Annotated in this window: 48 protein-coding genes (2 of these 48 running past the window's edge); 8 read left to right on the top strand and 40 right to left on the bottom strand. The window is 62.7% G+C overall.

Features of this window, described 5'->3' with window-relative positions; all coding sequences use genetic code 11:
- The 5 genes from PQR54_RS12230 to PQR54_RS12210 all read left to right on the top strand — a co-directional run.
- Window positions 1-123: the 3' portion of a cold-shock protein gene (locus PQR54_RS12230; RefSeq protein WP_114224755.1), read on the top strand. Its footprint begins 81 nt before the window's first position; the window shows 123 of its 204 coding nt (coding positions 82-204); its start codon lies beyond the left edge, outside the window; its stop codon occupies window positions 121-123.
- Window positions 124-321: 198 nt separating this feature from the next.
- Entirely contained in the window at window positions 322-552 is a 231-nt protein-coding gene (locus PQR54_RS12225; protein WP_408245857.1) for a hypothetical protein, read from the top strand.
- Window positions 553-665: 113 nt separating this feature from the next.
- Window positions 666-1,241 (top strand): hypothetical protein, encoded by a 576-nt coding sequence (locus PQR54_RS12220; protein WP_408245855.1) that lies wholly within the window; start codon window positions 666-668, stop codon window positions 1,239-1,241.
- Window positions 1,242-1,250: 9 nt separating this feature from the next.
- Window positions 1,251-1,487, top strand: a complete 237-nt coding sequence (locus PQR54_RS12215; protein WP_408245854.1) for a hypothetical protein — start codon at window positions 1,251-1,253, stop codon at window positions 1,485-1,487.
- 89 nt (window positions 1,488-1,576) lie between these two features.
- The gene (locus PQR54_RS12210; protein ID WP_408245852.1) at window positions 1,577-1,894 is read left to right on the top strand and encodes an H-NS family nucleoid-associated regulatory protein; all 318 of its coding nucleotides are present in this window, start codon (window positions 1,577-1,579) and stop codon (window positions 1,892-1,894) included.
- A gap of 107 nt (window positions 1,895-2,001) precedes the next feature.
- Here the strand turns inward: PQR54_RS12210 and PQR54_RS12205 are convergent, their stop codons facing one another.
- A complete protein-coding gene (locus PQR54_RS12205) occupies window positions 2,002-2,925 on the bottom strand; it encodes a dihydrodipicolinate synthase family protein (protein ID WP_408245850.1) in 924 nt (307 codons plus the stop codon).
- A 16-nt stretch (window positions 2,926-2,941) separates the two neighbouring features.
- Entirely contained in the window at window positions 2,942-4,669 is a 1,728-nt protein-coding gene (locus PQR54_RS12200) for an IlvD/Edd family dehydratase (RefSeq protein WP_408245848.1), read from the bottom strand.
- Window positions 4,670-4,851: 182 nt separating this feature from the next.
- Between PQR54_RS12200 and PQR54_RS12195 the strand changes: the two genes are divergently transcribed.
- Complete coding sequence (locus PQR54_RS12195; protein ID WP_408245846.1) at window positions 4,852-5,364, top strand: universal stress protein; 513 nt, start codon at window positions 4,852-4,854, stop codon at window positions 5,362-5,364.
- A gap of 109 nt (window positions 5,365-5,473) precedes the next feature.
- Here the strand turns inward: PQR54_RS12195 and PQR54_RS12190 are convergent, their stop codons facing one another.
- On the bottom strand, window positions 5,474-8,539 hold the full coding sequence (locus tag PQR54_RS12190; protein ID WP_408245844.1) for an acetoacetate--CoA ligase: 3,066 nt from the start codon (window positions 8,537-8,539) through the stop codon (window positions 5,474-5,476).
- Window positions 8,540-8,803: 264 nt separating this feature from the next.
- Here PQR54_RS12190 and PQR54_RS12185 point away from each other — a divergent pair, with 264 nt between their 5' ends.
- Window positions 8,804-10,198 (top strand): GDSL-type esterase/lipase family protein, encoded by a 1,395-nt coding sequence (locus tag PQR54_RS12185; RefSeq protein ID WP_408245842.1) that lies wholly within the window; start codon window positions 8,804-8,806, stop codon window positions 10,196-10,198.
- 24 nt (window positions 10,199-10,222) lie between these two features.
- Here the strand turns inward: PQR54_RS12185 and PQR54_RS12180 are convergent, their stop codons facing one another.
- The 7 genes from PQR54_RS12180 to PQR54_RS12150 form a co-directional block, all read right to left on the bottom strand.
- Complete coding sequence (locus PQR54_RS12180; RefSeq protein WP_408245840.1) at window positions 10,223-10,390, bottom strand: hypothetical protein; 168 nt, start codon at window positions 10,388-10,390, stop codon at window positions 10,223-10,225.
- Between the two features lie 279 nt (window positions 10,391-10,669).
- A complete protein-coding gene (locus PQR54_RS12175; protein WP_408245838.1) occupies window positions 10,670-10,867 on the bottom strand; it encodes a hypothetical protein in 198 nt (65 codons plus the stop codon).
- 370 nt (window positions 10,868-11,237) lie between these two features.
- Window positions 11,238-12,887, bottom strand: a complete 1,650-nt coding sequence (locus tag PQR54_RS12170) for a glucosamine inositolphosphorylceramide transferase family protein (protein ID WP_408245836.1) — start codon at window positions 12,885-12,887, stop codon at window positions 11,238-11,240.
- 43 nt (window positions 12,888-12,930) lie between these two features.
- Window positions 12,931-14,748 carry a glutamine--fructose-6-phosphate transaminase (isomerizing) gene (gene glmS / locus PQR54_RS12165; protein ID WP_408245834.1) on the bottom strand — a complete coding sequence of 606 codons (1,818 nt, stop codon included), beginning with the start codon at window positions 14,746-14,748 and terminating at the stop codon, window positions 12,931-12,933.
- Window positions 14,749-14,925: 177 nt separating this feature from the next.
- Window positions 14,926-15,624 (bottom strand): FadR/GntR family transcriptional regulator, encoded by a 699-nt coding sequence (locus PQR54_RS12160; protein WP_408245832.1) that lies wholly within the window; start codon window positions 15,622-15,624, stop codon window positions 14,926-14,928.
- 183 nt (window positions 15,625-15,807) lie between these two features.
- Entirely contained in the window at window positions 15,808-16,944 is a 1,137-nt protein-coding gene (locus tag PQR54_RS12155) for an MraY family glycosyltransferase (RefSeq protein WP_408245830.1), read from the bottom strand.
- Window positions 16,945-17,257: 313 nt separating this feature from the next.
- Window positions 17,258-18,319, bottom strand: a complete 1,062-nt coding sequence (locus PQR54_RS12150) for an EpsG family protein (protein WP_408245829.1) — start codon at window positions 18,317-18,319, stop codon at window positions 17,258-17,260.
- A 444-nt stretch (window positions 18,320-18,763) separates the two neighbouring features.
- On the opposite strand from PQR54_RS12150, the gene PQR54_RS12145 reads away from it, so the two are divergent.
- Window positions 18,764-19,960 (top strand): glycosyltransferase, encoded by a 1,197-nt coding sequence (locus tag PQR54_RS12145; protein ID WP_408245827.1) that lies wholly within the window; start codon window positions 18,764-18,766, stop codon window positions 19,958-19,960.
- 22 nt (window positions 19,961-19,982) lie between these two features.
- Here PQR54_RS12145 and PQR54_RS12140 read toward each other — a convergent pair whose 3' ends face one another.
- The 30 genes from PQR54_RS12140 to PQR54_RS11995 form a co-directional block, all read right to left on the bottom strand.
- Window positions 19,983-20,957 carry a hypothetical protein gene (locus tag PQR54_RS12140; protein WP_408245825.1) on the bottom strand — a complete coding sequence of 325 codons (975 nt, stop codon included), beginning with the start codon at window positions 20,955-20,957 and terminating at the stop codon, window positions 19,983-19,985.
- Window positions 20,958-21,025: 68 nt separating this feature from the next.
- The gene (locus tag PQR54_RS12135) at window positions 21,026-21,763 is read right to left on the bottom strand and encodes a DUF2334 domain-containing protein (RefSeq protein WP_408246077.1); all 738 of its coding nucleotides are present in this window, start codon (window positions 21,761-21,763) and stop codon (window positions 21,026-21,028) included.
- Between the two features lie 38 nt (window positions 21,764-21,801).
- Complete coding sequence (locus PQR54_RS12130) at window positions 21,802-22,992, bottom strand: glycosyltransferase family 4 protein (RefSeq protein ID WP_408245823.1); 1,191 nt, start codon at window positions 22,990-22,992, stop codon at window positions 21,802-21,804.
- Between the two features lie 71 nt (window positions 22,993-23,063).
- A complete protein-coding gene (locus PQR54_RS12125; protein WP_408245821.1) occupies window positions 23,064-24,188 on the bottom strand; it encodes a glycosyltransferase family 4 protein in 1,125 nt (374 codons plus the stop codon).
- Between the two features lie 52 nt (window positions 24,189-24,240).
- A complete protein-coding gene (locus PQR54_RS12120) occupies window positions 24,241-25,401 on the bottom strand; it encodes a glycosyltransferase family 4 protein (protein WP_408245819.1) in 1,161 nt (386 codons plus the stop codon).
- Window positions 25,398-26,765 carry a murein biosynthesis integral membrane protein MurJ gene (gene murJ / locus PQR54_RS12115; RefSeq protein WP_408245817.1) on the bottom strand — a complete coding sequence of 456 codons (1,368 nt, stop codon included), beginning with the start codon at window positions 26,763-26,765 and terminating at the stop codon, window positions 25,398-25,400. Before murJ ends, PQR54_RS12120 begins: the two co-directional genes overlap by 4 nt.
- Window positions 26,766-26,853: 88 nt before the next feature.
- Complete coding sequence (locus PQR54_RS12110; RefSeq protein ID WP_408245815.1) at window positions 26,854-27,885, bottom strand: SDR family oxidoreductase; 1,032 nt, start codon at window positions 27,883-27,885, stop codon at window positions 26,854-26,856.
- A 77-nt stretch (window positions 27,886-27,962) separates the two neighbouring features.
- Entirely contained in the window at window positions 27,963-29,240 is a 1,278-nt protein-coding gene (tviB, locus tag PQR54_RS12105) for a Vi polysaccharide biosynthesis UDP-N-acetylglucosamine C-6 dehydrogenase TviB (RefSeq protein WP_408245813.1), read from the bottom strand.
- 92 nt (window positions 29,241-29,332) lie between these two features.
- Window positions 29,333-31,579 (bottom strand): polysaccharide biosynthesis tyrosine autokinase, encoded by a 2,247-nt coding sequence (locus PQR54_RS12100; protein ID WP_408245811.1) that lies wholly within the window; start codon window positions 31,577-31,579, stop codon window positions 29,333-29,335.
- A gap of 400 nt (window positions 31,580-31,979) precedes the next feature.
- Window positions 31,980-33,149 carry a type VI secretion system protein TssA gene (gene tssA, locus PQR54_RS12095; RefSeq protein ID WP_408245808.1) on the bottom strand — a complete coding sequence of 390 codons (1,170 nt, stop codon included), beginning with the start codon at window positions 33,147-33,149 and terminating at the stop codon, window positions 31,980-31,982.
- Window positions 33,146-37,333 carry a type VI secretion protein IcmF/TssM N-terminal domain-containing protein gene (locus PQR54_RS12090; protein WP_408245806.1) on the bottom strand — a complete coding sequence of 1,396 codons (4,188 nt, stop codon included), beginning with the start codon at window positions 37,331-37,333 and terminating at the stop codon, window positions 33,146-33,148. The genes tssA and PQR54_RS12090 overlap by 4 nt, the downstream gene beginning before the upstream one ends.
- A gap of 61 nt (window positions 37,334-37,394) precedes the next feature.
- Window positions 37,395-38,150: a DotU family type IV/VI secretion system protein gene (locus PQR54_RS12085; protein ID WP_408245804.1), complete on the bottom strand. Its 756-nt coding sequence runs from the start codon at window positions 38,148-38,150 to the stop codon at window positions 37,395-37,397.
- 56 nt (window positions 38,151-38,206) lie between these two features.
- Window positions 38,207-39,538, bottom strand: a complete 1,332-nt coding sequence (gene tssK, locus PQR54_RS12080; RefSeq protein WP_408245802.1) for a type VI secretion system baseplate subunit TssK — start codon at window positions 39,536-39,538, stop codon at window positions 38,207-38,209.
- Between the two features lie 90 nt (window positions 39,539-39,628).
- Complete coding sequence (locus tag PQR54_RS12075) at window positions 39,629-40,030, bottom strand: hypothetical protein (RefSeq protein ID WP_408245800.1); 402 nt, start codon at window positions 40,028-40,030, stop codon at window positions 39,629-39,631.
- Window positions 40,031-40,140: 110 nt separating this feature from the next.
- Entirely contained in the window at window positions 40,141-41,562 is a 1,422-nt protein-coding gene (locus tag PQR54_RS12070; protein WP_408245798.1) for a dicarboxylate/amino acid:cation symporter, read from the bottom strand.
- Window positions 41,559-42,260, bottom strand: a complete 702-nt coding sequence (gene cuyB, locus PQR54_RS12065; protein WP_408245796.1) for a cysteate racemase — start codon at window positions 42,258-42,260, stop codon at window positions 41,559-41,561. Before cuyB ends, PQR54_RS12070 begins: the two co-directional genes overlap by 4 nt.
- Window positions 42,261-42,268: 8 nt before the next feature.
- Window positions 42,269-43,543, bottom strand: a complete 1,275-nt coding sequence (locus PQR54_RS12060; RefSeq protein ID WP_408245794.1) for a dicarboxylate/amino acid:cation symporter — start codon at window positions 43,541-43,543, stop codon at window positions 42,269-42,271.
- 25 nt (window positions 43,544-43,568) lie between these two features.
- The gene (locus PQR54_RS12055; RefSeq protein ID WP_408245792.1) at window positions 43,569-44,576 is read right to left on the bottom strand and encodes an ABC transporter substrate-binding protein; all 1,008 of its coding nucleotides are present in this window, start codon (window positions 44,574-44,576) and stop codon (window positions 43,569-43,571) included.
- 14 nt (window positions 44,577-44,590) lie between these two features.
- Window positions 44,591-44,839: a hypothetical protein gene (locus PQR54_RS12050; protein ID WP_408245790.1), complete on the bottom strand. Its 249-nt coding sequence runs from the start codon at window positions 44,837-44,839 to the stop codon at window positions 44,591-44,593.
- A gap of 12 nt (window positions 44,840-44,851) precedes the next feature.
- The gene (locus PQR54_RS12045) at window positions 44,852-45,238 is read right to left on the bottom strand and encodes a DUF4280 domain-containing protein (protein WP_408246076.1); all 387 of its coding nucleotides are present in this window, start codon (window positions 45,236-45,238) and stop codon (window positions 44,852-44,854) included.
- Window positions 45,239-45,240: 2 nt separating this feature from the next.
- Complete coding sequence (locus PQR54_RS12040) at window positions 45,241-45,900, bottom strand: toxin-antitoxin system YwqK family antitoxin (RefSeq protein ID WP_408245788.1); 660 nt, start codon at window positions 45,898-45,900, stop codon at window positions 45,241-45,243.
- Window positions 45,901-45,992: 92 nt separating this feature from the next.
- Complete coding sequence (locus tag PQR54_RS12035) at window positions 45,993-47,888, bottom strand: type VI secretion system Vgr family protein (RefSeq protein ID WP_408245786.1); 1,896 nt, start codon at window positions 47,886-47,888, stop codon at window positions 45,993-45,995.
- Between the two features lie 4 nt (window positions 47,889-47,892).
- Window positions 47,893-50,628 (bottom strand): type VI secretion system ATPase TssH, encoded by a 2,736-nt coding sequence (gene tssH / locus PQR54_RS12030; protein ID WP_408245784.1) that lies wholly within the window; start codon window positions 50,626-50,628, stop codon window positions 47,893-47,895.
- Window positions 50,625-51,857: a type VI secretion system baseplate subunit TssG gene (tssG, locus tag PQR54_RS12025; protein ID WP_408245782.1), complete on the bottom strand. Its 1,233-nt coding sequence runs from the start codon at window positions 51,855-51,857 to the stop codon at window positions 50,625-50,627. Before tssG ends, tssH begins: the two co-directional genes overlap by 4 nt.
- Window positions 51,812-53,575: a type VI secretion system baseplate subunit TssF gene (gene tssF, locus PQR54_RS12020; protein WP_408245780.1), complete on the bottom strand. Its 1,764-nt coding sequence runs from the start codon at window positions 53,573-53,575 to the stop codon at window positions 51,812-51,814. Before tssF ends, tssG begins: the two co-directional genes overlap by 46 nt.
- Window positions 53,568-53,996: a type VI secretion system baseplate subunit TssE gene (gene tssE / locus PQR54_RS12015; protein WP_408245778.1), complete on the bottom strand. Its 429-nt coding sequence runs from the start codon at window positions 53,994-53,996 to the stop codon at window positions 53,568-53,570. Before tssE ends, tssF begins: the two co-directional genes overlap by 8 nt.
- Window positions 53,997-54,088: 92 nt before the next feature.
- Window positions 54,089-54,577, bottom strand: a complete 489-nt coding sequence (locus PQR54_RS12010) for an Hcp family type VI secretion system effector (RefSeq protein WP_408245776.1) — start codon at window positions 54,575-54,577, stop codon at window positions 54,089-54,091.
- A 63-nt stretch (window positions 54,578-54,640) separates the two neighbouring features.
- On the bottom strand, window positions 54,641-56,152 hold the full coding sequence (gene tssC, locus PQR54_RS12005) for a type VI secretion system contractile sheath large subunit (RefSeq protein ID WP_408245774.1): 1,512 nt from the start codon (window positions 56,150-56,152) through the stop codon (window positions 54,641-54,643).
- A gap of 53 nt (window positions 56,153-56,205) precedes the next feature.
- The gene (tssB, locus tag PQR54_RS12000; protein WP_408245772.1) at window positions 56,206-56,781 is read right to left on the bottom strand and encodes a type VI secretion system contractile sheath small subunit; all 576 of its coding nucleotides are present in this window, start codon (window positions 56,779-56,781) and stop codon (window positions 56,206-56,208) included.
- Window positions 56,782-57,155: 374 nt separating this feature from the next.
- Window positions 57,156-57,671, bottom strand: the 3' portion of a protein-coding gene (locus tag PQR54_RS11995; protein ID WP_408245770.1) for a hypothetical protein. Its footprint extends 1,272 nt past the window's final position; 516 of the gene's 1,788 nt are visible here — the last part of the coding sequence; its start codon lies off the right edge, out of view — the gene reads right to left on this strand; the stop codon is at window positions 57,156-57,158.

Genomic DNA, 57,671 nt, shown 5'->3' with positions numbered 1-57,671 from the left:
TTCGCGCACTTCTCGGAAATTCGGGGCGACGGTTTCAAGACGCTCGCAGAAAACCAGAAGGTGAGCTATGAGACAAAGCGCGGCCCGAAGGGTATGCAGGCCGCGAATATCTCGCCGCAGTAACGTATTCAAGGGCCGGTCTACCGGCCCTTCGCATGTCTGCCTGACTAGTATCCTCGCGGAGCCACGCGCTCCCGATCTGATCGCCGTGTTTCAACGTGCGCATCATTTGTCTTTTCGACACGATCCGTCTCGCCCCGTTTTCAATTTATTTCGCTTGTACGGCCTCGATGTCGTGCGGGTGTCGCTCGTATATCGCTTATGCAAAATAATAAACATCTTCATCATTACAACGGCTATTCAGTCTCTCCCTCGGCACATCGCTTACCGGACGGCTGGTTTGCCGCCAACCTTCTGCTCGTAAAGGGTGACGCGCTTTGCGCTGAGCCAGTGTCCTACAAGTTCCACGCACTCGACTATTTCGATAACGAAACGCAGGCGTTAGGACACGCTACCAGCTGGGCCCGCGACTGGGTCGACAATCGCGGTTAGTCGACACCGCCCCTGCTGGCGCCAACCAGAATGTCACTCAACCTGATCACGGGATCCGGTCGTTTGATCTGCAAAACGCTATTCCCGTCAATCGCATCACAAGGAGCAGAGAGATGGCGTTATTGATCATGCAGGTCGCGGTAAGCGGGGAGCTGGTCGAAGTTTTCGAAATGCCGGTTGATGATGTCGACGGCCACCGCATGCTCGCCGCCGCCAATGAGGACGAACGGGTAATCCATCCCTCGGGGCAGGCTCTCGAAGACGGTGAGGTCTGGATCGATCTGATCGACAGCGATGGTGAAACGCTGTTCGACCAGGTGGCGTGTTTTCACCGGGCGGATGCATCCGACGCACTGCAAATTCATTTTGGCTTGAATGTCGACGTCGTTAGAGATTGCCTTTCAAAGTCGAACATTGCCTCGCTCCATGCGAGGCATCGCGTGGCGGCTCAAGCCTACTTTCGCAAGGTAGACCGGCTTGTGGATTGCTCACTGGTTGGTTCGAGGCAGAGCAATCGCCGGCGTGTCGGCGACGCCAGCGTCATGGACCTCGTGATAGAGCTTCGCAGGCGGCTGGACGGTGTCGTCACGCAACTCGCACTGAGCGAGTTGCCAACGCCTGTGCAGACTGCGGCACAGCAACTGAAAGACGCGGCAACGAGCTACGTGGGTGCGGTTCAGCGCCTGTGAAGGAGCAGTATGCAGAGAACAGTGAAATACCGCGGGTGCGAGATTCACGTTGAGCTGGTGCCCACTTCCGAAGACATGTTTGACACGTGGTTTCGCATCGAAGGACCAGCTCATGACCGGGGAGTGGCAGCGGCAGGCCAGCGTATCAAGGTCCGCGGCGGCCCGTTTTCCAGTCGTTGGGCTTACTTCGTCGCGGAGATTGCTGGCCAGGCGTCAATCGACGTCATCCTCGGCCCTGGCGAATAGTCTGACACCGGCAACGCGGCGAGCGGATCTGCCTCTCGCATGCAAAACAGCAAAACACCGGCCATCGATTTGAAAAGGACACAGGTTTAATGGATGAACGCAAGAGAGACAGCATGATTGCCTATCTCCGCCACCGCATGGAGGACTTCGGGATCAGCCCGGATGATCTGGCCTCGGCACTGGCGGCCGCGCCTGAAGCTGGCCGCTACCGTAGCGCGAATGGCGACAGCTGGACCGGCGTAGGGCCGATGCCTCAATGGCTGAAGCAGGCGATCAGTGCGGGACAGTCCATCGGGCATTTTGAATTGTCGATAGGCTCCGTTTCAAAACCGTCTTTGGGAGCAGGTGCCGACTGGAAGAACGACCCATTCGCAGGTAGTCCACTCGCGCGGCCGAGCCCCCGATAGAGCATCCTTTGCGTTTCCGGATTCTGTGCCTGGTCTTCGCCGATCGAATGCGGTGCGCCACGCGTCCGGGCGCGTTGATGATCGGACGCAAAACCGGCACATGTTGATCAGGGCAATGGCCCCAGGGTCCGCGCGAACCGATGCGCAGCCTCGAGGCCGAAGCGGGTCGGCTGTATTTTTGCGTCACGGTCATGCTCGACGTCGAAACCCATACGCCAGGCCGCGATACGCTTGCCGTAGCAGAGCAGCGTGTCCAGCGATTGCATGACGAACACGATGGCAGGCAGGACCTGTTGGTACAGTGCGTCGGCCTGTTCCATGTCGCCGCTGCGGAAGGCACGATAGATACGTTGCTGCCAGTCAAAGCAATCGGGCGCAACGATCATGCCGGCGCAGCCGGCGCGTAAATTGTCGAGCAGCTCCATTCCGCCGCGACCGTTAAGCACAGGCATGAGATCGCCGACCATGGCGATCGTGTCGGCCAGCGTGACCGACGGCCCTTCACCCTTGAGCACGCGAAAGTTCGAACACTGTGTCGCGAGCGCACGCAGGCTGGCCGGTGTGAGGCCCACCCCCAGGTACTCGGGCGCGTTCTGGATACCGACCGGCACCTCGATGCCCTCCATGACACTGGCGAAAAAATCAAAATAGAACGCCTCGGGCCGCGGAGCCTCTCCGGGCGACAACGGTGGAGGCTGGAGAATCAGCCACGCCGCGCCTTGCTCAATGGCGAAATGCGCGAGATCCCTTTGCGCATCCACCGAAGCTCCAGTGATCGTCACCGTCAGCGGCAGTTCACCCGTACAGTCCTCGGCCGCCCAGCGGATCACCTGTTCACGCTCGGCGCGCGCAAGCTTGTTGACCTCCGTCGCCAGCCCCAGTACCGCGACACCGGGAGCCTGAGCGCGTATTGCCGCCTCGACCTGGCGCCGCATGGCGGCACGGTCGAGGCGGTTGTCGCGATCAAAGAATGCATAGAGGATGGGGTAAATGCCGGCAATGCCAGGATCGTGAAATGTTGAAGTATTCATGGCGTTGAAGTCCGGTTCAGTGCGAGTCACGCGGTACCGCAGCGCCGCTGGCGCCCACCAGGAAGTCGAGATCCGCGCCCTGATCCGCCTGCAGTACATGCTTGACGTAGAGCCGGTAATACCCGCGCTCGGGCAACTCGGGCGCTTGCCATTCAGCCCGGCGGCGGGCCAGTTCTTCCTCGGCCACGTCGAGATGCAAGCGCCGCGCTTCGACGTCGAGTTCGATCATGTCGCCCGTACGCACCAGTGCAAGTGGACCGCCTGCCGCCGCTTCGGGCGATACATGCAGCACCACTGCGCCATATGCGGTCCCGCTCATGCGGCCGTCGGAAATCCGCACCATGTCGGTGATACCTTTTTGCAGCACCTTTTTCGGTAGAGGCATGTTGCCCACTTCGGCAAATCCCGGATAACCTTTCGGCACAGCCCCTTTGAGCACCATGACGCAATGCTCGTCGATATCGAGCGACTCGTCGTCGATCTTCGCGTGCAGTTCCTCGACGTTCTCGAACACCACCGCCCGGCCACGATGCTTAAGCAGCGCGGCTGTCGCCGCCGACGGTTTGATTACCGCGCCATTGGGGGCAAGATTGCCTTTCAGCACCGCAATGCCGGCTTTCGACTTGAACGGCTGTGCAAAGGTAGTGATGACTTTCTCATCGTAATTCGCCGCATTGCGCACGTTGTCCCAGATGGTCTTGCCATTCACTGTCAACGCATCACGATGCAACAGCCCCTGCTCGCCGAGTTGCCTCAACACGGCGGGCAAGCCGCCCGCATAGTAGAAATCCTCCATCAGAAACTCGCCGGACGGTTGAAGGTTCGCGAGGCACGGCACGTTCGAACCGAGTTCCCAGTCCTCGAGTGACAGCGGTACGCCGATGCGGCGGGCAATTGCCAGCAGATGCACGACCGCATTGGTGGACCCGCCGATCGCAGCATTCGTGCGGATCGCGTTCTCGAATGCCCCGCGCGTGAGGATTTTGTCCATCGTCAGGTCTTCGCGCACCATCTCAACGATCTGCCGGCCGGCAAGATGGGCCAGCACCTGGCGACGGGCATCGACGGCGGGGATGGCCGCGTTTTGCGGCAACCCCATGCCGAGCGATTCCACCATCGACGCCATCGTCGATGCCGTACCCATCGTCATGCAATGGCCGCGCGAGCGGTTCATGCAGGACTCGGCATTGATGAACTCTTCCTGCGACATCGTGCCGGCGCGTACTTCCTCGGACATCTGCCATACCCCAGTGCCTGAGCCGATGCTTCTGCCGCGGAACCGTCCGTTGAGCATCGGGCCACCGGAAACGGCGAGCGTGGGCAGATTGCACGATGCGGCGCCCATCAGCAATGCCGGCGTGGTCTTGTCGCAACCGACCAGCAGAATCACTCCGTCGATAGGATTGCCCCGGATCGACTCCTCGACATCCATCGAGGCGAGGTTGCGGAACAGCATCGCCGTCGGGCGCAGGTTCGATTCGCCAAGCGACATCACCGGGAACTCGAGCGGCAGCCCGCCCGCCTCGTGGACCCCTTTCTTCACGTACTCCGCCAGTTCCCTGAAGTGCGCATTGCACGGTGTCAATTCGGACCATGTGTTGCAGATGCCGATCACGGGGCGGCCGTCGAATTCGTCATGGGGAATCCCCTGATTTTTCATCCAGGACCGATGGATAAAGCCGTCCTTGTCTGCTTTGCCGAACCAGGCCTGGCTTCGCAACTGTTTTTTCGTGACTTTGCTCATGGTCGTTGAACTCCTCCTGGTGAAGTCGAAGTGATGCCCCATCTGACAGATCGTGCGCTCAAGCAATGAGCGGAGAATTATTGAACCCCGGCGGCAGGAACGATCCGATCTACCTCTGCTCATTCAATGCTCATTCTGCATGCTCATGATGAGCTTACCCGGCCATTTGAGAGGTACCCAGAATGTTCACGAAGATACTCGTCGCAGTCAGTGCAAGTCCCGCCAATACTATCCTGGCATCTGCCATCGAATCCGCACGAAAGTACGATGCCCAGATCGTCGCGCTCCACGTAGTCGACCCGACGCCCTGTTTCATTGGCGCAGCAGACTGTTACGTCGACCTGATTGTCGAGTCGATGGAACAGCATGGCCGCCAGGTGGTCGCGCGTGTCAGGGATGTGCTGGACGAGCAAGCGCGTTCAGCCGAAGTCCGCATGGTGACGTTGCCGATATCCGGAATGACGATCGGGCGCGCGATCGCTTCTGTTGCCGACGAGACGGGCGCCGACCTGATTCTTCTCGGCGAACGGAATTCGTCCTGGTGGAACTGGTTGAATGAAGACGTGGCAACGGAAGTCGCGCGCTGTTCCGGCAGGCCGGTCCAGATCGCGGCACAGCCGCGCTCCGAACGCTATATCGCCTCGCTCAACAAGTCGCTCAGGTCGATACCGTTCCTGGCTTCCGTCAATAAGTGATCCGGCATCGGGCCCTCGCGAGTGAAATCGACGAGAGCGAGATCCAGCGCGGAGCGCTGTTTTCCGCAACCTGTTGCCGTGAGCGACACGCCGGCTGCCCTTCGACTTGCTACGCGCCGGCCAGCCTGCGCGCGAGCGTATCGGCCACCATTGCCAGGTTCGGCTCCACAACGAGATCGGTATGGGCGCCGTTGATGGTCTTCACCAGCAGCCCGCTCCTTGCGACGCGCTGCCACGCCGGCAGCGGATCGCCCTGCCCGCCCTCCCTGCCTGACGCGCGCACGTAGACGATCGGGCTGCCCAGATAGCGGCGCGGGCGATACGTCGCCATCGCGACGCGCATCGACTCGCGCACCTGCCGCAGTACCGGCGGCAGTCCCTGCGTATCGGCTGCCGGCCTGGCGGCCATCCGGCCGAGCCGCATGCGAATCCGGTCAGCGGCTCCGAACACTCTGTCCTTCATATAAGCAATGCGACCGCGCGCGGACAGTGCGCGGAACGCTCGCACGCGCTCCGCCATGACCTCGTACTGGAAGGACAACCACTCATGCAACGGCAAATAGCGTTCGTCCACGTAGGTGTCGAGCAGACACAGCAACTCGATCTTCTCGCCCGCCGCGACAAGTTGCTGCGCCATCTCGAACGCGACCAGGCCGCCGAACGAATAGCCCACCAGCGCATACGGACCGCGCGGCTGCACCGCGCGCATCTGCTGGACATAGACCCTCGCCATCTCCTCGACGCATCGCTGCGGCTCCTCGTCGCCGTCGAGTCCGCGCGCCTGCAGACCGTACACAGGCCGCTCGCTTTGCAGCGCGCCGGCCAGCGTCAGGCACTCCATCACCGAACCCGTGATGCTATGAAGCATGAAGACAGGCCTTCCGCGGCCCGCGCGCATCGGCACGACGTTCGGATGCGCGTCCTGCGTGCGCTCGCCGGTGATGACGGTGGCGAGCCGCGCAATGGTCGGCGCGATGATGAGCGTCGCAAGCGGCAGTGTTCGGCCGGTTGCCAGCCGTATATCGGCGAGCATCTGCGCTGCAAGCAGCGAATGGCCGCCGAGTTCGAAGAAGTTGTCGTCGCGACTCACCGGCGAGAAGCTGAAAAGCTGTTCCCAGAGCGCGCATAAATAGACTTCGACCTGCTCGGCCGACTCACCCGGTTCCGGCAACTCGCGACGTGTGCGGGCGAGCGCGGGATGCGCGCTGATCTTCTCGACGCATCCGGGGTTCGCCAGCGACGACAGGTTGCGCACCGGCAAGCCGTTCACGGCATCGCGCGCGGCCGCCTCCGATGCCTTGCCATTGTGCGTGACGGGCAGCGCTTCGACTTCGGCGATCACGTCCGGCACGAGTGCGGCCGAGCCCTGCAGCATCAGTTCACGCCGTACGCGCGAAGCGAGCGCGGCGCTCATCTTCGCGCCCCGCCGCAACACGAGCAGCAGTACGACGCGCTGGCCTGATCCGCTCGCGTCATGGGTAGTCTGCGCGACGACCATCGACTGATTGATCTCGCCAATGGTGCTGACAATGCGGTAGATCTCACCGGGGCTCACGTTGATGCCGCGCACATTCAGCACACCGTCGCTGCGTCCATGCAGGCGCGCCGACCCCTGCGCCGAAAACTCGATGATGTCGCCGTGCGTCCACACGCCCGGGTTCGCCTTGAAATAGGCGGCGTGAAAGCGCGAGCCGTCCGCGTCGCCGAAGAAGCCGAGCGGGCGCGACGGAAACGGATTGACGCAAACCAGCTCGCCGGTCATGCAGGTGGGCGCGCCCTCGTTCCACGCCTGAACATCGAGACCGAGACTCCTGCACTGTGCTTCGCCCGCATAGACCGGCAGATTCGGATTGCCCAGCACGAAGCAGCCGATAATATCCGTGCCGCCGGAAATCGACTGGAGCTGCAGGGGCTTGACGTAGGCGCGCACCCATTCGAACTGCGAGTCGTACAGCACGGCGCCCGTCGACATCATCGCCCGCAGCGAAGCCAGCCCGAACTGCTCGCCGGGTTTCAGGCCCGCATCCTCGCACATCTTCAGATAGGCGGGGCTCGTGCCGAATACGGTCACGCGCTCATCGGCGACCAGCCGCCAAAGCGTGTCGACTTCCGAAACCGGTCCGTCGTACGTGACGATCTCGACGCCCGAAGCCAACGCTGACAGCTGCCAGTTCCACATCATCCACGAGCAGCTTGTATGAAAGTACAGCTTGTCGCCAGGACCCAGGTCACTGTGCAACTGATGCTCTTTCAGATGTTCGAGCAAGGTGCCGCCGGCACCGTGCACGATGCACTTGGGCTTTCCCGTCGTGCCCGACGAGAACATGATGAAGAGCGGATGATTGAACGCAAAGCGCCGCCATTCGAAGCGTGCGGCATCACCCTGAACGATGAGATCGCGCAGCGAATGCTGAGGCTGGCTCACCGTGCTCGGCAGCGGCGTTTCATCCAGGCAGATGACGTTCGTGAGCGTCGGCAACGCCGTGGCCACTGCGGCGACGTGCGAAGCGATCGAGCCGGCCGTATCGAATGAGCGCTGCGTCGTGTGCGCGAACAGCATGCGCGGCGCGAGCGGCTCGAAGCGGTCGAGGATCGCCTGCACGCCGGTTTCAGGCGCCGCGGTGGAGAGCGTCGCGCCCAGCGACGTCACCGCGAGCGCGGTGATGATTGCGTGCGCGTCGTTTCGCATCATCGCGACCACGCGGTCGCCCGGACGCAGACCGAGCTCGTTGAGCGAACAGGCAAGGCGCGCGACGCGATCGCGCAGCTCGCCGCGCGTCATCGTTTCGCGGCGGCCATCGGCATAACGCGCGGTGAGTGCCGGCGACTCGTCCGGCGCGATCTTTGACCCAAGAACGCTTTGGGCGTAATTCAGCTCGACGTTCGGAAAGAAAAAAGCGGTCTCGCATTCGTCGCCGACGCAAGCCGGTTCCGCCTTGCCGCCCCATTCCATTCCCTCGGTCCATTGCAGAAAGCACTGCCAGAACCGGCGAAATTCGCGCGTCGAATACGCATGCAGTTCTGGATAGTCTGCGAAACGCTCGCCGGTGAAGTTTTCCAGCGCCGCGGTAAAGCGTGACATGCGTGATCCGGCGACGCGCTCCGGCAAGTTCTGAAATACGGGTTCGCGCGCATACATGCGCATGCTGGCCCCGACGAAATTCTCGTGATTCATCCCGCCACCAGTTGTGGAATAAAGCGTTATATGTAGTTATCTGCCTGTCGGCCGGCGGGCGCCGGCGAACAGTCGCATTCCGACAATGCCTCTTATTTGGCCTTGGGCACTCTACCCTCGCAAACAGATTACTGCGCGAGACAACGATGCTATGTGCGACCTCACACAAAATTACATGCGTCGCCGTGCAACGTCTCGCGCACGAACTTTTGACCACCGGCTCGTTGCGGGCAAGCAATCTGTATTCGCTCGCTGTCCGCCACAGTGTTATCTACCGTACCGAACGCATATGCAATAGAACGTTTAAATCGACAGACAGCGAACAGGCCTACAAAAGAGGATCAGGCTCGTGCGCTGCACGATAAGAACATTGTGCGATGCGTCCGCAACCGTCATTGCACTCACCGAAGCTCGCCCTTCCACGAGGAAAAAGACGTGAACCGATGGATTCCGGCGCTTCTCAAAGCGGCCCTGGTCATCTCTATCGTGCTGCCTGATACAGCCAGCAATCGCGTGCAAGGCGTTGAGACGTCTGCGCCCTGGATAGGCACGTGGTCGGCTTCGCCCTCCATCACCGACGATGCCGGCTTCAATAACCAGACGTTGCGGCAGATAGTGCGCACCAGCATCGGCGGGACGTCGGCGCGCATCCATCTGTCGAACCTTTTCGGCTCCGAGCCGCTGGTAATCGGCGAAGCGCGAATCGCGCGGGGCGCGCGGGGTCAGGAAACGGTGGCCGGCAGCGACCGCGCCGTCACATTCGGCGGTCAGCCGAACGTGACGATTCCCGTGGGCGCTTCGGTCGTGAGCGACCCGGTCGCGTTCGAGTTTCCTCCACTCTCCGATGTCGCCATCAGCCTCTATCTACCCGTGCGGACGGCGCCGCGCTCGACCGGCCACGTCGACGGCCTGCAGGACAACTATATCGCCGCTGGAGACGTTGCCGCCGACCCGGTCTTTACCGGCGGGAGCACATTGTCCCCGGGCGGCCAGTCCTACTATTTCCTGACGAATCTCGACGTGTTGAACCCGGCCGCGACCGGGGCTGTGGTCACGTTTGGCGCCTCCATAACCGATGGCTTCATGTCGAGTGTGAATGGAAACCGTCGCTGGCCCAATCGTCTCGCCATACGGCTCCAACAGGCCGGCATGACTGTGGGCGTGCTGAACCAGGGCATCAGCGGAAATGACTTCTTTACCAATAACGCCGGCCAGGCCGGTCTCAAACGCTTCGGTCGCGACGTGCTCCAGCAACCGGGCGCGAATTGGGTTGTGATCTCGGACGATGCAATCAACGATCTGAACACCGACAAACCGTCCACGGCTTCCCGGTTGATCGGTGCATTGCGGCAGCTTATCGAGCGCGCGCATCGTGCCAACATCAAGGTGATCTGCTCTACGCTGACGCCGTTTGCCGCAACGGGACCCGTCGAAGATGCGCGGCAAGACATTAACGCCTTCATCCTGAGTTCGACAAGCGGCTGCGACGCGGTACTCGACCAGGCGAAGGCCGTCAGCGACCCCGCCAATCCCGCTGTTTTGCTGCCTGCTTATAACAGCGGCGATAACCTCCATCCGAACGAGGCGGGCTTGCAAGCCATCGCCGACGCGATGGATCTGAATGCGCTCACAGCCGGGCAGCCCGTCCAGGCGCCCTGATAACCGCTGCGCAGGCGAAACGACTCATTTACGCAAGCATCTTCGACGCCCGCCCGTTTTTCGCGCTCCAGCACCGGACTTCATCATTTTCTTTTTATCGGACGTAAATAGCAGGACATCAATCACCGCCAACAGCGAGAGCAAGACAATCGCGACGAAAACCACCGTCCCGACGATGCTCAAAAGTGTCATATGTCCTCCGTGAGTTAAGGGAAGCGGGGATCGATGCGCACTTTATCATTCCCACAGGCGTGGCCGCGATTTGCAACGCCACACGCTCCGCCACACCCGATTAGCCGGCTCAACCCTGCACTCTCCTATAACGCTCCATTAAGTTGTTAGCAAGACATGCACGTCCGGCCTGGTGTCCCTGCGCTGTAAATCGGATGCCGGCACTCGCCAGGCCGCAGCCTGAATTCCATTCTTAAAAGTTTACCCAAAGCGGCATTCACCACTCCCGGATCACCACTATTAGCCGGGTTGTTTATTGTCCGCGCATTCCTGAGCAGTTTGATTTCTGTGTGCGCCGCGCCGCAGAAAGGGCTCGCCTTTAGCTTCAACATCGGCACCAAATACATCAAAACGGGGGGGACCAAAGTGGCAATCAGTAAATTTGAGGCACCAGGTTGAGTCGCCTGGATTGAACGCTTTACCGCCGTTCACGCCCATAAATCAATTCCAATATGCAGGCTCGCCATGTTCACATCAACCACAATTATTATCATCGTGTCCGTATGGGTCACCGTCGTAGTCCTACTTTGGCGGCTGGTTCGCAACGGTGCACTACGAGAGCGCGACGAATACGCAAATCCGCTCGCCAGCAGGCAGAAGCGGCGTGCCGCGAACGAACGGCGCTATGGAGATGCCGATAACGGTCACGCAGACTCGCCCGAGATTCACGGGCCGTCCGGAAGAAAGAGAACACCGTGAGATAGACGGACGCGAATTAAAACAGCCCCGGCGTAATGCGGGGCCGTCGCTTTAATGCTCATGATCGCCGGAAGATCCGGCGCCGCGCGCCGGATACCGCAGCGAGTCACTATTTACCGCGCTTTTTCATCCCGTCGATAAGGGTCAATCGTCCCACCCGGTTGAACGTGTGCACGCGATCTATGCTTGCGTCCCAGTTTGCTTCAATCCGGCTCGCCGACGTTTCCTTATAGGTAGTCTCGTCGATAGCGTCGATACGCTGGAACGACAATGCGCGCCCGTATTTACCACTGCAGTCTTGCGCGGGCCGATACCACTGCCCGTGATGCTCGAAGATGCTCCCCGCGGGGCGAGCAGTTCTGATATCCGACACGATCGGGTTGCACGGATGAGGATGCCAGTCCTTGCTCAACAGCGTATCCGACCAGAACAGAAACAACTCGTCGGACAGCGGTGCGTGTTCGTTTTCCCGCATGCAGGCGAAGAGCCAATATTTGCCGTCGTGACGCCAGATCGTCGTGTCCACGGCCATGACGTCGTCCATCAGGTTCATGACGTGTTCCCATTGATCCGGGAACCGCGTGCATCGATAAAGCTCGATGGCCTTGCTCTCGTTGGTCTCCGGAATCATGTAGAGTTCGCCGCCTTCCTCCAGCATGAACGGATAGGACAGGTGATAAGGCCGCTCCAGAATCTTGACGGGAGGCAGGATCGGTTGATCGTTTGCATCGAAACGGATAACCGAGAGATGTCCCCTGTTTTTCGAGTATTCGAGTTCCTCGATAAAGACCGCATATTCGCCATTTCTTTCGACCACGAACGGGTCTGCCCAGAAGCGGTCCTTGGGCGGCAGCAGTTGCTTGAACTCGAAAAGGCGTTCGGGGAGATCATCGTTCTCGCCGAAGTGGTACAGCAGCATCCACTGTTCGAACTTGCGCAGCGCGCTTGCTTTCTTTGCGACGGTTCTCGCCATCAACTGGCCAATGAACTTGCCGTAAGCGCCGCTGGTCGGCTCGGCGATTTCTTCCCCGGAATAGAACGCCGGTGACGCATCAGCCTGCGTGTATTTCAGCCTGAAGTTGTCTTCGCCGATCTCCCTCAGCTCGCGCAGCTTTCGCGGCGCGAACGAAAGCGTCTTCCAGTAGCAGTGGCTGCGATTCCTGTGAATCGACACCGGATAGGTCATCGACCATGATCTTTGCAGCGTGTGCGGGCGTTCGCCTGCCCGGGTCTGAAACTGCAAGGCCGACGCCGTCGTTTTCCGGTCCAGAAGAATGTCCCACACGCCGACGGGTCCATCACGTTCGACTACTTCATCGCCATGCCGATACGACCAGATGCCGCAAGAAGCCGTATCGAAGATCTCGCCGCACGGCCGCAACGGGCCCAGCCTCAGGAATACGTTGATGCCATGCGCGGCGATTTTCGCCAGGTCGCGAGGATCGAAATGATCCCCGCATTCCTTGCTCTCCACTTCGACATTCAAGGTCGGCACTTCTGCCAGCGCCGGGGCCGGAGACTCGGTTCTGAACGCGTCGTGTCCAACCTTGACGAGCCGTTTGTCGAGCGCCATCCACAGCGACAAGGGCCACGGACCGGCCTGCGAAGCGGTTTTGCTTCCCGGCCGCCGCTGGTACGCATATTTGACGACCAGTGCGATCTCCATCCCCTGCTCGGCAGCAATCAGTCCGAGCATGTGATTCACCCAGGCCGGCAACGCAACGTCGTCGACGAGAACCCCAACCTTTATCGTGTTCATCGCGGATTGTCTTGATGGATCGATATGCACCGTAACTCGCGCCTCATTCCACCGTCACCGATTTCGCGAGGTTGCGCGGCTTGTCCACGTCGGTCCCGCGCGTGCACGCCGTGTGATAGGCGAGCAGTTGCAAAGGCAGCACGTGCAGGATCGGCGACAACGCCCCGTAATACTCGGGCATCTGAATGACGCGCAGCCCTTCCTCGTTGGACAGATTCGCATCGGCATCGGCGAAAACGTACACCTGGCCCCTGCGGGCGCGAACCTCCTGAATGTTCGACTTCAGCTTTTCCAGCAAGCCGTCGTTCGGCGCGGTCACGACGACGGGCATCGCATCGGTCACGAGCGCGAGCGGTCCGTGCTTCAGTTCGCCGGCGGGATAGCCTTCGGCGTGAATGTACGAAATCTCCTTGAGCTTTAACGCGCCTTCCAGCGCGATCGGGAAGTGCGATCCACGGCCGAGGAAGATTGCGCTATCCGTGCGCGCGATTTCGTGTGCCCACGCGATGATTTGCGGTTCACGCGCCAGCACACCCTGCAGCGCCGTGGAAAGTCCCGAAAGCTGCGAGCGGTAGCTCGCTTCCTGCTGTGCGTCGACGTACCCGCGTGCGCGGCCGAGCGTCACCGCGAGAACGAACAGCGCCACGAGTTGCGTGGTAAACGCCTTCGTCGATGCAACACCGATCTCCGGACCGGCTTGCGTGATGAACGACCAGCGCGACTGCCGCACGATCGCGCTCGTCGCCACGTTGCAGATCGCAAGCGTGTGGTCCTGACCGAGCGATTGCGCATGCATCAGGGCGCCGAGCGTGTCGGCGGTCTCGCCCGATTGCGAAATCGGCACCACGAGCGTGTTCTTGCCCGGGATCGTTTCGCGGTAGCGGTATTCGCTGGAAATCTCGACCTGCGTCGGGATCTTCGCGATCGACTCGAACCACGCCTTGGCGGTCAACGCGGAATAGTGACTCGTGCCGCAGCCGAGCAGCAGGATGCGGTCGATCTGCGCGAAAGCCTGCGGGTCGGTAGCGCCGAAGAGCGTGGCGTCGAACGCGCTGTTGCGGGGGAAAGTTTTGGACACAGCCAGCGGCTGCTCGAAAATTTCCTTCTGCATGAAATGCCGATACGGCCCGAGCGCCGCCTCGGTGGGCGGATGGACCAAAGTGCGCGCCTCGCGCACGACCGGCTGGCCGTCGCGGTTCATGACCCGGGTGCCGTTGTGCGACAGATCGGCGATATCGCCGTCCTGCAGGAAGATGAACCGGTCGGTGACGTCGGAAAGCGCGAGCGGGTCCGACGCAAGAAACGATTCCTTGCCGTTTATCCCGATCACGAGCGGTGAGCCATACCGCGCGCCCACCACGCGCTCCGGCTCGGATTTGCAGAAGACCGCGATGGCATACGCGCCACGCAGTTCGCTCACGGCGCGACGCACCGCTTCCGCCAGATCGCCCTGGTAGTAACTGTGGATCAGATGCGCGATCACTTCCGTGTCGGTCTGGCTCGCGAATTCATAGCCCGCGCCGCTCAGCGTGGTTTTCAGCGCCTCGAAGTTTTCGATGATGCCGTTGTGAACGATCGCGATCTCGTTCTGCGAGAAGATGGGATGCGCGTTCTGGGTGGCGGGCGCGCCGTGCGTCGCCCAGCGCGTGTGGGCAATGCCCGTCCAGCCTTCGAGCCCCATCTCGCGGACCTCGCGGTCCAGAGAGCGAACGCGCGTCAGACTGCGCACGCGGTGTGGCGCGCCGTCCCGCAGCACGGCCACGCCGCAGGAGTCGTAGCCGCGGTATTCCAGCCGCCGCAAGCCTTCGAGCAATACCGGAACGACGTTGCGTTCCGCAATCCCAGCCACGATTCCACACATATTCCCCTCCGATGGTTTAGTCCGTTGCGCGACTCAACCGTGTTGGAATATCGCGTGGACTTCATAAAGCGTGCTCCGTTGCGCTAAAGCAGTCCGTTGCTTTGCGCATCCTTCTTCTCTATAGGCATCCGAATTAAATCGGCCGCCTCTCCGCGATGGCGGCGACTGGTGCTCAGTTCAAACCGTTTCCGCAAGCAGCTGGTCCGCGCTATGAGTGATGAGTTGCATCATCGCGGCCTTCGCCCCGTCCGCATCGCCCACCTCGATCGCGCGCACGACTTTGCCGTAGTCGGCGACCCGCGCGTCGTACGCGAGCGCTTGCATGCGGGAGACCGGCTGCATGGCCTTCAGCCCCATCCGGACGATGTTGCCCATCTGGCTGAGCAAGGCGTCGCCGCTTGCGTCGATGATCGCCATCTGCAATGCGTCTTCAGCGGCCTTGCGCGCGAGGGGATCCCCGCTCACCTGCTGCAGATTCTGATATGTGGCGGCGATAGCAATGCGCTGATGCCGGCTCGCCCGGGTGGCCGCGAGCGCAGCCGCGCGAGGGTCGACGAGCTTGCGGAATTCGATCAGCCCGTGCAGATACTCCGGATCGGGCGTGGCGCGAAGCCGCCACTCGGCAACCTCATGATCGATGATGAGCCAGTCTTTGGTCGGCTTGACGCGCGTACCCGTCTTGGGCCTGACATCGAGAATGCGGCGCGAAATCAGGATGCTGATCGCTTCGCGCATGATCGACCGGCTCACGCCGAGCTTCTTCGAGAGGATGACCTGCGGAGGAAGCATGTCGCCGTCGAAATCCCCGTTGATGATACCGGTCACCACCTGGTTGACCACTCGCTTGACTAGCGATGTTTCGTATCCGTGGTTCATTTTGTTTTCTCGTGGTCCTATGAGGCGTTACCTGCAAGGTCCGTCTTTTCCCGGATCCTCACCGCGGTTTTCAAGGCTTGTCCCCGTGCCTTTGTATGTTCATATGGTGCATCGGGTTTCGTTCCCGCAACGTACGTCCTCACACACTGCCTGTGTAAATTGAAGGGAAATCGCAGCGCCGCGTCAGTGGCGCGGCTCCTCCGCTCCACGCGGCGCGACGACCGGTGCGTGCCCCGTGATCACCAGCAAGCGCGGCGTCCTCATGCGTACGATCGCCACATAGATATGAACGTAAATCGTGACGAAGGCGATAGTTGCCCCGGCGAGCGCGATAGGCGTGTCCCAGAAGAACGTAGCCGGCACGATGCTCACGAGGCTCAGCACCCACAGATAGACCGAGGTGCAGGAATTGCGCATCGCACGCCGGCGCAGATTGCCGCCGTCGATACCCTTGCGCACCACACGCCGATACACGAGCGTATGCAGATGAAGTCCGTCCGGAGCGCCTGCCGGCCTGCCGCGCACGATCCTGCGGCGATAGATGGAAAAGAGCGTCTCGAAGGTCGGGTAGATTGCCACGGCCATTGCGTACCACGCCGACACGCCCGGGTTGCGCACGATCAGCAGGACCAGCAGCTCCGCCATGATGAAACCGATGAAATAAGCGCCGCCATCGCCGAGGAAGACGGAAGGCACCGGAAAGTTCCAGAGCACAAAGCCGCCGATCGCTCCGATCATCGTCAGCGCCATACTCATGACGAGCCAGTCGTTGACGCTGTGGGCCACGTAGCCGATCGACGCGAAGATCAGCATGGTCACCACCGAGGCGAGCCCGTTGAAGCCATCGATGATATTGACCGCGTTCGTCAGCCCGGCCACGCCGAGCATCGTGAAGCCGATCCCGATCGGCACAATGCGCAGCCACTGATCGACGAGCGGCAAATCCACCCGCGTGAGCGTCGCGTGCATCAGCAGGCAGGCCGCGAGCGCCGAAGCGAGCGCGCACAGCAGGCGTACGCGCGGGCTCACGCGCTTGGTCATGTCCTCGATCACGCCGCCTGCGAACACCGGCACGGCGCACAACAGGAGCAGCAGTTGACCTGTGCCAGGGGCGGTCGCCCACAGCGGCTGGATGAGCGGAATGACCGTCGCGGCGCATGCAATGCCCACTCCACCGATTCTTGGCACCGCATAGGCGTGGTTCTTCTGAATGCCGCGCAGGTCGTGGTCCATGGTAAGCGACCCGTGCAGCCCCGAACTTCGCACGATAAAAAAGATAACCAGGAATGAGACAACAAAGCCAAACGCAAGATTCAACATCTCGGTCTCCAACATAAACGGAGGAATTTTTATTTTCTTGTCGCTTTAATGCATGTTTAGGACAAGGTTAGTGATGCACACCGTCTCTCACTTTGAGTCTTTCCTCTGTGGCATTCCCAACACAACCCGGACACGATCATTTTATGAGCCGACAAATCAGCGTTAATACGACGTGCCACGGCATACGCCGATTCAACTTACCGACGCATTGGAATATGTCTATGAAATGACCATTGCCCGTTCTTGCGCACGCTCCGGACAGGAGGCGCGCTTCGTACCGGCAAGCATTACCTGACGGCTAGCGGACAGCCGCTCAGAGAAAGTACTTATAAGTGCCCAGCAGATAATTCTTTTGAATGTCGTAAGCCAGAATAGCCAGGATAAAAGCGACCACCCACAGGATCAGCGAATTCCTGATACGGATCTCCGGCAGCATGAAGGCCAGCAGCAATGGTCCGTAGTAGACAATGCGCTGGGTCCCGAATGGATAGACGAAGAAGGAAATGATCAGGAACATGATCAGCCCGATATGCATGATCGCGACCTCATGAACGGCCACTTCGCGCGCGATGTGCTCGATATGCTTTCGACGCAGCATGATCACGAGCATTGGTACGATCAGATACAGAGCGAGCGAGATCAGGAAGTTTACGGTGAATTCTTCCTGCTGCGTGTATTCCTCGAGCCGGCGGCCGCCGAACCTGGCGAACAGCCACGCTGACGCCAGTGACATCGCGAGCGCCGCGCCGACCACGCCCACGATCGCCAGCGCCTTGCTTCGCCTCATGAGAAAGTGCGCGAGAATCAGGAACAAGGCCGGATACGCAAAGGTGGTGTGAACGATACTCGCGAGCAGCGCGCCTCGAACGGGTTGCTGCCGGCACATCGCGAAGTACATGGCGATCGACAGGGCGAAGCCCTGGCGGATCTGGAATAGCCCGACCGTCGCGAGGCCGGTGGGGATCAGCGCCCACAACAGCAGGCCGAGAAGCGGCCGGCGCGTCCGGCTAAGAGCAAGCGCCATGAGCACGTTCAGCACGACAACCGTCACGCGGACCGCGGTGTCCGGTGCGAGGCCCAGTGAATCGAGGCCTAGCACCCACAGGCGCCAGCCGAGCTCATCCGTGATGGTCTTCACGATGAACAGCACCACCGACTGGCTGCTGGACCAGAGATGGACGATCCAGAGCGGATCGGCATCCCTGAAGTACGCAACGTAATTGTCCTGATCGAGCAGCGTGCTCCGATCGCCGAGGGCGATCTTCAGGAGGATGAACGCCGACAACGCCAGGAATCCAAGCATGGAAGGCCGCAGCCACCGGTAGCCGATTGCATGGATCTGGAACTTCGAGTTGAGTTGTTGTGCCACTTTCATCCCTCTCTTGCCCGTCAGCTTGCCAGTGCCGCGCAAACCGGAGGAGGTGCGTTGATTTTTATGCCGCTCAGACGCGCTTCCGGCAATTGCCGTTCAGCGGACCGTGCCCGGTGATCGGTATTGCCATCTGGCCATTGGATGGCCTCGAAACTAACTTTTCCTTACGCCCCTGCACGCTATCAGCTTTTAGTTGGACCTTACGAGCGGAACGGCACATAAGATTTGCATCGATTCCGAAGCGCGGATCCGTAGCCTCTTATAAACAATAGTCGCCTCTGGAATGACGGGGGACAATTGTCCCGGCCTGTGTTGGATGGCGAACGGTATGGTGGCGGCTTGATCACTTAGCCTTCCATTGTCCTTTCGCGATTACGGATATCGACTCCGTTAAAACACGCGACGCGGGATGACCGGATTGAAATAGCAGCGGTTTTACGTCACCGAATGCGGTACCGTGCAAACAAAATGAAAATTGTCCATATTATTTCGGGACTCGGGGTAGGTGGAGCGGAAACCTTGCTTCTGAACCTGGTTTCGGAGTCCCGCACCGCCGGTGGTACGCATGTCATCATTTCCCTGTCCTCCATCGACAAGATGGCGGACCGGCTGCGCGCAGCCGGTGCGGAAGTCAGGTTTCTGGGAATGCGATCCGGTGTACCGAATCCGCTGCTTCTGATTCGTCTGGCCAGGTGGATCGTCGAAGCCCGCCCCGACGTTGTCCAGACGTGGATGTATCACGCGGATATTTTCGGCGGCGTAGCGGTGATGCTCGCGCGGCTGATGTTTCGGCTTAGCAGGCAGCGCCACCGCTTCGTGCTCGTCTGGGGCATCCATCGGACCGAAGTGCCCACGGCCAAAGTCGGGCGCGTTCTGAATACGCTTGCACGGATGGGCGCGGCGACCTCCAACCGGTTGCCGGATTCGGTCATTTGCTGTGCCAACGCGTCGTTCAGAACTCACGTCGAGTACGGCTACGAGCGCACCAAGATGCGGGTAATCCATAACGGCTTCGATGTTCGCAAGTTCGTGCCGGACGCCACCGCAAGGACCGCGCTGCTGAACGAGCTCGGCCTGCCGGCGGGTTCCATACTGATCGGAATCGTAGGGCGCTCCAATCCTGCCAAAGACTACGATAACTTTCTGCGTGCGGCCGCGATGCTTCATCAGCGCGTGCCGGAATGCCATTTCGTCATGGTCGGAAAGGACGTGGATGCCAACAACAAGGCGCTCACACGCACGATGAACGAGCTTGGCCTCACCGGCGTCTGTCACTTGCTGGGCGCACGGAATGACCTGCATCGGATCATGCCGGCGTTCGACATGCTGTGCCTCTCATCCCGAACAGAAGGCTTGCCTACGGTCGTGGGCGAAGCGATGGCTTGCAGCGTTCCGTGCGTGGTCACGGACGTGGGCGATACCGGGCAACTGGTCGGCGATACCGGTCTGGTCGTTCCGCCGCGCGATCCCGTCAGTTTGTCGGACGCGCTCGAGCAGATGGCGACGTTGAGTCTGGAGCAGCGCAAGACATTGGGAAGGCTGGCGCGCGAGCGGATCGTCGAATCGTTTTCGATTACGGTGTGCTGGCAACAGTATCGCGACATGTACGCGACATTGCTGCGCGCGAAAGGCGTGACGCGTTGAGCGTCACACCTTCGGCAAGCGGTTAGCGGACGATCGTGGGATTCGTGATATCGATCTTCGGCCCTGCACGGTCATAGTCGGCGCTGACAAAAGCATCCCGCCTCGGACGAATCCACGTGGGCGAATTGCTCGTGATATAGCCGGTGACCACGCTGCCTTTCATCTTCAAGCCGGATACGCTGAAGGCGGCTTCCCTGCTGTCTTCGTCCTTGTGTCCGCTGATCACGACGCTGACGTTCTTTTCCCGGCTTCCCGGCAGTGCCTCCAGATAGACCAGAATACCGAACTGGCAGTGACGCGTGGTCGGATTCACGATCCGGATGTTTTCCACGATGTCGGTGTTGGCGTTCGGCTCGATGTCCAGTCCGGCCGAAGGAAGCGTGCCCGCTATGTTTTCCCACACCGGACTATCGAACAGAATATTCTTGCCGCTAATAATCGAAACACCTTGCCGACGACAACCGGACGCATAGTGATTCATGACCCGGATGTCGCTCGAATAGGGCAGACCGTTACCGAAGCTGTTGGCAATATAGATGCCGTCTCCCCAGCAGTTGATCGTGCTGGGCGACAGTATCGTTACATCGGTGCTTCCCGCAATGGAAATGCCCATGCCCCACTCTCCGCCCTTCACGGTGTTCAGCTCTTTACTGCCGTCCACGCGAGGGTTTTCCAGCACCACGTGCCGCACGTCCCAGATGCGGATGACCTCATAGTTTTGCGTGTCGTGCGGAAGCAGTTTGATCGAGGCGCCGGGCGCAAAGCGCACGCGGCTGTTGTTGCGCATGTGCAGCCCTTCCGCGTCGATCCTGCATGGGCCGGTAATGACCAAGGTCTTGCCGACAGAGTTATCGACCGCCTTCTGAAGCGCTGCGCGGTCATTCGTCTTGCCATCCGCCGTAACGCCGAACGATCGATCGATGACTTCGTCAGGCACGGCATGCTGTTTGGCCGCGACGTCGGCCACTGCAGCGAGAGGTCGCGTGATCGCACCCACCAGGCTGCTGAGGAGAAAAGCATTTACCGCTCTCCGGCTGTTGCGCACCGTGCACCCCAATAAAAAGTTCAGCCCCTCAAACGGCGCATTGCGCGCAACGGGGTGGAGGTTAAAAAGCGCATCGCCATCGCGACGCCCGGGACAGGCGTTCTGACGCTCGCGGCCTCTTCAAAGGAGATGAACCGCGAGCGGTTCTTCTTCACGAATCCCACTATCCTGTCGATCTCCGCCTCGCTGAGCGTATTGACATGCAGGCAGATCGAATACACGCCGAAACCAAAATGCAGCGGCGTTGCGAACAACTGCGGCACCGCTGTCAGCGCGCCGAATTTGTACGGATAGACGCCGCTGCCGTCAGTCAGATACTTGAAGTCGAGATCGGCCAGCGCGCGGAGCGTCGCTTCGTCGAAAGAGTGGGAAGGCGCCATGAATACCGGCTGCCAGACGCCCTCTTGCTGGAGGATCGTCTTTCCGGCCTGCAGCTTGGCGAACTGCTCCTCGTAAGAGAGACCAGCCAGTTCCGACTTGCTGCCGAGACGCAACAGCCCGGGATGCTCGGTGACGTACTGGTGGGTATAGCCGTGCTGCGCGATGCTCCAGCCCCGATCGGCCCAACCGCGCACCGTATCCCAGAACGCGTCTCTCGCCGGCTCGACGACGAGCGTCTGATCGAGACAGTTCGGCACGACGCCGACGAGCAGCGGCAGGTCCTGGTCCGTGGAAAGCTCATCGAACGGATCGAAGCGCGACCAGGCCATTTCCGGGGTGATGTCATCGAAGCGCAATATGAATTTCGGAACGACCATGGCCACTCAATCTCCTTCGGAATAGTTCGCTGACACCGTCAAATCTGCCGCTCGCGCTGGCTCGCCACGACCACTTCGCGCGGTGCGGGATCCAGTAATTCGCTATAAACCCGCAGCGTCTTGCTTATCACGATCGATTCGTCGAATTCACTCAACGCTTTAGCCTGAGCCGCAAGGCCGAGTTTCCGGCAAAGCGCGCGATCCTCGTCTAGCTGGCGAATCGCGTTGGCCAGTGCCGCGGCATCGCGCACCGGAATGAGCAAGCCGTCTTCACCCGTGCCGCTGACTACTTCACGGCAGCCCGGGACATCGGTGGTGATCAGCGGCAATGCGCACGCGGCCGCTTCGATCAGCGTCTTGGGCAAGCCTTCCCGATAACTCGGCAGCACCACGACGTCCACTTCGGACAGCAGCTTCGGCATATCGCTGACATGTCCCAGCCACGTGAGCAGTCCGTCTTTAGCCCAGCCCTCCACGAGTTCGCGGGGCACGGAGGCGGGATTGCCATCGTCGGGCGAGCCGGCAAGAAGAAACCGCACCGAGCGGTTTTCATCTCTCAACGTCCGCGCCGCCTCGACGTACTCGGCAATGCCTTTGTCCCACAACAGACGGGCAGCCAGCACGACCCGCAACGGAGCCTGTGCGTCATCATCGGTTTCCGGCCGGGCCGAGAACCGCGAACAGTTCACGCCGGACCCCTTGATGAGCTGTATCGACCGCTCGTCGACAATTTTCGCCCGTTTGAAAATCGCGACGTCGTCGGGATTCTGCAGAATCAGCGCATTGCGCCGGCCGTTCAGAGCGGAGCGCATCAGTTGGCGCACGACAGGCCGCAGCACGCGGGCTTTCAAATCCCGGCTCGTGAAGACGTAGCCCATGCCCGCCACGGCGTTGATTCGCGCGGGGACGCCGGCAAGCTTGCTCGCGAGCGAGCCGTACACCGCGCTCTTGATCGTGAATCCGTGCACGAGGTCGGGCTTTTCACGGCGCAGAAAGCGGACGAGCCATGTGAGCACACCGACTTCACGCAACGGATTGAGGCTGCGGCGATTCATCGGCACAGCGTGCCAGCTAAACCCGAGCGCTTGGAGCTTCGGTCCGAATTCTCCCGGCGGCGACAGCAGCACCACTTCATATCCGTCTTGCCGCAGTCTTTGCGCGAGCGAGAGCCGGAAGTTGTACAGGTACCAGTCGGTGTTGGCAAAGAGAACTACTTTTCGTCCGTTCATGTCCGCTCCTGAATCTCTGAGCTGTATGTAAATACGGCTGGTCACGATCGCAACCACGCCGCTGGGTTTAATCAGCGCGTTGACCCTGCAGTCTTCGCACGCGCCCCAACCCGTTCGAACAACTGGTCCCAGATCTGCAATACCGCCTCCAACGAATAGCGTTCCCGGACCGACATGGCGGCCTTCCTGCCCAGTTCGGCGCGCAGCGGGTCGTCCGAAATCAGCCGGCGCAGCGCGGCGGCCATGGAGTTTGCGTCGCCCGGCGGAATGAGCAGGCCGTCCTCGCCGTTGCGTGTCAATTGCCGCGGACCGCTCGGGCAGTCGAACGACACGACCGGCAGTCCGATCGCCATGCCTTCCATCAGCGCCATGGGCAAGCCTTCGTGACTCGACGACATCGCAAAGACCTGGCCCTTCGCCAGCTCGCTCCACGGGGTCAGCGTCCGCCCCGGCAGGAAAATCCGCTCGCCCATGCGCAGTTGCGCGATCTGCGCCTCCAGCGCCGCGCGCTCCGGTCCTTCGCCCCAGATCCACAAGTCCCAGTCAGGCCACTCGTCGGCAAGCAGTGCAAAGGCGCGGATCAGCAGATCGAACTGCTTCGTCCTGTTGAGCCGTCCCAGTGAAATGACGCGCTTGCGTGCCGCGGCCGGTTGCCGTTGCTGGAGGAACAGTCCATCGGGCAACGGATTGGGCATTACCGCGATGTCCTTCATGCCCGGCACGACCTTTCTGAACGGCGCGACCACGTCGTCGGTCAACAGCGTCAGCAGATCGGCCTTCGGATAGACAAAGCGGCACAGCAGCCGCCATAGCAACGAACGGTTATCGGCGAGAGGATTCGTGTGCTCGCTCACGATGATGGGAATGCCGAGCCCTCGCGATGCGAGAATCGTCGCGACATTCACATTCGTCAGAAACGACACGATCACGTCCGCCCTGCTATCGCGCATGATGGCGCGCAACGCCCTCATGCGCTGGATGAAGTTGAGCGGTCCCCGGCCGCGCCGCGTCACGAGGTCGGCCAGGTAGACGAACTTCACGGCCGGTGAAACGGGGTAATTGCAGGCGCCGCGCCCGGAATACGTGGCGACGAGCGTGACCGAATCGCCGCGCTCGACCCAGGCGTTGACGAGCGTTGCGGCGACGCTCTCGGCGCCGCCGTCCTGCATCGCGCTAATGAACAGGACGATATTCATGAATGGTCCGGATTCGGTCCACAGGATTGATGGAATGCAGCGCGCCCGGTACTCATTCCGTCACCCGCACGGAACGGCGATCGACGAGCCCTGAAGGCCGCGCGCCGGTTTGCGTGAACACGTCGCGCCACAGTGAGAACACTCTCGCCACCGAGAACCGCTCGACGACAGCACGCGCTCGCGATGCCATCAGCGCCCGGGTCTCGTCATCCTTCATCAAGGTCGACAAGGCATCGGCGAGTGCCTGCGGGTCGCCGACCTCGCGAACCAGCAGTCCGTCATGGCCGTGCGTGATGATGTCGCCAGGTCCGGCGTCGCAGTCGAAGCTCACCACCGCGCAGCCGCTCGCCATCGCCTCGACGATCGTCATCGAGAAGCCTTCGAAGCGCGAACTCAGAACGTAAAGGTCGGCGCGCTCGTACCAGTCAGGCATATTGCCGACCTGACCGGGCAGCAGCACTCGATCGACCAATCCCGCCGCCGCTACTTGTGCGGTGAGTGCGGGCCGGTCGTCGCCGTCGCCGACAATCACGAGATCCCACGCGGGAAAATCCTTCGCGATCCGGCCGAAGGAATCGATCAGGATATCGAAGCCCTTCTGCTCGGCCATCCGTCCCGCCGCGAGCAATACGCGACGCTCTGCGCCCACGACCGTCTGCGGCGCTACGAGCGGCTCCACCACAGGAATCGGCAAGGAGATCGAATTCGGTATGACGGTGACGCTTTTGCAATGGCAATGTTCCTGCAGCCATAGCTTGCTTTTTTCCGTCAACGCGACCACCTTGTCCGCAAACGGGTAAGTCCAGCGGCGCAGGGATTCCCAGAATCGGCCTTCGAACAGCATCGGCGGATGAATGTGCTCTGTCGCAATGACCTTGCATGGCAGGCCGAAGCCGGCCAGGATCGCCAGAATCGAGGGCCTCGTCTCGATACCGAGCACCACGTCCGGGCGCTCCTGTTTGAGCACTCGCCGCAATGCCAGCATCCGGCTCGCATTCGCAAAAACCGCGCCCGCCAGGCCGTTAGTGGCGCCCGCAAGATCGAGCGTCTTGCGCTTGACCGAGTCGTGCAGCGAATAAAAGTCGCTCGCGGTGGAAGTCAGCGTCACGACACAGACTTCCTGACCTTGTGCCGCCCATTCGCTCGACAGGTTCATGGCCACGCGTTCCGCGCCGCCGTAATGCAGTGAATGGATGAACAGCAGAATCTTCATAGCGGACCTGCCTTTTTATTATCTAATGACCGGTGCGACAGCGTGAGCGACAGATAGCAGACGAACGAACTGCCGCCCATGACACCGGTTGCAAGGACAACCCCCGTGATGCCGAACCAACGAATCAGGAAGAAATTCGCCACTGCCTTTACTGCAAAGTTCACGACCGCGATAAGAGCCATGGCTTTAAAGCGCCCCTGGCTCGCAAAAAGCTGCACCAGCACCAGTACCGAGAAATAGAAAGGAATCTGAATCAATCCCCAGCGGAACAGGCTGGACACCGCCAGCGTATCGGCAGCGCTAAAGGCACCGCGCTGAAACAGCAGCTTGACGACTATTGGCGCGAGCAGCCACGCCACCACCACCACCACGCCGCCGACCGCCAGCATGAATAGCGACCACTTTAGCGCGATGCTTCGGGCCCGAACGTTATCTCCTGCACTTAAGAGCTCCGATAAGACCGGCAAGGTCGCCCTGCTGATCGCCACTGCGCCCATGCTGACGAGCAGCGCCAGCACGCGGCTTGCATAGCCGAGCGTCGCGATGTTGCCGTCACCGAGACCGGCCACGAAATATTGATCCAGCGGCGTGGCAAGACTCATGACGAGCTGGCCGATCATGAACACACCGACCGCGCGGTACATGTGCGGCCACTGCGGCGAACTCAGAGAGAAGCTGAGCCGCGCGCGGATCTGGTCGGCACGCCCGGAGAGCACGCCCAACAGCACCGCCTGGAGGATGAAGCCGAGCGTGCTCCCCCAGATCAGCGGCGCCGGCGAGCTAGCGTCGTGCCAGGCCAGCACGAAGACCAGCAACACGAGCGCCGGCACGCACTCCAGCAGCGTGTTGACGTGCTTTTCGCGTGCCTGGAGACGTGCGGCATAGACGCAGATCGTCAGCATGACGATGCCGACCGGCGCCATGCCGAGCATCATCCGGCGCGACATGACGCGGGTCTCTTCCGAGAGGTTGCGCGCCATCAGGTCGAGCGCATACGGCCAGGAGAAATAGAGAAGCACAGCGAACGCCAAACCGACGACAATCGCCATCACGTCGAGTTCGCCGAGAAACTTCGCCTGCTCCTGTTTGGGCCGCGAGCGCAGTTCGACCAGCGCCGGTACGAGCACGACGCTCAGCACAGCGACAAACGTGGCCGGCAGCCAGGTGATCAGCGTGAGCGTGAGCTGATAGGCATCGACGACATTGCTGATGCCATAGCGATACGCGATCGACATTTCCTTGAGCGCGCCCGCCGACTTGCCGATGAGCGCGAACATGGAAACCCAGACCGCACTGCGTGCGATCCGGCTGTGGTCAGGATGAATCTGCGCAAGACGGTTTCGCCAACCTGCGATTTGAGACATTGACGTTACCGCCTTAAAAGAATCGACGCGTTGCGCATGAACCTGTCATGCGCGAAATGCGCCGGTGAGCTTTGGGCGCCTGAAGACATTACCGTTTCGACACGAAATCGATGTACCAGGGCATCGCTCTGGACAAGCCTTCGACAAAGGGGATTCTGTTTTCATAGCCCAACAGCCGCTCCGCCTTGTCGACATTGGCCTGTGAATGCCTGACATCGCCGGCGCGAAACGGCCCGAATACCGGGCGCTTGTCGCAGCGCACGCCGTTGTCGGTGAGCACGGCCCGCAAGCCATCGTAGAGCTGGATCAAGGTCGTGCGATCACCGACGGCGACGTTGTACACCTCGTTTCTCGCCGCCTCGTCCGACATCGCCGCGAGGATATTCGCCTGCACCACGTTGTCGACAAAGCAGAAGTCGCGGCTGGTTTCGCCGTCGCCATTGATCAGGACGTCGTCGCCGGCAATCAGCGCCGCCGTCCATTTGGGAATGACCGCGGCATACGCGCCGTCCGGATCCTGGCGCTTTCCGAATGCATTGAAATAGCGCAATCCGATCGTCTTGAAGCCGTACGCACGGGCAAACACCGACGCGTACAGTTCATTGGCGTACTTGGTGACGGCGTACGGCGAAAGCGGCTGGCCGATCTGGTCTTCGACTTTCGGCAAGCCAGGATGGTCGCCATACGTCGAGCTCGACGCGGCATACGTGAAGCTCGACACTTGCGCGTCGCGCGCGGCCACCAGCATATTCAGGAAGCCGGTGATGTTCACCTCGTGGGTCGCGATCGGATCGGCCACCGAACGCGGAACCGAACCCAGCGCCGCCTCATGCAGCACGTGATCGACGCCCTGAACAGCGCTCACGCAATCGTCCAGACGGCGGATATCGCCTTCGATGAACCTGAAGCGCTTCCATTGCTCCGGCGAAACAACGGAGCGTACTTCGTCGAGGTTGCGCTGATATCCGGTGGAAAAGTTGTCGAGTCCGACCACGTTCTGATCGAGCTTGAGCAGCGCCTCCAGCAGATTCGAGCCGATGAAACCGGCCACGCCGGTAATCAGCCACTGCTGCGGGTGCCCGGCGAGTTGTTGCCGTATTGTGTCGTAAAGATCGGGCATCGTTGCCTCCGGATCAGATGAGGAAGCCATCACGTCGTGATGGCATTACGTGCGATGTGCGTGGCATCTGGCATTGATCAGAGACGCAGATCGCTGGCCTCGCGGGGCAGCAGGTATTTCAGGTCGTACAGCACGTGCTCGGGCTTGCCGAAGACGCGAATGGCTTCCGCGCCCAATTCCAGGAACCGGCGGTGCGCGACGGCCACGATCGTCGCGTCATAGACACCTTTGGCGGGATGCTCGATCGGGTCCAGGTTGTGTTCGCGCCGGGCGTCCTCTTTCGAAACCCACGGATCGTAGACATCGACTTCGACGCCGTACTCCCGCAACTCGGCAACGATGTCGACAACCTTGGTGTTGCGCAAGTCGGGACAATTTTCCTTGAAGGTCAGCCCCATGATCAGCACGCGCGCACCGGAAACGCCGATCTGCCGCTTGGTCAACGCCTTCACGAGTTGCGAGGCGACATACCCGCCCATGCTGTCGTTCAAACGCCGGCCGGCGAGAATGATCTCCGGGTGATAGCCGATCGCCTGCGCCTTGTGCGTCAGATAATACGGATCGACGCCGATGCAATGCCCGCCCACCAGGCCCGGTCTGAACGGCAGGAAGTTCCATTTGGTTCCGGCTGCCTGCAAGACCGACTCCGTGTCGATTCCCATCTTGTTGAAGATGATCGACAGTTCGTTGATCAGCGCGATGTTGACGTCGCGCTGCGTGTTCTCGATGACCTTGGCCGCCTCCGCCACGCGAATGCTGCTCGCCTTGTGCGTGCCCGCGACGATAATCTCGCGATACAGCTGATCGACGAGTTCGGCGGTTTCCGGCGTCGATCCCGACGTGACCTTTTTGATATCCGTCACGCGGTGCGCCTTGTCGCCGGGATTGATCCGCTCCGGACTGTAGCCGACAAAGAAATCCACGTTGAATTTCAACCCGGAAACGCGCTCAAGCACCGGCACGCACTCCTCTTCCGTCGCCCCCGGATAGACGGTCGATTCGTAAATGACCACGTCGTTCTTTTTCAGCACGCTGCCGATGGTCTCGCTGGCGCCGATCAAGGGCCGCAGATCGGGCCGCTTGTAGTCGTCGATCGGCGTGGGAACGGTTGCGATGTACACGTTGCAGGCGCTCAGCTCCTGAGCGTCCGACGTGTACGTCATGCCCGTAGCGGCGACCAGTTCCTCATTGCAGACTTCGAGCGTGACGTCCCGTCCTTCACGCAACGCCGAGATGCGGCTACCGTTGATGTCGAAACCCACTACCGGACGATGCTTGCTGAACTCCACCGCAAGCGGCAATCCGACATAGCCGAGACCGATCACGGCCAGTTTCAGCTCGTTTAACGAATGCATGATTGTTGCTCCCCTTTATTATGGATTCGCGTCTTTGTCCGAACCCCGGGCGCGATTCAGCAGCACTGAATCTTTGCCCGGAGCCACGCGCGTTATTTCGTCGCGGCCGAATCGGAGTAGTAAGCGTCGTATGCGTAGCCGCCGTACCGGCGCGACTGAGAGTAATTGCCGCGGCTCACCTTGAATCCGTTCAGCAGAATGCCTTCGACTTTCGAACCCGTTTGCGCCAGACGCTTGACCGATTCGGAGATTTCTCCGGCACGCGTATCGGCGAACCGCGCGACCATGAAGATCGAGTCGGCGACGGGCGCCATGGTCACCGTGTCCGACACGGCAAGAATGGCGGGCGCGTCGAGCAGCACAATGTCGTACTGCTCTGAAGCGGCGCGAATGGTCGCCCTGAAATTGGCGCTCAACAGCAGTTCGGCCGGGTCGTGCGGATACTCGCCGCACTGCAGGACGTCGAGGTTCGGCAGAACTTCCTTGTGCACGGTATCTTCGAGCGAACGTTCACCCGTGATCAGATCGGCCAGCCCCGCGCCGCGTTGCAAGCCGAAGTACTGGTTCAGATGGCCGCGGCGCAGGTCGCCGTCCACCAGCAACACACGCTTGCCGCCCGAGGCGAGCAAGGTGCCGAGATTGGCCGACAGGAACGACTTGCCGATACCCGGCAGCGGCCCCGCGAGCATCACCACGTTGTTGCGTTCGCCGTTCAGCGCGAATTGCAGGGCTGCCCGCATCGTGCGCAGTGCTTCGACAGCCGGATCCATCGGGTAGCGGAAAGCCAGAGCCAGTTTCTCGGGGCCGCGGATCGCCATTTTCTGCGTCAGCTGCTCCTGCTGGTCGCTGACCGGAATCGTCGCGTACACGGTCAGGCCGGTGCGCGATTCCAGCTCTTCCGGATCGGCCTCGCCCTTGAACAGATAGTCACGCAGGAAAGCCAGTCCGATAGCGACGAACAGCCCCAGCACCGCCGAAATCAGCAGCACGAGCGTTTTTGCCGGCTTGACCGGGCGCTCGGGAACGTCCGCGGTATCCAGCAACTGCACCGAAGCGGACTGCCCGGCCTTGACCAGGCGCAGCGTGTCGATATTGCTGCGCAGCGCCGCGTACATGTCGGAGCTCATGCGCATGTCCCGCATCAGACGTATCGCACCTTGCTCCGCCGTCGGCATGGACTTGACGCGTGCTGCGAGACTGTCGACGTACTTGTTGGTGCTGGCGATCTGCTGATCGATCGCCACCACGCTCGGGTGCTCGGCGGTCAGGTGAGCCGTGAGGTCCTGGCGCTGACGCTTCAGGTCATAGAGGCGCGAATCCGCTTCAGTAGCCTGGCGCAGGATGAGCCGGCTTTCCTCATCCGCATCCAGCAGGCCGTGGCTGTTGCGGTAGGTGTTGTAGGCTTCTTCCGCCTGCTCCATCTGGCGCTTCGCTTGCGGCAGCTGCTGCTCGAGGTAGTTGAGCGACTTCTCGGCGTTGGCACCCTTCTGGTTCACGTTCTGGCGCACATACACCGCGCCGATATCGTTGAGGATGTTAGTCACGAGAACCGGATCGCGGCCCTCCAGCATGACGCCCAGCACGTTCGACTTATTGCCTTGCTCGTCGATCTGAAGGCCCTTTTGCAGCTGTTCGAGGGCCTGCTGACGCGAGTGACGCGTGAGCTTGAACTCCGCCCCGCTCTCGCCGTCGATCTTGCTCACGAGCAGATTGACCGGCCCGTGGCTGGTTTCGAATTGCTCGTCGACGCCGACGCGTCCGGTGACCGGCTGTTCCAGTCCCGGCCCGCGCAACTGGTACTGGCCGCCGGTCAATGCGGTGACGGTGTACGCGTTGCCTTCCTGCTTCCTCGGCACTTCGAAGGTCGGCACGCTGATCGATTCGTCACCCCAGACGAAGCCGCCCCAGCCGAAGATTCCCGGCGTCATGCGTGTGTCGACGTGACGCGCGATCAGGCCGCCGAGCACCGGCAGGCGCTTCGGCTCGGCTTCGATGTAGAGCTTGAGGTAATCCACCGTCTGCATGGCGATGGCTTTCGACCTCAGGATCTGCATTTCGCTTTCGGCCGAAGACTTCTCCTGGAACAACGACGACGCATTGCGCACCAGATCTTTCGAATCCGGCAGCGCGGTCGGCGAACTGTCCTCGACCCTGATCGAAATACTGGCTCGATAGATGGGCGTCGCACAAAACGCGTACAGCGCGCCCACCAGAATGAATGCCATTGTTATAACGGCGATCATTTTGCGGTGATTAATCAACGTATCGATGATCGATCCAGGATCGAATTCGTCGTTACGTTCGGATAATCCCTCTGACGCTTGATATTTGAGTTTCATGGGCACGTCTCGTCACTGGTTTTATTTGACCGCTCAGGCAAGCGGATTCGAACGAGGGAAATGTGCGATTAACGGTATTGGTCCTTTCCCTGACGCAACAGTACGCATAACGCTGCACCAAGTATGCGCGGTAGTGCACACAAAAAATCCCGCACTTTATTCGCTATAAACGGCTTGCAAAGCGCCTCGGCAAGCGGGAAACGGATTCTTTGAATAAGGGAAAACCACAAAATGTCCGACCAGACAGATTCGTGTTTTCACGTAAGGCAGAGGGGGATCGCCACGACGGTGGCGTAGAGGCATGCTGGGCGATTGCCAGCACGCTCCATTAGATGCGATGTGAGCGCGGATTCAAACCGGCGCGTCGGCCTTGCGCCGACCCACCGGCATCGGGGTGGCTTTAATCGAGTCCGAGTAGCGCGAGATAGCGCGTCATGTCGCCTTCAGTGCGGACGATTTCGCGCATCAGATCGGCCAGTGGCATTTGCCCCCACGCCACGGCTCGCTTGAGCAGATACGGCGTGGGACTGTGCGGCTCGTTTTCTTCGAGGTAGCGCGCGACGATTTCGATCAGCCGGTACGCATGCGCGCGGCTCTCGATATGCCCCGGCAATGCCGCGAGTCCCATTGCCGTCGTATGCTGCGAGTCGGCGGCGAGCGCCTCGAGTTCCATTGCACCCTCCTGATATTGCGCCGCCGAGGCGAACCCGTCTGAGTTCGTCTGCGCTCCTGCCTGCGGATAGCCGAACGCGTCCTGCCCGTTGCCAGCCTGCGTGGGCGGCAACGCGTGGTCGCCTAGCAGGTTGGTTGTCGCGCGAGCGAGACGCGCCAGCACGTCGCTGACACGCGACAGATTCGGGCCGTCGTCGTGCAAGCGTTCGTCTATCAACGCTGAGAGCGAGCGCCACGCGTCGAGCGCACCGCCAATCTGCCGATGCAGCGACATGAGGTTCGCAAGGTTGCTCCCTTTGGCCAGATGCTGCGCGAGCAGTTCGCGCGTCAAAGCGCCGGGGCCCGCTTCCTCTTCGGCAAGCTGCACGACGCGCTGCCAGTCGTCGAGATTGACCGTGGACGGTTCGCGCCCCTCGATCGCCATCAACGGCACGTGCAGCGACAACAGCAAGGAAAACGCGTCGTTCATCCAGACGAACGATGCGATGCGCGCGTCCGCGTCGCCGTCTTCGATGCGCGGCCACGCCTGATCCCAGTAGCGTTCGGCCAGCGCGGCAAGCAGATGCGTCCCGGCAACGAATCCTTCGATCCGGTGCAGATGCGTCCACGCTTCGCAAAGCCATGCGGCAAGCTGAAAATCCTTGCTGCAGCTGCCGAGCGCACCGCTGCACATTGCCGCGACCGCTTTCCAGTCGGCCTTGATCAGCGGGCGCTCCCATTCGCCCATTGGCAGTGTCGCGTCGTCATGATGGCGGGCGTCGCGAATCTGCTGATAGAGCGCGTCGTAACGCAGCGAAACGCCGCCGCCATCATCGTCGCCGCCTGTCACCGGCGCGAGCAGCGCTTCGAAATCGACGTCGAACGCCGGGGCGAAATCTGTTGCTTCAACCAGTTTCATAACGCGGTCCAGTCCGGCGCGCGCGCCGGGAAATTGGCGGGCCACGGCAAGGGAGTTTTCTTGCCGGCGGGCGTCAGCGTGAGGCGCAGGAACACGCTGCCGCGGGCCTGCTTCGGCAACAGGACGAGATCGGCCGGACTTGCGGTGCCCAGCGGAAAATCGAAGCCGAGCAATTGCGCGGCGCTGTCGCCTCGCAGGCTCGCGTCCGGCACGCGCTGCCGCGCGATGAACGACAGCAACGCCCAGGGGTCTGCGAATTGCCAGGTGAGCGTGCGTCCGTCGGTGGAGAGCGCGCGCTGCTGCGGATCGCTGACGGCCGTGAGCGGCGAGTCTTTGGCGAAGCGCAGCACCAGCGACACCGGCGTGCCGTAATCCCAATGAAGCGCATGCGGCGCATCGTGCAAGGACACGCTTTGCGAGCCGATCGACAAGGTCCAGTCGATCACCTGGTTCGCCGCCACTTCAGCGCCGCGATTGGCGCGGAATTCCACGTTGACGTCGTAGCCGGTCGGCGCACCGTCGTCGGCCGGATAGAGCGGCGCGAGCAGCGTTCTGACCTGATCGAAATTGTCGATGAACTGGCGCACCGAGGCGTTCGTCAACGAGGTCTGCACGCCGCCGCCCGAGCGCGCGGCGCGGAACGTATCCGACACGCCCGCGTAACGCCGCAGCATCTGACCGACTTCGCCGAAGTCCGCCGAACTGGCGTCGGCCCGGCTGGCCACGCGCATCAGGTTCGCCCCGTTGAAGGGCGGCCGCCCCGCCACGCTCTGGTTGAAGACCGTCGCGAAGCCGTCCCACTGCTCGCGCAATTCGTACACGAAGCTCTGGCTGCAGCGCGACAGCAGGCGGTCGTAAAGACGCTCGTGCAGCGCCGCGAAGTAGTCGTCGGCGCCGTTCGCGGCCGGACGGCCCGCAAACTTCGACATGCAACTGCCCGCGCCGGAATCGCCTGCGGCGGTCGCGACGAACTGCTCCAGCCGCAGCAAGCTGCTGTTCGGGTTCTTCAACCGATAGCGCTCGAGATCGCGCACGATAGACTGCCAGCGCTGCGCGAGCGGCGACGCGGCATCGGTCGTGTCGAGCGCCGCCAGATAAACGGACGCCTGCTTGCCGAGCGTCAGCGCACGGCTCGATTGCTGATCGAGATACACCGCGAGCGCGCCGGCATCGGCGACGCCGAACGCGGTCAGCACCGGCGAGCGGCCACTGCGCGGGCCGTCGTAGGCGACGGTTTGGCGGGTCGCATACAGCTCGGACTGCGTCAGCGCATCGTCGACGACTTTCAGGTGCGCCATCGCATCGCGCGACATGAGGTTGCCCAGATCCTCGACCTGCGCCGTAGCGTTCATCTCCGTCAACAGCGCTTCGATCTTGACGAGGCGCGCGCGCGACGCTTCGAACGCCGCGCTGTCCATGTCGCCTTGAGCCGGTTTGGTGGTCGCGGCGGCCGCGGTCTGATCGAGTATCAGCTGCGCGAACTGCACGTCGAGCGCCTGTTCGACCGAGGGCAAGATCGCCGGCGGCATCGAAGCGAGACCATCGGTCAGGAAGCGCTTGCGCACGTCGCCGAGCGTCAATGCCTGGTCGAGCTGCGCGCGGTCCCAGGCGATCGTCGAGCCATCGGTGAGCTCAGGGAACGCACGATCGCGCGGCGCCGTCATGAACGGCTGGGCGAGCAGATTCGACAGGCCGTCGCGCAGCGCGAGACGCGTCGCAGAGACCGCATAGCGCGCGTCCTTGTCGAGCCAGACGAGGCCACCGTCGGAGCCGTCGAAACGCACCGCGAATTCACTGCGGAACGCGCGGAACGCCGTGTCGTCGCGCTCACGCACACGCGCCGCGAGCTCCTGTCCGATCAGGCGATTCTGCGCGGCATGCGCCAACGTGCGTTCATAGACCGGACCCGGCGTGAACTGCGGCTGGCGCAACCAGTTCCCCTTGCCCGACGCGAGCAGATCGCGCTGCGTGTCGATACCGGCGACCACCGCGCGATAGTTGCTGGTCAGTTGCGTAAAATCCGCCGCGCCCGTGGTCCCGACCGACAAGCTATTCAGATGCTCGGTGATCGAACGCTCGGCAGCCAGCAACGCGTTGTCGGTGAAGAGACCGCTATCCACCTGTTGCGCGCCCTTGTCGAAGGAGCAGCGCAGCGCCTGCTGGATGACCGGCAGATTGATGCCGCCCGCGGCGTTGGTCGGATCGGCGACGCGCCGGGCCGGATCGCGATAGAAGTAAGGCAAGGTACCGGCCACGCTGCCCTGCAATTCGGCGCCGAGTGCGTAACGCACCACCAGCCGCAACGCTTCGGCATTGTCCGCGGACGGCGTCTGCAGACGCTGCAACGCCTGCAAGGCGGCGTCGAGTTGATCGGCCGAGCCGACGTACTGCTGGAGCGCGCGCATTTGCGGCAGGTCGTCGACAGCGAGGCTCGGCGCGCCGTGCATGTCGCTACGCGCGGCTGCCGGCGCCGCGCAGTCGTCGCCGATGATCAACTGGCCGGTGCTGGGGTCGCGGCTCTCGCCGGTCAGCTGGCTCACGCGCGAGTACATCTCGCGCTCCAGCGCCGTCACCGCGATTTCGCCGAATTCGCGTTCGAAGCGCTCCTTCACGCGTGCGTTCAGATCGTCGACCGGACCCCACGAACCCGGCATGAAAACCGTCCACGTGCTGTCGGTTTTCAGATTCTGGTTCAGTGCGATCAACGCGAGCGCCTTGCGGCGATACCAGTCCGCCGGCAGATCCTGAGCCTGCTGTGCGGCCGCGGCGCGCTCGTGCGCGTCGCGCTGGAGCGAACCCAGCGCGGCGACCAGTTCGCCGTTGCGATGGCTCAGTTGAAACGTCGCGACGGCGAGGCCGACGCCCCAGGTTCCCAGCAGCGCAATGCCACCCCAACGCAACGCGCGGTTCAGCACCGGACGCGCCAGATATTGCGAGCGCGAGGGACGCGTCAGGCCGTATTCGAGGAAGATCTTCTTCTCGAACAGGTCACGAAGAAACGCGGGCTGCAGCATCAACTCGCTGATCGGACCACCTGGTTCACGGCGGCCCGCAGGCGAATCGTCGCGGACGGGTTGCAATGCGCCGCCCGCTTCGTAGGCCATCACGCCGCCCGCCGCCGCTTCATCGAATGCGGGCGATGGGAGCGCATCGCGCCTCGGCGCCGCTTCGTCGCCTTGCGCCATGCTCCATTGCGCGAACTCGCTGCTGTCGCCGGTCAGGTAGATGCCGCGGAAGAAAAACGGCTCGTGGTACGCGCTCGCGCGCAGCAACTCGTCAACGTAGCGCTGTAATTGCGCGCTCATCGCCTCGATGCGTGACGGCAGCAGCAGGAACTCGCGCGCGTCCATCTGTCCGGCGTCGAGCGCGAACAGTTCGGCGCTCGCGTCCGAGACCGAGCGCATGATGCTGTGCATCGCCGTGTCGACCCAATCCGATGAATACGTGGTGGACAGATCATAAGGCGACGACCAGCCGAGCATGCTCGCGCGCAACGGCTCCGGCAGCGCGCGGGCGAACGGCGCGAAGCCGGTCAGCGACTCGCAGCCCGTGACTACGACGTATACCGCGAAACGCATCGCGAAACGATTCTGCGCGAGCCACAGGCGCCGATGCGCGAGCTTCGCATGACGCACCAGTTCGAGTTGCGCATCGGTGTCGTCGGCGAGCAGCGTCGCGGCCGGCACGGTGATCACGACCGAGTCGAACGGCCGCTGCTGCCGGTAATTGCGGCACAGGCCGAGAAACTCGTCCCACGGCTTCTCGTCGCCGTCGTCGTCGGGCGAACCCAGATAAGCCGCCTTGATATCGACCACGATGCCGCGATCGAAGAAGTGCCACGAGATGCCCTGAGTGGCGGCCGGACTCGCCGACTCAGCGCTCAACACACTCGCCACGCCGGATTGCGCGATCGGCAGCGGGCGCGGATCGTCGCCCTCATTGAGGATCATGATCCACGGAATGTTGTAGCGCTCGGCGCGCGATGCGATATTCCCTTCGATCAGTTCGACCGCCTGGCGAAACGCGCTGCGCAGCGAATCCGAGCGCAGGCGCACGATCTTGCGATCCGGCGCCGGCTTGCTGTTCGCGCCATGCAACGCGAAGTACAGCACGGCGCCGAGCACGACGCACACGACCAGCGTCAGCACCGCGATGGACAACAGAAACAGATTGCTGGTCAGCATGCTCGCGCTCCCCTGCAACGCGCGCGGCACGGCGCCGCAACTTTTATCGGCTTGCGTGAATTCACGGCTGCACTCCCGTCACGGGATCGGCATACAAGGCCTGACGCACCGGCCATGATTGCCATAGCCACAGCACTTCGGAAATGGCCAGCAACGACACCAATGCCAGCAAAAAAATCACTGTCCAGCGGCTGACCGTCGGCAGCTTGCGCGGCGCGACGTGCGACAGCGTGTTCGCGTAGGCCGGTTCGGCCAGCACGCGATCGCGCCCACCGAGATCCGCGCGGCGCTGATAGACGAACTCATACAGTTCCTCGCGATAGCCGCGCAGCCGTGCGGCAGCGTCGGCATCGCGAAAGCGGCCCTGAAAACCCATCGCCAGTGCAAACAGGTAAAGCCGCGCGATGTGGCGGCGCGACGGTTCGCGGTCCGACAGCAATTGCTCGATGCGGCGGAACACCAGATCGCCGGCGACGTTGGTGCGAAACAGCGTCGATTCGAGCAGATACGCGGTCCAGCGCTCGCGGCCGGTCCACGGCGTATTGAGCAGGATTTCGTCGGCCAGCACGGCTTTCAGATAACGCGCATCGGCCACGTTCTCCATCTCGAAGCGCGAGCTGTCGCGCCGCGACTGCAGCGTCTGCACTTCGAGCAGATTCAGAAGATGACGGCTCAAGCCTTGTGCGGCGACATCTGGATCCGTGCCCGGCACCTCAGAAAAACGCGCCTGCGCCTTGACGAGCTCGTCGAGAAAGACCCGGAACTGTTCGGTAACGAGATCGTCTTCTTCGGGCTCAAGTGGTCGATTGCGTGCCATGCTCAGCGTACCTTCATCGTTGCATTCATCTTCACTGTCTCATTGCATGCAAGGCGTCAGCCTTTCACGAACAGCAGCATTTCCTGCGGACGCTGCGCGCTCGCGCCTTCGTTCGGATTACCGATCACCAGCGGCTCGCTGGCATGCACGAGCGCCGGTTCCGCGTCGATCTCGAACAGCAGATAACCGGAGCCCGAGCGAATCCCGAGTTCTTCCGCGTAATCGACCCCGCGCCGCGTCGCGCCGAGCACGCGGCGCGCGCGCAGCGACGCATACACGGACTGCGAGCCGATCACCGCACCGTCCATCCACGAGAGCAGATCGCGTTCGGACTGGCCGCGCAGACCGACGACGAGACGCTCGCCGACCCAGTCCTGCTGCAAGGCGATTTCGAACGCGCCGTGACGGAAATCGAACTTGTGCTCGCGGTAGTCCTCGCTGACTTCCGACACCGAGTCGCGCAGCGAACGCAGCAACGGTGTGAACACCGCCAGCGGATCGGCATGGTCGTAATCGGGCGGCACGGGCGGCAGTCCGCCGGGCTTGAGCGTCGCGAGCGCGCCGCTTAACGACGCCAGCGACCAGAACAGCGCGAGCGGATGCAGATGCGGCGTGCGCAGCACCGCTTCGGCATGCGGCAGCGCCGTCAGCAGACTGCGCAGGCGATCCTTCAATTCGAGCTGCGTCAGCCGGTCGTCCACTTTCGACGACGGATTGGCCGTCTGCCGCGCGACGAACGCCGCCTTGCCGCGCAACTGTCCGAGCAACGAAGCGACCGCGGTCCACAGCGGGTTGTCGCGGGCAACTTCGAGCAACGGCGGCAAGGTGTCGCCGAGCCGCACCACCTCGTTGTCGCGATAGACCGAGCCGAGCCTGAGATGCACGTGCATTCCCGAAGGCAGCTCGCCCGCAGTGAGCGCGAGATTCGGTACGAGGCGCGGAATATCGGCAGGCGGTGCGTCGGACACTTCGTCTTCCACCGGCACACCGGCGGTCGAACGGAAACGTTTCACCTGCGCATCGCGCCGCATCGTCGCGGCGACCGGCAGCACCAGATAGAAGTCGAGCGGCCCTTTCGCCAACTGCTCGGCGAACGGCTCCAGCGACAGTTCGAGCCGGCCGTGCTGGCTCGACTCGGCCGCATACGAAACCGCCGTGCCGTCGGGCATGATCGCGTCGAGCGCGAGAATCCGCACGAGTCCGGTCGCCAACAGGCCGTTGTCGAACACCAGATGCCGCACGCCCCAGCTGAACGGCGCGGCGGCGAGCGTTTGCCACGCCACGAGCGAATCGACGCGCGCGGCGCTCAGCTGGAAATGCTGCGGCGACAGCAGCATGCCCTCGAACCACTCGATGCGGTCGGTCACCGCATTAGCAAGCTTAGACATGGTTGCTCCTCCTCACGCCGGTTTCCTTCGCGCGGCGGCGTGCGGCCGTCCGGCTGGCGGGGGAATGCTTGAAAACACCTGCACACGCTGTCATTTCGTATCCGCGACGGAAAAATTATTGCTGTCCAGTTGCACGACCAGGCGCCCGCTGAACTTCTGAATCCGGACGCGATGCGCGCCCGGGTCCGGGTAATTGGCAAACACAAAGGCCGCGACCACGCGCGGGCCGGCGAACGCATCGTCCGTCACGTCGAGCCGCTGGCCGGGCACCAGCTCCCAGCTGCGGTAGCGCAGGCTCTTCGGGAACGTGCTGAGCAGATCGTTACGGCCCACGAACCATTTCGATGCGGGCAGCTCGGCGAGCCGCGCAAGCATTGCGTCGTCGCTCACCAGCACGACATCGACGGCGACTGGGCTGTTGTTATTCACGTCGTCGCTAGCCGCGAGCGTGACCTGCGACCATGAGGCTTTCTCGCCGCTCATGCCCAGCATGCCGCAGCTCGCGAGAACGCATGTGCAGCCCAGCGCGACCAGCAGGCGAGCTGCGCAGCGCGATAGATGGCGCGTACGTTCGCTAGTACGTTCGCTAATCAGGCAGTTCCTCATCTCGCTCCAACTCCAATGCCCATCAAGACGATCAGCGATGCCGCCACGACCATGCAGCCGGCCGCCAGCACGAGCTGCGCGCGCGTGAACGCGAAGCGCAGCACCTCGCCGAGTTCGGGCTCGCCGCGCGCTTCGGCCATATGCGTGCGCTCCGACGGCAAGCCCGCCGACACGAGCGCGATCACCGCGCACACCGACAGCAGGCTCAGCACGTTGCGCGGCCCTTCGCAGATGAGATCGATCGTGACGAACAGCACGCCGGCTGCTTCGACCGGCAGATGCAGCAACGACAGCACGATGCCGGTATAGCCGGCGGTCGCCACCCCGCTCTGTCCAGCGGAGGCGAAGGCGGCCGCCGCCGCGGCGGCGCCGATCATGACGATTTCGCCGGCGCCGAGCGGACGCTCGTAGAGATTCGCGACGAACACGGTCGCCAGCGCGAAGTACAGCGCCGAGCCGGCGCGCAGGAACACCGAGCCGAACGGCACCACCAGTTCGACCACACCGCGGCTGAATCCGAGCACCGTGCTCATCGCCTCGATGGTGTGGGGGATAGGCGCGGTCGCGCTGCCCGAGGTCAGGCCGACCAGCAGCGGCGCCTTCAGGCCTGCGAGCACGCGCCCGAAGGGCTGGCTGCTGCGCACCGCGATCATCGCCAGCGCGATGCCGCCGAACAGCACCGTGGCCAGCAGGAAGCACAGCAGAAAGCCGCCCATCGCGCTGAGCGTCGCGCGTTCCGTATGCGATGTCAGATGCGCGGCCACGCCGAAAGCGAGCACGGGAATCAGCAGGTTCGCCCGCGCAATCACGATCTCCAGTGAGCGATAGATCCCTTCGAACACGTTGTTCAACATGTTCGTGCGCTCGCGCGAAAGCGTGGCGAATGCCATGCCGAACAGCAGCGTGCCGGTCAGGATACCGAGCGAGCGCCCTTCCGCGAGCACCCGGTAGAAGTTGTCCGGAAACAGATCCTGCACGCCGTAGGCGCTGACGCTCGACGCCGCGTGCGCGCCGTGATCGAACAGCGTGATGCGCACTTCTTCCGCATCGCTCGCGCTTTTGAGGACGAGTCCGCCGAGCTGCGCGTGCGCGGCGTCGGAGAGATGCTGCCCCGGCATCATCAGCACGCCGGTCAGCGTGCCGCCGATCGCGCACAGCACCACCAGCATGACGGCCAGACCGAGAATCGTGCCGACGCGCACGGCCGGCCGCGGCAACGCCAGCACCTGGCGCAGGCCGAAAAACGTCGCCACCACCAGCAACGGCACCGCCGCCATGTTGACGACCGACAGATAAAGTTGCCCGATGAAATACGCGAATGCGCCGGCCGGCGCGGCGAACGCGCCGCACAAGCCGCCCACCGCCACGCACAGCAGCAGGCCGAGGGTGCTCTGCGAGAGCGTCTGCAAAGTCTTCATTGCGGCCTGTTCCAGCCGCGCGCCACCGCGACGGCGACGGGGGCGCGCGCCAGTTCGAGTGAACTGTCGATCAACGTCAGCGGCGGATTCTGCACATGCCGCGCTGCGACCGGAATCTCAGTGCAGGCCATCACTGCCGCACGCACATCCTGCGCGGCCAGAGTGTCGAGCACCGTCGACAGGTGGCCCGCTGCCTGTTCGAGCGCGCCGGCCTTCACCTCGCGGATACACGCCGCGATGCTTTGCTGCAGGTCCGCAATGGGCATCAGCGGCTCGATGTCACGCGCGGTCAGCGCGGCCTGATAGAAGCCCGACTTCAGCGTACCGCCAGTGCCGAGCACGGCCACGCGCCGCGCCGAAGCGGGCACCGCGGCCACGCAGGCCTCGGCGATATGCAGCACCGGCGCGGCACTGCGCGCCGCGATTCGCGCATACCAGTGATGCGCCGAATTGCACGGAATCGCGATCAGCCCCACGCCGTTGCGGTTCAGCAGATCGATGCCTTCCAGCAGACCGCCGAGACAATCCTCGCCGTCGCCGAGAATGGCCCGCGAGCGGTCCGGAATGTGCGGCAGATTGGCGACCAGCATCGGCAGATGCTGCTGGTCGCAGGAGGCGTCGGTGAGCTGCACGACCTTGGCCATGAAATCGACCGTCGCGAGCGGCCCCATGCCGCCGAGGATTCCGATGAGTGCCATCGAGGCTCCTAGATCTTCAGCGGACGCGGACAGATCAGCGTGACCGCGGCCGCGTTGCCGATCACGAGAATCAGCGTGCGCAGCATGTCGCACAACGGATCGACCGCGAGGAACAGGATGAACGCGGCTTCGAACGGCAGGCGCAGATACGCGCACGTCATGCCCACCAGCGACACGGTGACGAGCCCGGTCATCCCCGCCGAAGCAAAGCCGGCCAGCACCGACGCGAGCAGCACGGTCGCCACTTCGACGACACCCAGCGGGCGTCCATAAAGTTGCGCGATGAACAGCGTCGCGCACACGTAATAGACCATCGGTCCGACGCGCAGCAGCGAAATGGTGAGCGGCACCAGCAGCTCGACGCGTGAACGCGCGAAACCCAGCTTGTCGACGAGGCTTTCGATCATGCTCGGCATGCAGGCGGCGCTATTGCGGGTGGCGAGCGCCAGCGCGAACGGTGCGCGCAGCGCGTCCAGCGTTCTCGCGAGGCTATGGCTCGAACGCTTCCAGATGATCGCGGCCGCGAGCATCAGCAACAGCACCGACACGACGAAGAACGCGATCACGAACTGCAGCATTGCATGCAGCGGTCCCACGCCCGACTTGCCGAGCTGGGCGGCGCTCATGCAGATCAGGATCAGCGGCAGCGGATAGCTGAGCCAGTGCATCAGCCGTTGACAGGCGTGATAGATCGTTTCCAGCGACTGGCTCAGGCCGGCCGAAATGCGCTCGGGCACGCGGCCGACCGCGAGACCGAACAGCAGCGCGAACACCAGCGCTTTCAGCGCATCGCCGTTGGCGAGCGCCGCGAAGATGTTGGTCGGCACGAGGCTCGTCAGCACGTCGGAAAAGCTGAGCGACGGTTGCGGGACATCGGCGCCATACAGGTTCATTACGGTGTCGCTGGAGGTGGCGTCGCTGCCCACCATCAGGCCGAACGTGCGCATGGTCGCACTCGACAGGTTCGCGCCCGGATGCAGCGTCAGCAGCACGATCGCGCCGACCACCGCCACGGTCGCCGAGGTGCAGATGAACACGGTAATGACCCGCACCAGCAAACGCGAGGTGCCGCCGTCGCGAAACAGGCGCTGCAAACTGAAAATGACCGCCGAAATCATGAACGGCAAGGTCGTCATCTTCAGCAGGTCGACGTAGATGTCGCCGATGAAGCCGAGCTTCTGCGCGTCGACCGGCATGAGCAGGCCGAGCGCGCCACCGATCGCGAGGCTGCCGATCACCACCCACGGGTTGAGTACGAATGCGTAGATCCTGCTGGAATTCATGGTGTGCTCTCTTGCGTGATGCGTATCAGTGATCGGTGGCCTGAAGAACAGTGCCGACATCGAACTTCGTATTGCGCTCTGCCAGAAACTGGTTGACGAACGCGAGCAGCGTCGGCTCGGACACGTTCACACCGATGGCAAGCGTGTCTTCCAGATCCTGCAGGGTGACCACGCGCAGCCGCAGCGACGCGGTCGGGTCGATCTTGAGCACGCGCTTCACCTCGAACTCGTCGCGGAAAGCCGCCGTCACTTCGCCGGCGTTCAGCGCGCTCAGCACCGCATCCCAGGTCGGATAACTACGCACTTGCGCCTTCGGAAAGTTGTTGGTGACATAACCGGCGTACGACGAATTCGCGACCACGCCGATCGAGCCGTCGTACGCGCGGATCACTTCCGGCACCGGCCGGCCATGCGCCAGTTGCGCGAACTTCACCCGATTGAGCAGCAGCGAACGTTTCAGGCTCAGATACGGCGCGCTGAAACTGATCACCTGCGCGCGCGACAGCGTCCGCGATAGCTTACTGACGGCAATATCCGCCTTACCTTTAGCGAGCAGGCTCACAACATCGTCAAAAGTCTTCGCGTCACGGTTGAAACGCACCTTCACGCCGAGCTTTCTGGCTATGTCGGTGGCGAGGGTGATGTCGAGTCCGGTCAGCTTGCCGTCGTGTTCTTCGAAGAACGGCGGCTGGTCGACACCGAGCACCGCCACCACCAGCTCGCCTCGTCCGACGATGCGGGCGAACTCCGGCGCCAGCAGCCGGCCGTCCGGCATCTGCACGAGACCCGTCGAAGTGGTCGGCAGCACGGCTGGAACAGCGGCGGCGGGTGCCGCAGCCACAGCCGCAACCGCGGCCGGCGCCGGCGGAGTGCCGGCGGCGCCGGCGGGCGGCGAACCGAGCACGGCGAGAGTGGTCACCGTGGCAATCGCGATGAGCAGCAGAGCCACCCGGCGCTGCACGCCCCGCGTGAGGCAGGCCGCGAGGGATTGGCGGTCGAGGTACCGGGCGAGGATAAGGAGCGGAAACGACATGACAAGTACCAGTCTTAGAGAGTCGAAGAAGCGGGAACCGGGGCGAGGTCACTGACGCCCGGCAAGGCCGGCTGCGGCGCCACGCTGCCGGTGGCGACCGTCGCGGCGGTGGCCGGTGTCGCGGATGCGTCGCGCGGCGCGTCGGCGCTGAAGCGCGCGCCGATTTCCACGCCCAGCAGGAACAGCAGGACGCAGAGCAACAACGCGCAGGCCGCGGCGATGGTCACCATCCGCGAAGTCATGGAAAAAACGTATTGCTGCATTGGCCTCTATCCTCAAGGAACCATGGTGGTGAACTGTGCGGGCGCGACGATCTGGATCACGCCGCCCCACGAACACATCAGCTTCGACGAGTTCTGCAGCGCGGGCAGTCCGCCGATCAGCACGGTCGGCGAACCCGGCACCCACGGCGCGGCGGTGACCGGCACGCAAGGCATCGGCGTCAGCACGCCGAGCGCCGCGGCGGTCGCGGCGGCGACCATCGGATTGGCCGGGCAATTGCACATGCCGAAGGGCATCACGTTGACCATCGGCAGATGGTCCATGATGGTGGCCGCCGGCGCGCCGGACAGCACCCGGTTCGCCGGCAGCACGCCGAGCGTGCCGGGCGCGGCGCCGAAGCTGCATTGGAGCGTGGTTCCTGCCGTGACCTGAATGCCCACGTCTAGCCCCTCACCCATTTTTCGAAATGCTTGACGAGCCGCGGCGCGGCGGTCGAACCGCCGGGCGGCTGGCCCGCGTCGACCTTGCGCCATTCGCCTTGCGGCTTGCCTTGCTGGTAGACACGCTCTTCGATCACGCTGCCATCGGGCGCGAAACGGCGCACGGTGCCATGCAGCAGATCGGCACGGTAAGGCGACGACTGAACCAGCGCGCCTTCGCGCGAGTAGTCGCGCGTTTCGCCTTCGAGCAGCCCGAGGCGGTAGTTCACGCGCCGCACGATGACGCCGTCGCTCATGAACAGCGCCTCGCGATCGAGCTTGCCCGCCGCGTAATTCAATCGCGACGTGACGAGCCCCGACGGCGCGTAGGAGACGCTTTCGCCATGCAGCACGCCTTGCACATAGTGCTGACGCGCGGCGACACGGCCGTCCTGATAGAGCGTCGTCACGCCATGCAGCTTGCCGTTCAGGTAGTGCGCCTGCTGAAGCGGCACGCCCTGCTCGTCGAAGGCGGTCAGCGGCCCGTTCAGTGCGCCGTGCGCAAAGTTGGCCTGCACGAGCGCGGTGCCATCCGGCGCATAGCGCGTGCTCTCGCCGTGCGCCACGTCGCCCAGCAAAGATGCGCGCCCGACGAGACGGCCCGCGTCGTCTCGCTCTTCCACGATGCGCGCGACGCCATCCGCCGCTTGCGGCGGAATCGACGCGTCGGCGGACGTTGCGGCTGGCGGTGACAGAAAGGTTTCGATCGCGTGCCTCAGTTCAGTTTGACCAGCCCGCCCTTGAGCGCGAGCATGCCGCCGCCGTCGACGGTCTGCGTCGTCGAAGCCTTGTGGGAAAGCGACAGTCCTTCGTTGCTCAAGGTCGTACCCGCCTTGCTCGCGTGCGTGGTGCCCGCTTCGCTGCTGAGCGAGGTGCCCGCCTTGATGCTGATCGAACCGCTGACGTCGAGCACGAGATTGCCGCTGACCTTCAGCGTGTAATTGCCGGTCACGTTCTGCGTGAAGGCCGCATGGTTGGTGTGCGTCTCGTCGCCGGTCACGTCGAGCGTACGGGTGCCTTTGACGTTGTGCGTTTCCTTGCCGGTCTGCACGTCGATCGTGCGGTCGCCCTTCTGGATCACATGCGATTCGGCGCCGGCAATCACGGTCGTGCTGAGCGCGTTTTCGATCGCGACGGTCATGTCTTTTTGCGCGTGGAAGTACAGCTCTTCTGCATTGAGCTTGTCTTCCATGCGGATTTCGTTGCCGGCGGTGCCGCTTTTCGACGAGCGCGAACGCATCACGCTTTGCGTCTGCAGAGAAGGCAGCGCGACCGGCGGCGCGTTCTGGCCGTTGTAGACGCTGCCGGTCACGAGCGGCCGGTCTGGGTCGCCGTCGACGTAGCTCACCACCACTTCCTGGCCGATGCGCGGCAGAAACAGATGCCCCCAGCCCTGGCCCGCCGAGGCCTGCGACACGCGCACCCAGCACGAGCTGTTTTCATCGGAGGCGGCACTGCCGTCCCACGGGAATTTCAGCTTCACGCGGCCGTTCGCATCGGTCCAGATTTCCTCGCCGGACGAGCCGACCACTTTCGCGGTGTGCGTGCCGGCAACCAGCGGACGCGGCGTCACGAGCGGCGCGCGAAACGGCACCGACGCCGGAAACACATGGAATTCGTTGCTGTACGTATCGTTCGACGCCGTATGCGTGATGTCGCGCACCACATACGACACGTTGAGCGCGCTGTTGACGTGCCCGCTCAGCGCGAACGACGTGCCGGCTGTCAACGCATAGCAATAGCTGGCGCCGCGTCCGGTCTGCTGCTGCACGGTTTGCGCGGCGAGCCGGACCGCGGATTTGCGCGCGCCTTCCGCGCTCGTGGCGTACTTGCCGGGAAACGTGAAGCGCCTTCCGGTGGGAATGGAAGCACTCCCGATCGACGACTCCGTCGAACTGGCCGCGGCGAGATAGTCGTAATCGCCGAGCACATGTTCGCCGGACACGATGCCCTGCGTCATGGTGAAATCGGAGACCCGCTCGGCGCGCGGCGCTATGCTGCTGTCGGGCGCGAAATACAGCGTGGGCTGACCGACCTGGTGCGCCGACGGGCTGTCGGCGAGCACCATGGTGTGCGCGCCGTTCGTGAAGGTGAAGAAATAGAAAATGCCTTCCTCTTCCATCAGCCGCGAAATAAACGCGAACGCGCTTTCGTCGTATTGCACGCAGTACTCGCGCACCGCATAGTCCGCGCTGCTGATGCGCAATTCGAACGGCACCTGAAAGCTGCCCAGCACGGTCTTGACGATGTCGAGCGCGCTCTGGTTCTGAAAGATCATCCGGTCCTGGCCAAGCGTGAGCAGCCACAGGCGCGGCGCGAGTTCGGCCGAGTAGAAGCCGTACTGCGAATTGGCGCCCGTATGCGCGAAGCGCTTGACGATGCCGTTGAAGTAACGCGCCGTGCCGACCTGGTCCTTGACCGTCACCGTGACGCTCTTGCCGATGATGGTCTGCGCGTCCAGCGCCTTGTTCGCCGAGTGCATCCGCAAGTCGAAATGAAACGGCTCGGAGATCGCCTCGCGGCCGCCGAAGCCGTCGAGCAGCAGCGCGTCGGCGCCGAACGGCGTCGTGACCGAGATGAAGCTGTTGGCCTGGCTGGGCACGCTGGACATGCTGCTACGCCTCCTCGACAGACAGGAAGCGGAATTCGATGCCGCCCGCGCCGTTCAGCGCGAGATGCACGCCGCCGAACGGTTCCGCGATCGAAATGCGTTCCAGCACCTGGCGCGCCAGTTCGGGCAAGATCGATTGCGTCAGGATGTGATCGACATTGCGCGCGCCGCTGTCCACTTCCTTGCAGCGCTCGGTGATCAGCGCGGCCAACGGTTCGTCCCACGTCAGGCGCGCATGGTGATTGCGCTCGAAGCGCTGCGCGAGCCGCGTGAGCTTCAGATTGACGATCGACGTGATCTGCGCGTCGCCGAGCGGGTAATACGGCACGAGCACGAGGCGGCCGAGAAACGCCGGGCTGAACTGCTTGAGCAGCGCCGGACGCAGGCGTTCGCTCAGCGCCTCGGGTTCCGGCCGGCGGCCGCCCTGGCACGCATCGGTGATGATGTCCTGCGCCGCGTTCGAAGTCAGCAGGATCAGCGTGTTCTTGAAATCGATCGGCACGCCTTCGCCGTCTTCCATCACGCCCTTGTCGAACACCTGGAAAAACAGTTCGAGCACGTCCGGGTGGGCTTTTTCCATTTCGTCGAGCAGCACGACGCTGTACGGGCGACGCCGCACCGCTTCCGTCAGCACGCCGCCACGTCCGTAGCCCACGTATCCGGGCGGCGCGCCCTTCAGGCCGGACACGCTATGCGCCTCCTGAAACTCGGACATGTTGACGGTAATCATGTTGCGCTCGCCGCCGTACAGCGTATCCGCGAGCGCGAAAGCCGTTTCCGTCTTGCCGACACCGCTCGGCCCGACCAGCAGGAATACGCCGACCGGCTTGCCTGGATCGTCGAGATCGGCGCGGAAGGTGCGCACGCGGCGCGCGATCGCGTCGAGCGCCTGATCCTGGCCGACCACGCGCTCGGCGAGTTTGTCCTGCAGATACAGCACGGTGTGCAGTTCGTCGGCGAGCATCCGGCCAACCGGAATGCCGGTCCAGCCAGAAATCACCTTCGCCACGATGGCGGAATCGACGCAGACCGGCACCATCGGCTCATCGCTCTGAACCGCTTCGAGCCCTTTCTCCAGGCGCGCGAGATTCGCCGTCAGCGAGGCGCCGTCGTCGGCATCGTCGCCCTCGGCGGCCTTGCGTTCGTCCGCCAGATAGAGGCCGATCTTCTTGCGCCACGCGATGATTTCGCCGACCGCATGCTTTTCGGTGACCAGCTTGTCGGACAGACGCGCGTGCTGCGCGCGCGCTTCGTCGAGCTGCTTGTTGACAGCGGCAATCGCGTCCGCGCGATCGCTGCCGGTGGCCGCTTCGTGACGCAGAATGCGCAACTGGTTCTCGTTGGTCTCGATCGAACGGCCCAGCGCTTCGATCTCTTCGGGCACGCCGTTCTGCCCGATCGCGACCCGCGCGCACGCGGTGTCGAGCACGCTGATCGCCTTGTCGGGCAACTGGCGGCCGGAGATATAGCGATGCGACAGCTTGACCGCGTCGCGCACCGCGTCGTCGAGAATTTCGACGCCGTGATGTTCCGCGAGCTTTTGCACCATGCCGCGCAGCATGTCGATGGCTACCGCTTCGCTCGGCTCCTCGACCTTCACCACCTGGAAGCGCCGCGCGAGCGCCGGGTCACGTTCCACGTATTTCTTGTATTCCGCCCACGTGGTCGCGGCGATGGTGCGCAGTTCGCCGCGCGCGAGCGCAGGTTTGAGCAGGTTGGCCGCGTCGCCCTGTCCTTCGCTGCCGCCCGCGCCGATCAGCTGATGCGCTTCGTCGATAAAGAGAATCACGGGCACCGGCGAGGCCTTCACCTCGGCGATCACCGACTTCAGGCGATTCTCGAATTCGCCCTTCACGCCGGCGCCGGCCTGCAACAACGCGAGATCGAGCGAGCGCACCGACACGTTGATCAACGCGGGCGGCACGTCGCCCTGCACGATGCGTTGCGCGAAACCTTCGACGACCGCCGTCTTGCCGACGCCCGCCTCGCCCGTCAGGATCGGATTGTTCTGGCGCCGCCGCAGCAGCACGTCGATCAGTTGACGGATCTCCGCATCGCGGCCGCGAATCGGGTCGATCGCGCCTTCGCGGGCCAGGCCGGTCAGGTCGACGGTGTACTGGTCGAGCGCGGTGCGTTGCGTGCCGCCGCCGGGCGCGCGCGACATTGAGGGCATCGCCGGTTGCACTTGCGCGGCAGCCGGCTCACCGGATGTATCGGCGGGCTTGCCATCGGACGCTGCGGTACGCGCGGCAGCGCCGCCGGCATCCTCCGCCGAACCGGCCAGCACGGTCGGCAACAACTCGCGCAAAGTGGCGCGCGGAATGTTCAGCAAGGCCGACGCCGATTCGAGCAGCAGGCCGCGCAAGCTATCGACCTCGAGCAGCGCGAGCACGAGCGTGCCCGAGCGGATCTGTTGTTCCGCGAGCAGCATCGAGCTCAATAACCACGCCTCCTGAAACAGCGACGAAAAGTTCGGCGACAAAGCCGGCGTGCGGCCATTGCCGCGCTTGAACTGATCGATCGATTTCTGGAGTTGCGCGATCAGCGTTTCCGGTTTGATCTGGAAATGAGCGAGGATCGCGTGCAGATCGGGCGCGTCCGCTTCGAGCAAGCTCAGCAACAGATGCTCGACATCCACGTTGTAGTGCGTTTGCCGCACGCACGCTTGAGCGGCCTGCTCCATCGCGTGCTTGCACTCCGGATTGAGCCGGCTCAGCAACGTGCGGATATCGATGTTCATGCGCTGCATCCTTCGTAATGGCGCGAGGGTTGGCCGGCCGCGCGCAGCGCGAGACGAACCGGAGCCGGCGCCGCGGCAATCGTGCCGCGTGCGCTCGTTGTAGGGTTGATGCGCGCGGTGTCAAGCGAGGCGCCGTCGTCTTGCGCGCCGTGCTGGCCGCCGGCCACCCAGGAGGTCCAGCCGAGCCGGGCCGCATTCGGGCCGCCGAGCGCGCAGCTCACCCGTTGCGGCGTGAGCTTCAGCACGAACTCGATATCGAAATCCTGTTGCACGTAACACTGGATCAGCCACTGCGCGAGCGCGTGATCGCGGCCACCGGGCAGCAACGCGGCAAAGCGCTCACGCGACAAGTCGGAGAACTCGATGCGGATGCCGGCCGCCTGGTCCCACGCGCGCCGCCCGAGCACACTGTGTCCGCCGAGCCGGGGCGCGCGCAAACCCACCCGCGCGAGCCGCAGCGAATCGGTCGCGTCGATCTGCCGCCAGCCGCCGACGAACTGCATGCCGCGCACCGGCACACCAAGGCGGTCGGAGAGCAAGGCGAGCAGGCCCGTCATCGAACGCGGCGCCGCGCTGAGCAAGCCGGCGTGACGCATCCACAGCCGTTCCTCGTGCGGGCCGCGCAGCGCGCCGTGCAGGCCCAGATTGCTCAACGCATCGAGACATGCGGCCAGCGCCGACGCGTGCGGCGAGCGCCAGTTCAAACCGGGCGCGTGCTTCTTGCGGCTGCGATAGAGAAACGAGAGAAAGCGGTGATTGAAGATGTCCAGCAAATCGGCGGTGGCGAAGTCGCGCCGGGCGCGGCCCTCCAGCACCAGCTCCGTGAACGGCATCGGCAGCGGGCCGTTAGCGCCGGCCAGCGTGAGCGCCGGCGTGGACAGCGTGTAGGCGGGCGTTTGCCGGCCGTGGTCGGGCTCGCGTCTGCGCTCGTGCTCGTGTTCGTGTACTTGAGTCGCGTCCTGCGGCTCGCTCTCGCGAGCGGACGGATGCCGCGGCGAATCACCGCGCCGCACGCCGTGCACATCGCTCGGCTCGAAAGCGAGCGACACGAAACCGCTCAGCCGCACGCCTTCGCCCGCGCCATTGCCGCGACCGAGCGGCCGCGCATGCGGCACCGCACGCTCGAGCAGACTGATCGCCTGGAACAGCTCGAAGCCCTGCGGATTCGCGATGAGCCGGTCGATCAGAGCAGCTGCTGGCAACCGGTCATCGGCTCCCATTGCTTCCATATCTCGTCTCCACGGCGCACCACCAACCGCACAAAAGAATTGACCGATGTGTACATGGCGAAAAAGCGCGCCAGCACCGCGCCCATCAGCAACGGCGATCCGCCGACGAACGCATGCGCGTCGAACTCGATGCTGACTTCGGTGCCGCGGCAGTACCCGCGCCATGCGTCGGCGCCGACATGCGCAGTCACGCTGCGCGCCTGAATGCTCTTGATGCCGCGAATCTGATCCTGCTCACGGGTGCTCTCGGAGGCGAACAGACGCAGCATTTCCTGCAACTGCTTGTGGCCCGTCGCGCCGCTCACGAGCGAGTGATAGTTGAGCGTCAGCAGCGAGATCAAACGCCACAGCGTCTCGCTGCCGAGCGGCGGATTGCGCTGCAGCGTCGGCTCATACAGGCAGCGCACTCGCGCGTTCTGCGACACCTTATCCACCAGCATGCGCGCGCCGACCGGCACCTGTTCGGCCAGATGCCGGTTGGTGCACAGCACGTTCGCGTAGACCACCGGCTCCGCCGGTTCGCTGACGGCATTGCTCGCGTCGACGAAACTCAGGAACATGTCCGTGCCCTGCACGTTCTCGCGCAAGCTGTGCTCGCGGCGTGCGGACCAGAAGACCGTCGCGCCGTTCGCGTCGACGTGATCGATCGAGGAAAAGCCCGGCACGGTCGCCGAGCGTTCCATCGACGGGTCGGATGCAACCACGGAGACGATCGAGTGAATTTCCGTCATGGCGTCGCGCCGCTGATCCGCGACCAGCCGGTATTCGTAATGACGGTGATCGATCGCGATCGGCTCGCTCGTCTGCGAAAACAGATTGACGATGGGCGTGCAGCCGAGCTTGAAATGCTGCGCGCCGAGCATGCCGAGGCCGCGCGGCACGCGTTCGAGATGCAGCACGATTTCGCATGTGCGGCCCGTGCCGAGACGGCCCGCCAGATGGTGCAGATCGAAAAAATGAAACTTGCGCGGAAAGGCGAAATACTCCTGCATCAACCCATAGGCCGGCTGCGCATGGGGCGGCTGCGGCAGCACGCTGTCGGCTTCCGCATAGCCCACCTCGCGCCACGCCGATGCGGGCAGCACCACGCCCCCGCCGCTTTCCGGGCGCAGCGACACATCCGTCACGGCCGATGCCAACAACTCATAGAGCGGCATCGTCACCATCCAGTCGCCGTGCAAATGAATGCGCAACTGTTTGAGTTCGAGTTCCGAAAAATCGACGCCGGGCTCGCATTCGAGCGTGAGACGCAGCGTCGAGTCGTCGCCGAAAGCGGCCCGGCTGATTCGCAGCGGCCACAGCGTGGTGTCCCACGCGGTGCGGAACCGGCAAGCGTCGCCGCTTTCGGTGAGCGCCTGAAGTCCCGTGTGACGCGCCACCTTGAAGCCCGCCGTCACCTTGCCCTGACTCGGATCGAGTTCGAACTGCGCGACCGTCATGGAGGGCGTCGGCTGAACCAGCGACGGACACACGTTGTCCAGCAACGCCGATGCAACTTGCGGAAATTCCTGGTCGAGATCGCGATGCACGCGCGCCGCGAGAAACGCGGTCGCTTCGATCAAGCGCTCGGTGTGCGGATCGAGCGACTCGGTGCCGTGCAGCGCAAGCCGCGCCGCGACCTTCGGATAGCGCTGCGCGAATTCGGCGCCCTGCGTGCGCAGATACGAGAGTTCGCGTTTGTAGTACTGGAGAATATCGTCGCGCGCGAGTTCAGCCATGGTCCACCCAGCGCGGATCAGCGGTGTGATGGCCCGACGGCGCCAGTTCGAAGGCCACGTGGCCCACGCCTGTCTGTTCACGAATCTGGCCGCCGATCATCAGAATCGCGGCGGGCGCGCGCTCGGCGGGAAAAGCAAAACTGACGGTCACATCCTTCAGACGCGGCTCGAACAAGGCGATTGCATGCTGGATGACCGCGGCAATCGCGTCGCGATCGCCGCCGGAGCGCAACGAACGCTCCGAGAAATCCGGCACGCCGTAATCGATGACGCTGCCGTCGGTCTCACCGAACTCTTCGAAGGTGAGCCGCGAACGCGTATTCAACAACCTGCCCAGGTCGCGCGCCACCGACTCACGGAGCGCATTCGCGCCCGTGAGTTGCGTCTCGCCGGCAGCGGCGAGACGGTCGAACAGGGGCATGGCCGAACCCCTTGAAATTGCCGACATGACGCGAATACTCCTGCAACGCGGACGGTGATACGGCGTTCGCTTGCGCGACCCGCGATAAATGCTCAGGCAGCCGGCGAAACCGCGACGTTCTTCGACAGATCCCAGCCGAACGACGCATTGCCCTTCTTCGTCGAATCGATGTTTTGCTGCGTGTACGAAGACGTGATCTGCGTGAAGTTGAGCGAGAACGAATCGCTCATCTGACCGCCGCCGCTCGTGCCGATCGACGACACCATCGCGTTGGTCATCACGTACTTCATTTGCAGCATGAACTTGCCGTTTTCGTTACGGCCGATCGACAACACCGCGTCGCCGAGCTTCGTGCCGGCCGTACAGGCTGCGTACAGGCCCGGCGTCGACTGGTCGGTGCTCTTGGAGAACGTGAATTCCTGGAAGCTCGGGCGGCCGAGCGTACGTTCCGTATTGGTCGCGTCCATGCCCATCGGCAGCGAAACGGAATGCGAGAACGAGTGGATCACGATCTGATCGGCGTAGCCGTCGATCATCGCGTTACCCTTGATGTCCTTGATCTGGAGAAGAATCGTATCCATGACTGTCCTGGTTTAATCGGTTGTGTGTGCAAACTCGCGTGCGGCTCGCGCCGCACGCATGCATCAGGCTGCCGCTGCCGGCAATTCGGCGACGAGGCGGATCGATGCGGTCAGTTCTTCCATCTGGAAATGCGGCTTCAGGAAGCAGGTTGCGCGATACGCGCCCGGCTTGCCCGGCACTTCCGTCACGTCGACACGCGCTTCGCCGAGCGGATAGCGCGCCTTCGAAGCCTGCGAGGCCGACGGATTGATCAGCACGTAGTCGGCAATCCAGTTGTTCAGATAGCTTTCCACGTCGGAGCGGGTCTGGAAGCTGCCGATCTTGTCGCGGATGATGACCTTGAGGTAATGCGCGAAGCGCGACGCGGCGAGCACATAGGGCAGGCGCGACGACAGTTGCGCATTCGCGTTGGCCGCGTCCTTGTTGTAGACCTTCGGACGGTTGGCGGTCTGGCTGCCGAAGAACGTCGCGTAGTTGGAGCCCTTCGAATTGACGATGGCGATAAAGCCGAGGTCGTTCAGTTCCTTCTCGCGGCGATCCGTGATCGTGACTTCCGTCGGGCACTTCAACGCGACATCGCCTTCGTCGGTCTTGAACGTATGGGCGACCATGCCTTCCACCTTGCCGCCGCCTTCCACGCCGCGAATCGCCGTCGACCAGCTGTATTTCGCAAAGGCGTCGGTAATGCGCAGGCCGAGCTGATATGCCGAGTTGGCCCACAGGTACTTGTTGTGATCCGTACCGTCCACATCTTCTTCGAAGTTGAAGCTCTCGACCGGCTTGGTCTTCGCGCCATACGGCAGACGCGCCGCGTACGACGGCAAGACCAGCGACACGTAGCGCGAATCTTCCGAATCGCGGAAGCTGCGCCATGCGGCGAGTTCGGCGCTTTCGAAAGTCTTCGACAGATCGCGCGTGACACCGAGCTCCGTGAACGACTTCAGGTCGAAAAGGCTCGGTGCTGCTGCGGTGATGAACGGCGCGTGCGCGGCCGCGGCAACCTTCGAGATGCGTTGCAGCAGCGCGAGATCCTGCGGATGACGGCCGAAGCTGTAGTCGCCGATCAGCAGCGAATACGGATAGCCGCCGAAGGTGCCGTACTCTTCTTCATAGATCTTCTTGAAGAGCACGCTCATGTCGTGATCGACTGCCGTTTCCAGATCCTTCAGCAGTTCCTTCTTCGTGACGTTCAAAAGACGCAGCTTGAGTTGCGTGCCCGTTTCCGTGCCGTACACCATGTCGTGCAGACCGGTCCACGACGCTTCGAGCGCCTGGAACGCCGAGTCATGCATGATCGCGTTGATCTGATCGGTCAGCAGCGAATCGATTTCCGCGACACGTTCGTTGATCATCGCGACCACGGACTTGTCCGGGCTCGTACGCATGCCTTCATCGAGAATCTGCGACGCGAGTTGCCCGATCAGCTTCTTCGCGTAGACGCTTTGCGACTCCTCGACCGCCATGTTGCCTTCGTGAACGATGCGTTCGAGAAGACTCAGGTCGGCGCCGGGCGCGCTTGCTTCGATTGTCTGGGTATCGCTTGCCGCCATGCCGGCTGCATTGTTGCTTGCCATCTGGATCACCTGTGAAAGTTCGTTACGCCCGCCATGACGGGCATGCAATGCCGTTACGCTGCGGGTGCGCCGTCGTCGGCGGCCGGCTCGGCTGCAGCCTCGGCTTGAGGTTTGGCGGCTGCGGCAGCCGGCTTGTCGCCGCCGTGAGCCTGGCTTTGAACTTTCTTCAGGTCCTCGGTGTTCTGGACGATGCGCTCAAGCATCAGATCGAGTTCGTCGTTGCCGTCGAGTTTGGCGAGCAGATCACGCAACTGCTGACGTGCTTCCAGAAGCTTCGCAAGACGCGGAACCTGTTGCACGATCGCTTCCGGATGGAAGTCGCCGAACTTCGAGAAATTCAGTTCGACCTTGAGGCTGCCTTCGCCCTTCATCGTGTCCGGCACCGACAGATCGAGACGCGGCGCGATCTTGCCCATGATCTCGTCGAAGTTGTCGCGATCGATCTCGACCAGCCGGCGCTCTTTCAGCTTCGGCAGCGGCTGGGCCGGGTGACCGGACAAATCCGCCAGCAGGCCGACGACCATCGGCAATTCGCGCTTTTCAATCGCGTCGCCGATTTCCACGTCATAGGTGATCTGGACGCGCGGCGGACGATTACGCCCAACCCATTTCTGCAAACTATTGGACATACGTATCTCCCGGTGAAGCTCGCCTACGTTAAGAAAACCGTCCCGCTCGTCTTTCTCTAAGGCGAGCGGCATATCAGGTAATTCGGGGTGGAACGCGCAGAAATCGCATGACGAGGGCAGGCGCGCGCAACCGTCGCCAAAGCTTTATCGGCGCTGCCTGAGTGATCTTTAGAGTTTTTATTCGGGAGTCGGGTTAGTACTTACGAACCCTGGTCGCGCTAACGTTTGCGCGCCATCCGAGGCGCAATTTGGGGTCAGCGAGAGTTGGGCGAGCCGGTCGCCGACCGGCTCGCGAGACGAGCGGCGGGCTGCCATTTTCGAATGGAAAACCCGCCGTCGAGGAGAACTGCGAAACGACGTCCCGCGTATGGCGCTTACGTTGCCGCGAGGAAGGCGACGGCCTTGTCGGCGAAGCTGTCGTTCGTGTGGTGATGCACGGCGTGATCGAGCAGACCTTGAATATTGCTGCGGCCTTCGGTGTCGCGTGCCTGGAACTTGAAGCCGGAGGTCTGCAAATACCGCGCGCCGAAACTCTTCAGGCGGGCGAAGTATTCCGCGCCGGTGTTGTAAGTCGCGCGGTCCACCACCTCGCGGGCAGGCTCCATTTCATCGCGGAACAGGTTGGCGAGCGTCATCAGGCTGCCGCAAATGCCGGTATTCAACGTGAGCATCGGGATCAGCGGGCTGGCGTCGCACCCTTCCTGGAAAAACGTCTTGAACTTGTCGAGGTCATGGATGATGCCGCCTTTGGATGGATCCATATTCGGCTGGAATTCGAGGCCGCGCGGACCCGGATCGCGCGTGGCGAGTTCGCGTTCCTGCAGGTAGACCTCGCGCGCCTTGACGAGGAACGCGTGAATTTTGCTCTGCTCCCACAGGCGGAACGTGAA

Origin of the sequence: Paraburkholderia phytofirmans (assembly GCF_046028095.1) — a bacterium.
In the GTDB taxonomy this organism is placed as follows: domain Bacteria; phylum Pseudomonadota; class Gammaproteobacteria; order Burkholderiales; family Burkholderiaceae; genus Paraburkholderia; species Paraburkholderia phytofirmans_A.
The sequence above is the reverse complement of the archived record's forward strand: the minus strand, read 5'-3'. Positions and strand labels throughout refer to the sequence as shown.

What these genes read in the sequence shown, in the direction of transcription:
- PQR54_RS12085 (WP_408245804.1), bottom strand. Translation starts at nt 38,150, where the DNA reads ATGGCACGCAATCGACCACTTGAGCCCGAAGAAGACGATCTCGTTACC.
- tssA (WP_408245808.1), bottom strand. Translation starts at nt 33,149, where the DNA reads ATGAAACTGGTTGAAGCAACAGATTTCGCCCCGGCGTTCGACGTCGAT.
- tssF (WP_408245780.1), bottom strand. Translation starts at nt 53,575, where the DNA reads ATGGCTGAACTCGCGCGCGACGATATTCTCCAGTACTACAAACGCGAA.
- PQR54_RS12090 (WP_408245806.1), bottom strand. Translation starts at nt 37,333, where the DNA reads ATGCTGACCAGCAATCTGTTTCTGTTGTCCATCGCGGTGCTGACGCTG.
- PQR54_RS12050 (WP_408245790.1), bottom strand. Translation starts at nt 44,839, where the DNA reads ATGCAGCAATACGTTTTTTCCATGACTTCGCGGATGGTGACCATCGCC.
- tssH (WP_408245784.1), bottom strand. Translation starts at nt 50,628, where the DNA reads ATGAACATCGATATCCGCACGTTGCTGAGCCGGCTCAATCCGGAGTGC.
- PQR54_RS12035 (WP_408245786.1), bottom strand. Translation starts at nt 47,888, where the DNA reads ATGTCCAGCGTGCCCAGCCAGGCCAACAGCTTCATCTCGGTCACGACG.
- PQR54_RS12070 (WP_408245798.1), bottom strand. Translation starts at nt 41,562, where the DNA reads ATGAAGACTTTGCAGACGCTCTCGCAGAGCACCCTCGGCCTGCTGCTG.
- murJ (WP_408245817.1), bottom strand. Translation starts at nt 26,765, where the DNA reads ATGTCTCAAATCGCAGGTTGGCGAAACCGTCTTGCGCAGATTCATCCT.
- tviB (WP_408245813.1), bottom strand. Translation starts at nt 29,240, where the DNA reads ATGCATTCGTTAAACGAGCTGAAACTGGCCGTGATCGGTCTCGGCTAT.
- glmS (WP_408245834.1), bottom strand. Translation starts at nt 14,748, where the DNA reads ATGTGTGGAATCGTGGCTGGGATTGCGGAACGCAACGTCGTTCCGGTA.
- tssK (WP_408245802.1), bottom strand. Translation starts at nt 39,538, where the DNA reads ATGTCTAAGCTTGCTAATGCGGTGACCGACCGCATCGAGTGGTTCGAG.
- tssG (WP_408245782.1), bottom strand. Translation starts at nt 51,857, where the DNA reads ATGGAAGCAATGGGAGCCGATGACCGGTTGCCAGCAGCTGCTCTGATC.
- PQR54_RS12145 (WP_408245827.1), top strand. Translation starts at nt 18,764, where the DNA reads ATGCGGTACCGTGCAAACAAAATGAAAATTGTCCATATTATTTCGGGA.
- PQR54_RS12205 (WP_408245850.1), bottom strand. Translation starts at nt 2,925, where the DNA reads ATGAATACTTCAACATTTCACGATCCTGGCATTGCCGGCATTTACCCC.
- tssE (WP_408245778.1), bottom strand. Translation starts at nt 53,996, where the DNA reads ATGCCCCTGTTCGACCGTCTCGCCGCTGCCGGCGAGACGCAACTCACG.
- PQR54_RS12175 (WP_408245838.1), bottom strand. Translation starts at nt 10,867, where the DNA reads ATGGGCGTGAACGGCGGTAAAGCGTTCAATCCAGGCGACTCAACCTGG.
- PQR54_RS12160 (WP_408245832.1), bottom strand. Translation starts at nt 15,624, where the DNA reads ATGAACCACGGATACGAAACATCGCTAGTCAAGCGAGTGGTCAACCAG.
- PQR54_RS12100 (WP_408245811.1), bottom strand. Translation starts at nt 31,579, where the DNA reads ATGAAACTCAAATATCAAGCGTCAGAGGGATTATCCGAACGTAACGAC.
- PQR54_RS12225 (WP_408245857.1), top strand. Translation starts at nt 322, where the DNA reads ATGCAAAATAATAAACATCTTCATCATTACAACGGCTATTCAGTCTCT.
- PQR54_RS12135 (WP_408246077.1), bottom strand. Translation starts at nt 21,763, where the DNA reads ATGGTCGTTCCGAAATTCATATTGCGCTTCGATGACATCACCCCGGAA.
- PQR54_RS12055 (WP_408245792.1), bottom strand. Translation starts at nt 44,576, where the DNA reads ATGTCGTTTCCGCTCCTTATCCTCGCCCGGTACCTCGACCGCCAATCC.
- tssC (WP_408245774.1), bottom strand. Translation starts at nt 56,152, where the DNA reads ATGGCAAGCAACAATGCAGCCGGCATGGCGGCAAGCGATACCCAGACA.
- PQR54_RS12180 (WP_408245840.1), bottom strand. Translation starts at nt 10,390, where the DNA reads ATGACACTTTTGAGCATCGTCGGGACGGTGGTTTTCGTCGCGATTGTC.
- PQR54_RS12010 (WP_408245776.1), bottom strand. Translation starts at nt 54,577, where the DNA reads ATGGATACGATTCTTCTCCAGATCAAGGACATCAAGGGTAACGCGATG.
- PQR54_RS12155 (WP_408245830.1), bottom strand. Translation starts at nt 16,944, where the DNA reads ATGTTGAATCTTGCGTTTGGCTTTGTTGTCTCATTCCTGGTTATCTTT.
- PQR54_RS12060 (WP_408245794.1), bottom strand. Translation starts at nt 43,543, where the DNA reads ATGAATTCCAGCAGGATCTACGCATTCGTACTCAACCCGTGGGTGGTG.
- PQR54_RS12190 (WP_408245844.1), bottom strand. Translation starts at nt 8,539, where the DNA reads ATGAATCACGAGAATTTCGTCGGGGCCAGCATGCGCATGTATGCGCGC.
- cuyB (WP_408245796.1), bottom strand. Translation starts at nt 42,260, where the DNA reads ATGGCACTCATCGGAATCCTCGGCGGCATGGGGCCGCTCGCGACGGTC.
- PQR54_RS12150 (WP_408245829.1), bottom strand. Translation starts at nt 18,319, where the DNA reads ATGAAAGTGGCACAACAACTCAACTCGAAGTTCCAGATCCATGCAATC.
- PQR54_RS12110 (WP_408245815.1), bottom strand. Translation starts at nt 27,885, where the DNA reads ATGCCCGATCTTTACGACACAATACGGCAACAACTCGCCGGGCACCCG.
- PQR54_RS12075 (WP_408245800.1), bottom strand. Translation starts at nt 40,030, where the DNA reads ATGCTGGGCATGAGCGGCGAGAAAGCCTCATGGTCGCAGGTCACGCTC.
- PQR54_RS12195 (WP_408245846.1), top strand. Translation starts at nt 4,852, where the DNA reads ATGTTCACGAAGATACTCGTCGCAGTCAGTGCAAGTCCCGCCAATACT.
- tssB (WP_408245772.1), bottom strand. Translation starts at nt 56,781, where the DNA reads ATGTCCAATAGTTTGCAGAAATGGGTTGGGCGTAATCGTCCGCCGCGC.
- PQR54_RS12170 (WP_408245836.1), bottom strand. Translation starts at nt 12,887, where the DNA reads ATGAACACGATAAAGGTTGGGGTTCTCGTCGACGACGTTGCGTTGCCG.
- PQR54_RS12210 (WP_408245852.1), top strand. Translation starts at nt 1,577, where the DNA reads ATGGATGAACGCAAGAGAGACAGCATGATTGCCTATCTCCGCCACCGC.
- PQR54_RS12120 (WP_408245819.1), bottom strand. Translation starts at nt 25,401, where the DNA reads ATGAAGATTCTGCTGTTCATCCATTCACTGCATTACGGCGGCGCGGAA.
- PQR54_RS12220 (WP_408245855.1), top strand. Translation starts at nt 666, where the DNA reads ATGGCGTTATTGATCATGCAGGTCGCGGTAAGCGGGGAGCTGGTCGAA.
- PQR54_RS12130 (WP_408245823.1), bottom strand. Translation starts at nt 22,992, where the DNA reads ATGAACGGACGAAAAGTAGTTCTCTTTGCCAACACCGACTGGTACCTG.
- PQR54_RS12215 (WP_408245854.1), top strand. Translation starts at nt 1,251, where the DNA reads ATGCAGAGAACAGTGAAATACCGCGGGTGCGAGATTCACGTTGAGCTG.
- PQR54_RS12125 (WP_408245821.1), bottom strand. Translation starts at nt 24,188, where the DNA reads ATGAATATCGTCCTGTTCATTAGCGCGATGCAGGACGGCGGCGCCGAG.
- PQR54_RS12200 (WP_408245848.1), bottom strand. Translation starts at nt 4,669, where the DNA reads ATGAGCAAAGTCACGAAAAAACAGTTGCGAAGCCAGGCCTGGTTCGGC.